Source organism: Sphingomonas sp. S-NIH.Pt3_0716 (assembly GCF_003950715.1).
In the GTDB taxonomy this organism is placed as follows: Bacteria; Pseudomonadota; Alphaproteobacteria; order Sphingomonadales; family Sphingomonadaceae; genus Sphingobium; species Sphingobium yanoikuyae_A.
In genome coordinates this window covers 1-57,671 of sequence record NZ_QLJK01000001.1, presented here as the reverse complement: position 1 = coordinate 57,671, position 57,671 = coordinate 1, and the positions used below count along the sequence as shown (strand labels likewise).

The 57,671-nt window shown below is 65.6% G+C and carries 47 protein-coding genes and 1 pseudogene (1 of these 48 running past the window's edge); 26 read left to right on the top strand and 22 right to left on the bottom strand.

Features of this window, described 5'->3' with window-relative positions; genetic code table 11:
* The 3 genes from BRX37_RS00240 to BRX37_RS00230 form a co-directional block, all read right to left on the bottom strand.
* Nucleotides 1–199 carry the beginning of a C40 family peptidase gene (locus BRX37_RS00240; RefSeq protein WP_125985112.1) on the bottom strand. Its footprint begins 710 nt before the window's first position, so the window shows 199 of its 909 coding nt (coding positions 1–199); the start codon lies at nt 197–199; the stop codon falls past the left edge of the window.
* Nucleotides 159–566, bottom strand: coding sequence for a MarR family transcriptional regulator (locus BRX37_RS00235; RefSeq protein WP_004211384.1), 408 nt, complete (start codon nt 564–566; stop codon nt 159–161). The genes BRX37_RS00240 and BRX37_RS00235 overlap by 41 nt, the downstream gene beginning before the upstream one ends.
* Before the next feature lie 62 nt (nt 567–628).
* On the bottom strand, nt 629–2,026 hold the full coding sequence (locus BRX37_RS00230) for a leucyl aminopeptidase family protein (RefSeq protein WP_125985262.1): 1,398 nt from the start codon (nt 2,024–2,026) through the stop codon (nt 629–631).
* Between the two features lie 155 nt (nt 2,027–2,181).
* Between BRX37_RS00230 and BRX37_RS00225 the strand changes: the two genes are divergently transcribed.
* Both BRX37_RS00225 and BRX37_RS00220 read left to right on the top strand, forming a co-directional pair.
* The gene (locus BRX37_RS00225) at nt 2,182–2,382 is read left to right on the top strand and encodes a hypothetical protein (protein WP_004211387.1); all 201 of its coding nucleotides are present in this window, start codon (nt 2,182–2,184) and stop codon (nt 2,380–2,382) included.
* Nucleotides 2,382–3,275 carry a DUF4163 domain-containing protein gene (locus BRX37_RS00220; protein ID WP_125985111.1) on the top strand — a complete coding sequence of 298 codons (894 nt, stop codon included), beginning with the start codon at nt 2,382–2,384 and terminating at the stop codon, nt 3,273–3,275. Before BRX37_RS00225 ends, BRX37_RS00220 begins: the two co-directional genes overlap by 1 nt.
* An 18-nt stretch (nt 3,276–3,293) precedes the next feature.
* On the opposite strand, the gene rimO is transcribed toward BRX37_RS00220, so the two are convergent.
* The 6 genes from rimO to serS form a co-directional block, all read right to left on the bottom strand.
* Nucleotides 3,294–4,676, bottom strand: a complete 1,383-nt coding sequence (gene rimO, locus BRX37_RS00215; RefSeq protein ID WP_206434088.1) for a 30S ribosomal protein S12 methylthiotransferase RimO — start codon at nt 4,674–4,676, stop codon at nt 3,294–3,296.
* Between the two features lie 94 nt (nt 4,677–4,770).
* The gene (locus tag BRX37_RS00210) at nt 4,771–7,596 is read right to left on the bottom strand and encodes a TonB-dependent receptor domain-containing protein (protein WP_125985109.1); all 2,826 of its coding nucleotides are present in this window, start codon (nt 7,594–7,596) and stop codon (nt 4,771–4,773) included.
* A 155-nt stretch (nt 7,597–7,751) separates the two neighbouring features.
* Nucleotides 7,752–8,810: a potassium channel family protein gene (locus tag BRX37_RS00205; RefSeq protein WP_048939091.1), complete on the bottom strand. Its 1,059-nt coding sequence runs from the start codon at nt 8,808–8,810 to the stop codon at nt 7,752–7,754.
* Nucleotides 8,807–9,781: a LysM peptidoglycan-binding domain-containing M23 family metallopeptidase gene (locus BRX37_RS00200; protein ID WP_486055821.1), complete on the bottom strand. Its 975-nt coding sequence runs from the start codon at nt 9,779–9,781 to the stop codon at nt 8,807–8,809. The genes BRX37_RS00205 and BRX37_RS00200 overlap by 4 nt, the downstream gene beginning before the upstream one ends.
* Before the next feature lie 123 nt (nt 9,782–9,904).
* The gene (gene surE / locus BRX37_RS00195) at nt 9,905–10,669 is read right to left on the bottom strand and encodes a 5'/3'-nucleotidase SurE (protein WP_125985108.1); all 765 of its coding nucleotides are present in this window, start codon (nt 10,667–10,669) and stop codon (nt 9,905–9,907) included.
* A gap of 14 nt (nt 10,670–10,683) precedes the next feature.
* Nucleotides 10,684–11,961: a serine--tRNA ligase gene (serS, locus tag BRX37_RS00190; RefSeq protein ID WP_125985107.1), complete on the bottom strand. Its 1,278-nt coding sequence runs from the start codon at nt 11,959–11,961 to the stop codon at nt 10,684–10,686.
* A 105-nt stretch (nt 11,962–12,066) separates the two neighbouring features.
* Here serS and BRX37_RS00185 point away from each other — a divergent pair, with 105 nt between their 5' ends.
* Nucleotides 12,067–12,507, top strand: a complete 441-nt coding sequence (locus BRX37_RS00185; protein ID WP_125985261.1) for a host attachment family protein — start codon at nt 12,067–12,069, stop codon at nt 12,505–12,507.
* A gap of 56 nt (nt 12,508–12,563) precedes the next feature.
* Here the strand turns inward: BRX37_RS00185 and BRX37_RS27185 are convergent, their stop codons facing one another.
* The gene (locus tag BRX37_RS27185; RefSeq protein WP_017501572.1) at nt 12,564–12,698 is read right to left on the bottom strand and encodes a hypothetical protein; all 135 of its coding nucleotides are present in this window, start codon (nt 12,696–12,698) and stop codon (nt 12,564–12,566) included.
* Nucleotides 12,699–12,747: 49 nt separating this feature from the next.
* Here BRX37_RS27185 and BRX37_RS00180 point away from each other — a divergent pair, with 49 nt between their 5' ends.
* The 3 genes from BRX37_RS00180 to BRX37_RS00170 all read left to right on the top strand — a co-directional run bounded on the left by BRX37_RS00180 (nt 12,748) and on the right by BRX37_RS00170 (nt 14,792).
* Nucleotides 12,748–13,362, top strand: a complete 615-nt coding sequence (locus BRX37_RS00180) for a hypothetical protein (protein ID WP_318276542.1) — start codon at nt 12,748–12,750, stop codon at nt 13,360–13,362.
* Nucleotides 13,363–13,882: 520 nt separating this feature from the next.
* The gene (dksA, locus tag BRX37_RS00175; protein ID WP_004211401.1) at nt 13,883–14,347 is read left to right on the top strand and encodes an RNA polymerase-binding protein DksA; all 465 of its coding nucleotides are present in this window, start codon (nt 13,883–13,885) and stop codon (nt 14,345–14,347) included.
* Between the two features lie 76 nt (nt 14,348–14,423).
* A complete protein-coding gene (locus tag BRX37_RS00170; RefSeq protein ID WP_125985105.1) occupies nt 14,424–14,792 on the top strand; it encodes a PilZ domain-containing protein in 369 nt (122 codons plus the stop codon).
* A 306-nt stretch (nt 14,793–15,098) separates the two neighbouring features.
* On the opposite strand, the gene BRX37_RS00165 is transcribed toward BRX37_RS00170, so the two are convergent.
* On the bottom strand, nt 15,099–15,257 hold the full coding sequence (locus tag BRX37_RS00165; protein ID WP_010337949.1) for a YdcH family protein: 159 nt from the start codon (nt 15,255–15,257) through the stop codon (nt 15,099–15,101).
* A gap of 186 nt (nt 15,258–15,443) precedes the next feature.
* Between BRX37_RS00165 and BRX37_RS00160 the strand changes: the two genes are divergently transcribed.
* The 8 genes from BRX37_RS00160 to BRX37_RS00125 all read left to right on the top strand — a co-directional run bounded on the left by BRX37_RS00160 (nt 15,444) and on the right by BRX37_RS00125 (nt 26,623).
* A complete protein-coding gene (locus tag BRX37_RS00160) occupies nt 15,444–15,623 on the top strand; it encodes a YdcH family protein (protein WP_037492086.1) in 180 nt (59 codons plus the stop codon).
* Between the two features lie 120 nt (nt 15,624–15,743).
* On the top strand, nt 15,744–16,214 hold the full coding sequence (locus BRX37_RS00155) for a DUF1465 family protein (protein WP_010337951.1): 471 nt from the start codon (nt 15,744–15,746) through the stop codon (nt 16,212–16,214).
* A gap of 128 nt (nt 16,215–16,342) precedes the next feature.
* On the top strand, nt 16,343–18,361 hold the full coding sequence (locus tag BRX37_RS00150; RefSeq protein WP_125985104.1) for an autotransporter assembly complex protein TamA: 2,019 nt from the start codon (nt 16,343–16,345) through the stop codon (nt 18,359–18,361).
* Complete coding sequence (locus BRX37_RS00145; RefSeq protein ID WP_125985103.1) at nt 18,361–22,566, top strand: translocation/assembly module TamB domain-containing protein; 4,206 nt, start codon at nt 18,361–18,363, stop codon at nt 22,564–22,566. The genes BRX37_RS00150 and BRX37_RS00145 overlap by 1 nt, the downstream gene beginning before the upstream one ends.
* 1 nt (nt 22,567) lies before the next feature.
* Complete coding sequence (locus BRX37_RS00140; protein WP_125985102.1) at nt 22,568–23,962, top strand: L-serine ammonia-lyase; 1,395 nt, start codon at nt 22,568–22,570, stop codon at nt 23,960–23,962.
* A 177-nt stretch (nt 23,963–24,139) separates the two neighbouring features.
* On the top strand, nt 24,140–24,793 hold the full coding sequence (locus BRX37_RS00135) for an outer membrane protein (RefSeq protein WP_004211411.1): 654 nt from the start codon (nt 24,140–24,142) through the stop codon (nt 24,791–24,793).
* Nucleotides 24,794–24,887: 94 nt separating this feature from the next.
* The gene (locus tag BRX37_RS00130; RefSeq protein WP_048937371.1) at nt 24,888–25,316 is read left to right on the top strand and encodes an acyl-CoA thioesterase; all 429 of its coding nucleotides are present in this window, start codon (nt 24,888–24,890) and stop codon (nt 25,314–25,316) included.
* A 206-nt stretch (nt 25,317–25,522) separates the two neighbouring features.
* Nucleotides 25,523–26,623, top strand: a complete 1,101-nt coding sequence (locus BRX37_RS00125) for a glycoside hydrolase family 43 protein (RefSeq protein WP_318276539.1) — start codon at nt 25,523–25,525, stop codon at nt 26,621–26,623.
* A gap of 57 nt (nt 26,624–26,680) precedes the next feature.
* Here BRX37_RS00125 and pyrF read toward each other — a convergent pair whose 3' ends face one another.
* From pyrF to BRX37_RS00090, 7 genes are all read right to left on the bottom strand, one after another.
* Nucleotides 26,681–27,355 carry an orotidine-5'-phosphate decarboxylase gene (gene pyrF / locus BRX37_RS00120; RefSeq protein ID WP_010337957.1) on the bottom strand — a complete coding sequence of 225 codons (675 nt, stop codon included), beginning with the start codon at nt 27,353–27,355 and terminating at the stop codon, nt 26,681–26,683.
* Entirely contained in the window at nt 27,352–27,690 is a 339-nt protein-coding gene (locus tag BRX37_RS00115) for a lipopolysaccharide assembly protein LapA domain-containing protein (protein WP_010337958.1), read from the bottom strand. The genes pyrF and BRX37_RS00115 overlap by 4 nt, the downstream gene beginning before the upstream one ends.
* A 68-nt stretch (nt 27,691–27,758) precedes the next feature.
* Complete coding sequence (locus BRX37_RS00110; RefSeq protein ID WP_486055926.1) at nt 27,759–28,547, bottom strand: aldose 1-epimerase; 789 nt, start codon at nt 28,545–28,547, stop codon at nt 27,759–27,761.
* Between the two features lie 65 nt (nt 28,548–28,612).
* Complete coding sequence (locus BRX37_RS00105; protein ID WP_125985099.1) at nt 28,613–30,025, bottom strand: sugar porter family MFS transporter; 1,413 nt, start codon at nt 30,023–30,025, stop codon at nt 28,613–28,615.
* A 29-nt stretch (nt 30,026–30,054) separates the two neighbouring features.
* The gene (locus BRX37_RS00100) at nt 30,055–30,930 is read right to left on the bottom strand and encodes an SMP-30/gluconolactonase/LRE family protein (protein WP_125985098.1); all 876 of its coding nucleotides are present in this window, start codon (nt 30,928–30,930) and stop codon (nt 30,055–30,057) included.
* A gap of 1 nt (nt 30,931) precedes the next feature.
* Nucleotides 30,932–31,690 carry a D-xylose 1-dehydrogenase gene (gene xylB, locus BRX37_RS00095; protein ID WP_125985097.1) on the bottom strand — a complete coding sequence of 253 codons (759 nt, stop codon included), beginning with the start codon at nt 31,688–31,690 and terminating at the stop codon, nt 30,932–30,934.
* Nucleotides 31,687–32,835, bottom strand: coding sequence for a fumarylacetoacetate hydrolase family protein (locus BRX37_RS00090; RefSeq protein ID WP_125985260.1), 1,149 nt, complete (start codon nt 32,833–32,835; stop codon nt 31,687–31,689). Before BRX37_RS00090 ends, xylB begins: the two co-directional genes overlap by 4 nt.
* Before the next feature lie 223 nt (nt 32,836–33,058).
* Between BRX37_RS00090 and BRX37_RS00085 the strand changes: the two genes are divergently transcribed.
* Nucleotides 33,059–33,244 carry a hypothetical protein gene (locus BRX37_RS00085; RefSeq protein WP_004211421.1) on the top strand — a complete coding sequence of 62 codons (186 nt, stop codon included), beginning with the start codon at nt 33,059–33,061 and terminating at the stop codon, nt 33,242–33,244.
* A 140-nt stretch (nt 33,245–33,384) separates the two neighbouring features.
* Here the strand turns inward: BRX37_RS00085 and BRX37_RS00080 are convergent, their stop codons facing one another.
* Nucleotides 33,385–33,798: an EF-hand domain-containing protein gene (locus BRX37_RS00080; protein ID WP_202600451.1), complete on the bottom strand. Its 414-nt coding sequence runs from the start codon at nt 33,796–33,798 to the stop codon at nt 33,385–33,387.
* A 287-nt stretch (nt 33,799–34,085) separates the two neighbouring features.
* On the opposite strand from BRX37_RS00080, the gene purB reads away from it, so the two are divergent.
* Nucleotides 34,086–35,402 carry an adenylosuccinate lyase gene (purB, locus tag BRX37_RS00075; protein ID WP_125985095.1) on the top strand — a complete coding sequence of 439 codons (1,317 nt, stop codon included), beginning with the start codon at nt 34,086–34,088 and terminating at the stop codon, nt 35,400–35,402.
* Nucleotides 35,403–36,562: 1,160 nt separating this feature from the next.
* Here the strand turns inward: purB and BRX37_RS00065 are convergent.
* Nucleotides 36,563–37,636, bottom strand: coding sequence for a LacI family DNA-binding transcriptional regulator (locus BRX37_RS00065; protein ID WP_125985093.1), 1,074 nt, complete (start codon nt 37,634–37,636; stop codon nt 36,563–36,565).
* Between the two features lie 74 nt (nt 37,637–37,710).
* Nucleotides 37,711–39,855, bottom strand: a complete 2,145-nt coding sequence (locus tag BRX37_RS00060) for an alpha-glucuronidase family glycosyl hydrolase (RefSeq protein ID WP_125985092.1) — start codon at nt 39,853–39,855, stop codon at nt 37,711–37,713.
* A gap of 201 nt (nt 39,856–40,056) precedes the next feature.
* Here BRX37_RS00060 and BRX37_RS00055 point away from each other — a divergent pair, with 201 nt between their 5' ends.
* The 9 genes from BRX37_RS00055 to BRX37_RS00015 all read left to right on the top strand — a co-directional run bounded on the left by BRX37_RS00055 (nt 40,057) and on the right by BRX37_RS00015 (nt 56,527).
* The gene (locus tag BRX37_RS00055; protein WP_318276555.1) at nt 40,057–42,381 is read left to right on the top strand and encodes a glycoside hydrolase family 3 N-terminal domain-containing protein; all 2,325 of its coding nucleotides are present in this window, start codon (nt 40,057–40,059) and stop codon (nt 42,379–42,381) included.
* A 3-nt stretch (nt 42,382–42,384) separates the two neighbouring features.
* Nucleotides 42,385–44,763: a glycoside hydrolase family 3 N-terminal domain-containing protein gene (locus BRX37_RS00050; protein ID WP_125985090.1), complete on the top strand. Its 2,379-nt coding sequence runs from the start codon at nt 42,385–42,387 to the stop codon at nt 44,761–44,763.
* An 86-nt stretch (nt 44,764–44,849) separates the two neighbouring features.
* Nucleotides 44,850–46,061 carry a D-mannonate dehydratase ManD gene (gene manD / locus BRX37_RS00045; RefSeq protein WP_125985089.1) on the top strand — a complete coding sequence of 404 codons (1,212 nt, stop codon included), beginning with the start codon at nt 44,850–44,852 and terminating at the stop codon, nt 46,059–46,061.
* Between the two features lie 138 nt (nt 46,062–46,199).
* The gene (locus tag BRX37_RS00040; RefSeq protein ID WP_017502191.1) at nt 46,200–47,474 is read left to right on the top strand and encodes an MFS transporter; all 1,275 of its coding nucleotides are present in this window, start codon (nt 46,200–46,202) and stop codon (nt 47,472–47,474) included.
* A gap of 4 nt (nt 47,475–47,478) precedes the next feature.
* Nucleotides 47,479–48,939: a mannitol dehydrogenase family protein gene (locus BRX37_RS00035; protein ID WP_125985088.1), complete on the top strand. Its 1,461-nt coding sequence runs from the start codon at nt 47,479–47,481 to the stop codon at nt 48,937–48,939.
* 11 nt (nt 48,940–48,950) lie between these two features.
* Nucleotides 48,951–51,632, top strand: coding sequence for a beta-galactosidase GalB (galB, locus tag BRX37_RS00030; protein ID WP_125985087.1), 2,682 nt, complete (start codon nt 48,951–48,953; stop codon nt 51,630–51,632).
* Nucleotides 51,633–51,765: 133 nt separating this feature from the next.
* Entirely contained in the window at nt 51,766–54,630 is a 2,865-nt protein-coding gene (locus BRX37_RS00025; protein ID WP_125985086.1) for a TonB-dependent receptor, read from the top strand.
* A gap of 387 nt (nt 54,631–55,017) precedes the next feature.
* Nucleotides 55,018–56,247 carry an SGNH/GDSL hydrolase family protein gene (locus tag BRX37_RS00020; RefSeq protein WP_206434087.1) on the top strand — a complete coding sequence of 410 codons (1,230 nt, stop codon included), beginning with the start codon at nt 55,018–55,020 and terminating at the stop codon, nt 56,245–56,247.
* A gap of 76 nt (nt 56,248–56,323) precedes the next feature.
* Nucleotides 56,324–56,527, top strand: coding sequence for a hypothetical protein (locus BRX37_RS00015; protein WP_017502196.1), 204 nt, complete (start codon nt 56,324–56,326; stop codon nt 56,525–56,527).
* On the opposite strand, the gene BRX37_RS00010 is transcribed toward BRX37_RS00015, so the two are convergent.
* Nucleotides 56,524–57,009, bottom strand: a complete 486-nt coding sequence (locus BRX37_RS00010; protein ID WP_004211443.1) for an Lrp/AsnC family transcriptional regulator — start codon at nt 57,007–57,009, stop codon at nt 56,524–56,526. The two genes, BRX37_RS00015 and BRX37_RS00010, sit on opposite strands and share 4 nt — an antisense overlap.
* A gap of 98 nt (nt 57,010–57,107) precedes the next feature.
* Here BRX37_RS00010 and BRX37_RS00005 point away from each other — a divergent pair.
* Nucleotides 57,108–57,671: pseudogene (locus tag BRX37_RS00005) on the top strand (trifunctional transcriptional regulator/proline dehydrogenase/L-glutamate gamma-semialdehyde dehydrogenase); the annotation flags it as partial.

The following is a 57,671-nucleotide window of genomic DNA, read 5'->3' as shown; positions in this document are numbered from 1 at the left end:
TCGGCGCACCGGGCGCCACGCAGGTCAGTTCGACCGCGCGCGCATAATGGGCGGAAAAGAGCACGCCGGCGAGCGAGATGTCCGCAAGGTCGCCACGCGCCGCATGGACGCGGTGGTCGAGCGCTACGGATCTGCCGTCCAGCTTGAACCGGGTTCTTTCAGGCGGTGCGTTCCGCGTGGTGTTGATCTGGCCTGTCATCGCGCGCGGTTCCTGCGATGAAATGGTGAAAGGCGTCAAGGAATTCCGCGCCCTTCGACGTGCGGGTGATGAAAATATTGCGCCGATCGGCCGCATCCCGCTCTCGTCGGAGATAGCCGAGCGCCGAAAGCTTGTTCAGCGCGCGGGTGATGACCGGCTTGGATACGTGCAACTGTTCGGCCAGACCGCGCACGGTATGCGGGCCATCGCCGATATAGACGGTCAGCATCAGGGCCATCTGGCGGTTGGTGAGGTCGGGTTTTCCCGACCGTACATAATCCACCAGGGTCCGCATCCACTGGCTGAGCGGCTGTATGCCGGGACGGTCGATCTGGGCGGCCTGTTGCGGGGAAGCGAGCGCGTTCATGCCCCCCTAACGCATGATAGCCAATCCGGTTGCGTAACGGATCGCAGGATATTGCAGTTTGGCTATCGCGCGCCGTCATAGCGCTGCTGGAGCAGGCGGAAGACCGCGCGCAGGCCCAGCGCCTCGCCGCCCTTGGGCCGGCCCGGACGCGCCGCCGGTCGCCAGGCGAAGGTGTCGAGGTGAATCCAGGCCGTGCCCTCCGGCACGAAACGCTGCAGGAACAGGGCGGCGGTCACCGCGCCGGCAAAGCCGCCTTCGCCGGCATTGTTCATGTCGGCAATGTCGGACTTCAGCATGTCATAATAGCCGTCCCACAGCGGCAGGCGCCAGGTCGGGTCGTCGACCGCCGTGCCGGCCGCCGCGATGTCGGTCGCCAGCGCCTCGTCATTGGTGAACAGCGCCGGCAGGTCCGGGCCGACGGCGACGCGCGCCGCGCCGGTCAGGGTGGCGAAGTCCACGATCAGCTCGGGCTTTTCCTCGCCCGCGCGGGTCAGCGCGTCGCCCAGCACCAGCCGCCCCTCGGCGTCGGTATTGCCGATCTCCACGGTCAGTCCCTGCCGGCTGCGCAATATGTCGCCGGGGCGGAAGGCATTGCCGCTGATGGCATTTTCGGCGGTCGGCACCAGCAGGTGCAGCCGCACCGGCAGGCGCGCGCCGATGATCAGCCGGGCCAGCGCGATCGCATGGGCCGCGCCGCCCATATCCTTCTTCATCAGGCGCATGCCCGATGATGGCTTGATGTCGAGGCCGCCGCTGTCGAAGCAGATGCCCTTGCCGACCACGGCGATGCGCGGCGCGGCGGGATCGCCCCAACTCATTTCGATGAGGCGCGGGGCAAAGCTCTTGTCCGCCGCCTTGCCGACGGCATGGATCATCGGGAAACCCTGCTCCAGCGCGTCGCCGCGCGTCACCTGCACCTCGCCGCCATGGGCCTGCGCCAACTGGCGCACGACATCTTCCAGATCCTGCGGCCCCATGTCGGCGGCCGGCGTGTTCACCAGGTCGCGGACCAGCGCCACCGCTTCAGCCTGCTGCACGATCGCCTCGATCCGGGCGACGTCGCCGGTCAGCAGCACGCGCGGCCCGGCCGCGCCTTCATCCTTGCGATAGCGTTCGAACCGATATTGCGCCGTCAGCCAGCCCAGCGCCGCCGCGCCGGTGCTGCCCTCGGCCAGGCGATAGCTGCCTTCGGGCAGGCTCTCGGCCAATCTGGCCAGGCACCAGCTACCCAGCGCGTCGCGCTTGACCACTCCGGCCACGACCGACCAGTCGCTCTGCCCCTCGCCGGGGATGATCGCATATTCGTTCGGCTTGGCGTGGAATTTCTGGGCACTGATCAGGGCGCGGACCCGCTCGGGCTGGGCAGTGAACCAGGCGTCCAGTTCGGCCGCGTCGATCAGCTGGATGGAACGGGCGGGCTGGCCATTATCGGCTTTGAGCAGGTCGGCAAATTCGGTCATGCACAGGATGTAGGAGAAAGCGCTCCTCATGGGAACGGGCCATTTTTTGCATCTTCTTTCGTCCCGGTGGAAACCCGGCCGGCCGTCAGGGCATTTGCCTATTGTGGCCCGAGTGCCTAGGTTCCAGATCATAATAAACGGCAAGGAGAGTAGCCATGATCCGTTCCGACAATAGCGGCCTGCAGGCGCTGCGCGCCCGCGCTTATGCGCTGGCCGAAAGCGGCCAGTTCGCCAATGCCCATGCGGTCGAGCAGGCGCTGGTGGCCGAAGGCTGGCCCAATATCCATCGCGCGCTCGCCGGCGACTATGCGCGCAAGGCGATCAGCGAGCGCTGCCTGACGGCCAAGCCGCACTGATGCGGGGAGGGTGGGGGAACGGGACGACGGGGCTGCTGCTCGCAGCCCTCTTGCTGTCCGGCTGCTCGAAATCGACTGAGGACGACACGCCCGGCGGCAACATGCCCGCCAATGCGACGATGCGCGCCTTTGTCGACCGCATGGCCGGCACCACGCGACCCGCTGCCCCACCCGCCAAACCATTCGAGCAGTCGGACAAGACCGAACTGCTGGAATTTCTCTACGCCTATCCGGTCGAGCAGTCGGACAAGACCGAACTGCTGGAATTTCTCTACGCCTATCCGGCGCAGGCGGCGGCGATCCCGACGCTGGTCGATCGCTTCGCCCGCGCCATGGCCGAGACCAAGGCCGATGCGCTCAAGATGGCGACGCAGGACCGGGATTCGGCCAGGAAAGCGGGCTTCCCCTTCCACGCCCACAGCCGCGAGACGCGCTGGAGCGTGATGGCGGACACGCCGCGCTTCCTGGCGCTCGAATCCGCCAATTACATGTATACTGGCGGTGCCCATGGCATGACCGGCTATGAAGCGCTGCTGTGGGACAGGGAACGGCGGCGCGAAACCGATTTCGGCGCACTGCTGACGTCCGAAGCGGCGTTCGCGGCGGCGATTCACGACAATTTCTGCAAGGCGCTGGATCGGGCGCGGGCGGAAAAGCGCGGCGCGCCGGTGGTGCCGGGCGATGACGACTTCACCAAATGCATCGATCCGATGAAGCAGGTGCTGGCGCCGACATCGCGCGACGGCAAGTTGATCGACGGCATCCAGGTGACGATCGGCCCCTATGGCGCCGGCCCCTATGCCGAGGGCAGCTATGACATCAAGCTGCCGGTCGACGCGGCGATCTACAAGGCGATCAAGACCGAATATCAGGACGCGTTCGTCAGGCCCTGATATCCGGTTCCCGATCGGTCAGGCCGGCACGCCGTACAGGTCGTGATCGTCGGCATCCTCGATCAGCACGTCGAACATGTCGCCCGCCTTGCGGCCTTCGCCCACGTCGCGCAGGAAGACATTGCCGTCGATTTCCGGCGCATCGGCCTGGCTGCGCGCGGTGGCGCCGATGCTGCCATCTTCCTCGTCCGGCTCGCCGACCTCGTCGATGATCACCGGCATGACCCGGCCGACCTTGGCCTGCAGCTTGGCGGCGCTGATCGCGGCGGTCTTTTCCATGATCCGCTGATAGCGTTCTTCCTTGACCTCTTCGGGCACGGCGCCGGGCAGGTCATTGGCGGCAGCGCCCTCGACCGGCTCGAAGCGGAAGGCGCCGACGCGGTCGAGCTGTGCCTCGTCCAGCCAGTCGAGCAAATATTGGAAGTCCGCCTCGGTCTCGCCGGGGAAGCCGACGACGAAGCTGGAACGGATCGCGATGTCCGGGCAGATATCGCGCCACTTGCGGATGCGGTCCAGCACCTTGGCTTCGTTGGCCGGGCGCTTCATCGCCTTGAGCACGCTCGGCGAAGCATGCTGGAAGGGAATGTCGAGATAGGGCGTCAGCAGCCCTTCGGCCATCAGCGGGATGACCTGGTCGACATGGGGATAGGGATAGACATAGTGGAGGCGCACCCAGGGGGCGACACCGTCCGCCGTGCGCAACTGGCCCAACTCGCGCGCCATGTCGGTCATATGGGCGCGGACCTCGCGGCCCTTCCACATGCGCGGCTCATGGCGCGTGTCGACGCCATAGGCCGACGTGTCCTGGCTGATGACCAGCAATTCCTTGGTGCCGGCCGCGACCAGCTTTTCCGCCTCGCGCAGCACCGCGTCGATCCGGCGCGACACCAGGTCGCCACGGATCGACGGGATGATGCAGAAGGAGCAGCGATGGTTGCAGCCCTCTGAAATCTTCAGATAGCTGTAATGGCGCGGGGTGAGCTTCAGCCCGCCTTCGGGCACCAGGTCGACAAAGGCGTTGGGGATGGGCGGCGATGCGTCATGCACCGCATTGACCACCTGCTCATATTGATGCGCGCCGGTGACGGCCAGCACCTGCGGGAATTTCGCGCGGATCACGTCCGCTTCGTCACCCATGCAGCCAGTCACGATGACGCGGCCATTTTCGGCCATGGCCTCGCCGATCGCCTCGAGCGATTCCTCCTTGGCGGAATCGAGGAAGCCACAGGTGTTGACCAGCACGACGTCGGCGCCGGCATAGTCGGCGGACATCTGATAGCCGTCGGAACGCAGCTTGGTCAGGATACGTTCGGAGTCGACCAGGTTCTTCGGACAGCCGAGCGAAACCATGCCGATCTTCGGCGCGTCTGGGATTTTGGTTGCCATGATCGGCGCGCACATAGGGATTTTTGCGCCAAATGTCACGGGGTAGCCGAAAAGACAAAGGGCGCGCCCAAATGGACGCGCCCTTCGCCATGGCTAAGCGACTAATCTATCACATCTTGTAGGACAGGCGGATGTAGCCGAACTGGCCCGGCACATCATAGGTGGTCGGGTCGAAATTGGCGCTGTCGCAGGTGAAGCAGGCCGGCGGATCCTTGTCGAACAGGTTGTTGACGCCGATCGTCAGCCGGGTGCGATGGTCGAGCCAGGCCGGCGAGAAATAGGCCTGCATGTCGCCATAGAAGGTCGATCCCATGACATGGCCGTCGCTCTCGGTCACCTTGCTGATATAGCGGCCGGTGAAGGAAACGCCCCAGGCATCGGCCGAATAGTCGAGCGTGGTGGTCGCCTTGAAGCGCGGATAGGCCTGGTCGACCGAACCGCAGCGTTCGGTGCCGGCGCATTTGATCGTGGGGGCATTCAACTCGGCCGGGGCCTTGATATCATAGCTCAGCAGATAGGCGGCATTGATCGTCAGACCGACCGTGCCGTCGCCTACCGGCTTGGAGCGATAGATCAAAGATCCGTCGATGCCGTCGGTGTTGATGGCGTTGAGATTCTGCAGCGTGGCGTCGATGCCGGCGACCAGACCGCTGGGCGTGCGGCTGATCGATGCGCAACTGACCGGATCGGCATCGAAGGCGCAGCGGCGCAGGGTCAGCGTCGCAGGCACCGAGTCGATCGCATTCTTGAGGCGGATATTATAATAATTGACCTCAAGGCTGAGTGCGCTGGCAAAGCTGTTGCGTGCCCAGGCCGGGCTGTAGACCATGCCGGCGGTCCAGGTCTTGGCGGTTTCCGGCTTCAGGTTGGTCGAGCCGCTGGAAAAGACGCCCAGCTGGCCACCGGTCGGCTCGTCATAGCTGCCATCGGCCGGCACGCCATTGGCGATGCAGTTGGCGCGCACGGTCGGATTGTCCCAGGATCCGCCTGCTGCGCTGGTGCAGGGGTCGTTGATCGTCTGATCGGTGCGCGACCGGCCGGCATGCATTTCGCCGATGCTCGGCGCGCGCAGGCTTTCGGCATAGCCGCCGCGCAGCAGCAGGTCGCTGACCGGTTTCCACAGGCCCGACACGGTGAAGGTCGTGTTGCTGCCGAAGCTGCTATAGTTGGAATGGCGCACCGCGCCGTCCAGCTCCAGCTTCTGGAAGAAGGGCTTGTCCGCAAGCAACGGGATGCGGATTTCGCCATAGACTTCATCGACATTGAAGCTGCCCGCCGCCGGACTGGTCGGTACGTCGGCGCCCAGGCCCGCGGTGATGATCGGGTCGGGGGTGTAGCTGGCGCGCTGGTTGCGATGCTCGTAGCCGACGGCGAAGCCGACCGCGCCGCCCGGCAGGTCGAACAATTCGCCCGACAGGTTGGCGGTGGCGTCCCACAATTCCTGCGTGCTGCGATCCTTCTGGTCGAAGGTCACATAGTCGAGCATGGCCTGGGTGATCGACCCGGCCCCGCCGAAGATGTTGAACGGTACGCAATCGCCGGTGCAGCCCGCGACCGGCCCCAGCGCCTGGGCCAGCTTGGCGGCGTTCAGGTTGCCGGTGAACACCTGATGCGCGTCATTGCTGCCATACATGCCGTTGACGTCCCAATACCAAGTCTTGTCGCCGACCCCGAAGGAGCCTTCGAGCGTCGATTGCATGGTGAAGGTGTCGACATCCTGGTTGAAGATACGCGGGCCGCCCTCGACGAAGCGACGGGCGATCAGCGAATAGGTCGCCGGCTCGCCATTGGCACCCGACGACAAGGTGAAGCCGAACGGATTATAGGGATTGGTCGCATCGATGCTGATCGTGTCGAGCAGATTGCCGTTGCCCGCATCCGGGCCGACGAACAGCGGCAGCGGTGCGGCCTGGGTGGTCGAACTGCGATGCTGATAGACCAGCCGCGTGCGCAGGCTGACATTGTCGGAAAATTCGAATTTGGCGTTGAGGAAGCCGCCATAGCGTTCCGAGGGCGTCAGCAGATAATTTTCCGGCGCGAAATTATAGCGGTCGGCCGAGGTGAAATTCTTGAAGTCCCCCGGATAGGTCGGGCGCCCGCTGACCGGCGCGATCAGCGTCAGATCATCGTCGCCGATCATGAAGCGGCCGTTGGGCGTGGCACCGGAACAGCCGCCGATCGGGTCGGCGCAGCTCGTCTGGCCCGGATTGGGGAAGCGGGAGATGGAGCGATCGGCGGTGCGGACGCTCTGCTGCTTCACATAATTGCCGCCAAAGACGATCGACACCCGATCGGACTGCAGGCCATAGCTGGCGTTGAGATCATAGGTTTCGCCATCGCCCTGTTCGTAGGTGCCGAACTGGGCGGACAGGTCGAGGCCCTTCTGCGACTGTTTGGTAATGATGTTGACGACGCCGGCAACCGCGTCGGAGCCATAGAGCGGGGAGGCGCCCGACTGCAGCACCTCGACCCGTTCGATCATGCTGGCAGGGATGGAGTTCAAGTCGACCGATGCGGGAATGCCGCCGGCGGCCGATCCGTTCACATAGCGCATGCCGTCGACCAGGATCAGCGTGCGCTTGGCGCCCAGGTAACGCAGGTCGATTTCGGCCGAGCCGGAGCTGACGCCGGTGCCGTCGGGCGGGCCACCGATATTGCCGGCATTGTTGACCTTGGTGTTGAGGCCGCCGCCGGCGCTCGGGATGCGCTGCAGAACGTCGGCGATCGAGGAAAGGCCGGTCCGCGCGATCGCTTCCTGATCGACCGTGACGATCGGCTTGTCCTGGTCCAGCGGATTCTGGCGGATGCGTGATCCGGTGACGATGATGGCCCCGGCATCATCGGCCTGCGGCGCGGTGGATTGGGCGAAAGACGGTGCGTTATAAAGGCAGGCGGACAGCAGGACGCCGGTTTTCAGGACATTTTTCAAGCGCATATTCTACCCCTCAAAAATCAGACCTGAGGGGGAGTGTTGCCATTCTATGACAGCAAGGCAATTGGCCTCATGCTGCGCTGCACCCTGGGTAGCACGAATTTTGCCATATGTTGCTGTGACGCAACAAACATGTTCAGTCTGTCGCTAGTTTGAACCTATTGATCGTCGGCGCGGGGTGTGGCGCCGGTTTCTTCCACGATCTCGATGATGCAGTCGCCCGTCTGGAGCCGCTTTGCGCCTTCCTCCCAGAAGCCGATAGGATGGTCGCCGCGATAGATGCGCACGCCAAGCCCGGTGCCGATCGCGGACAGGGGCTGGCCGATTTCCTGCGGCAGGACCGGTCGTTCGTGCAGCTTCACCCGGCCGCCCGAGGCGGCGAGATCGGCCATATAGTCGGCGATATGCTTGCCGCTGGTGCTGCCGGCCAGCAGCAGCCCGGCAAAGCTGACCGGGTTGATGACGGTGGTGGCGCCGGCCTGGCGCGCAGGCACTTCATTATCCTCGTTGCGCACGACGATGCTGATCGGCAGGCGCGGGGCCAGGTGACGCGCGGTCAGCGTGATCAGGATCGACGTGTCGTCGCGCCCGGCCGACACGATCATCGTGCGGGCACGGTGGATGGCCACGTCCTTCAGCGTCTTGTCGCGCGTGCTGTCGCCGCACAGCACGTTGCAGCCCAGCGCTTCGGCATGGTCCAGCGCCTTTTCGCTGCCGTCGATCACCACGATCTCGCGCGGGTCGGTGCCGCGCGCCAGCAGTTCGTTCACCGCCTCCTGGCCGCTGGTGCCGAAACCGGTGACGACGATATGATTGTGCAGATCGGCCTGAATACGTGCCATGCGCCACCTGTAGAGGATGTTGCGGAAGAAGAGATTATAGGCGGTGCCGAGGAAAATGATCCAGACGAACAGCCGGATCGGCGTGACGAAGATGGATTCGAACAGGCGCGCTTCGGGCGAGACCGGCACGATATCGCCATAGCCGACCGTGGTGACGGTGACCGTGGTGAAATAGAGCACGTCGATGAAGCTGATTTGGTCGTCATAATTGTCCTTGAGACCATCACGCCCGAACCAGTGGAGCGCCAGCACGATCGCGATCAGGCCAAAGACCAGCACCACCCGCCAGGCGAGGTCCGCCCACACCGGCAGCGCCGATCGCCGCCGCAGAAAGCCGGCCATGGGCGATGCCGAAGGCGGCGGCGCGATCTTCATGGGGTGGGCAATTGGGTCATGGGATTGATCGGCACCCGGTCCTTGCGCAGCTCGAAATGCAGCTTCGGCTTGCTGGCATAGCCTGTGTCACCGCTAAGGCCAATCACCTGGCCCTTCGTCACCTTCTGCCCGCGCACCACGTCGATCCGGTTGGCATGGCCATAGGCGCTGACCCAGCCGCTGCCATGGGTGATGAGGATGAGGCCGCCGAACACAGCAATGCTGTCGCCGGCATAGGCGACGACGCCGTCGGCCGCGGCCCGGATCGGCGTGCCGATCGGCGCGGCAATGTCGATGCCGTTATTCTTGGCGCCGCTCTCGCCGGGGCCGAAACGGGAAAGGATATTGCCCTTGAGCGGCCAGGCGAATTGGCCGGAAAAGCCGCCGGGCTGGGCGATCGGCACATTGGAGGGCAGGGGGCGGGGTTGGGCCTTGGCCATCGTGCGCGGCTTTTCCTCGGCGACGGCAGGCTGGCCGCCGGTCAGCACGTCGTCAATGTCGATGCGGAAGGCGGCGGCGCGCTGCTCCAGGCTGGATGCGGCCGGCCGCACCGGCTGCGCCGCCACCGGAGCGGTCGGCATCTCGCCGCCGGGCAGCAGCAGCCGCTGCCCACGCCGCAGCACATAGGGTTCGGAGAGGCCGTTGATGTCGACAATGTCGCTCCACCGCACGCCATAGGCCACGGCGATGGCGATGCCGGTCTCCCCCTCCGCCACCGCATGATAGCGCCCGCCGGGGATCGACAGGTTCTGCCCCGGCCGCAGCGCATAGGGCGGCGCCAGCCCATTGGCCCGTGCGATTGCGTCCGATCCCGCGCCGGTGCGGTTGCCGATGCCGCGCAGCGTATCGCCCGGCTGCACGCTATAGGTGCTGGCGGCCACCGTCCGCGCATTCGCCGTCACCTGCTGCGCCGTCCAGACCGGTTTGCGCTCGATCATCTGCGGTTCGGGCTTGACCGGTTGCGGCGGCATAGGGCGCGCTGTCCTGCACGGGGGCAGGGATGCAGCCCGCCAGCAGCAGCGGCAGCGGCGACATGGGCAGCCAGCGCCGCCCCCTTGAATGTCCAGCCATATGGTCTCCCCCCGGAGCGTAAGTCAGTCCGAAAATGCCTGCGCCGTCGCCGCCAGCGCGCCATCCTGCGTCAGATCATAATGGAGCGGCGTCACCGCGATATAGTCTTCTGCGATCGCCGCCAGATCGGTCCCCTCGGGCGCGGAATCGCTGCGGCCGAGGCCAAACCAGTAATAGCGATAGCCGCGCGGATCGGTGCCCTCGACGATCTTGGTCCGGTCGATGTCATGAAAGCCCTGCCGCACCACGCGCACGCCCTTGACCCTGTCCGGGTCGATCGCGGGGAAATTGACGTTGAACAACAGGCGCGGGCTGGCCGGCATCGCGATCAGCGGGCGCAGCACCCGCTCGCCCCAGGCTTCGGCGGCGGCAAAGGGCACCGCGTCGCCCATCGCCTCGCGGGCATAGACCTGGCTCAGCGCGATCGACTTGATGCCGGAAATCGCGCCCTCCATCGCAGCCGCGACGGTGCCCGAATAGGTCACGTCCTCGGCCAGGTTGGCGCCGCGATTGACGCCCGACAGGACCAGGTCTGGTTTCGCGTCTTTCATCAGATGGCCGACCGCCATCATCACCGCGTCGGTCGGCGTGCCGGTGACGCTATAATGTTTGTCGCCATGCTTGCGGATGCGCAACGGGCGGGTCAGCGTCAGGCTGTGGCCCGCGCCCGACTGTTCCTCGCTGGGCGCGACGATCCAGATATCGTCGGACAGGGTGCGGGCGATCGCCTCCAGCACCTTCAGCCCCGGCGCATGGACGCCATCGTCATTGGTGAGGAGGATGCGCATCGCCCGTTCCTTTTTTATCGCGGCTCCAGCTTGGTGATGCCGCCCATATAGGGCGCCAGCACTTCGGGCACGATCACGCTGCCGTCGGCCTGCTGGTAATTTTCCAGCACCGCCACCAACGTGCGGCCCACGGCCAGACCCGATCCGTTAAGGGTGTGGAGGAAGCGCGTCGCCTTCTCTCCCTCCGGCTTGTAGCGGGCGTTCATCCGCCGCGCCTGGAAATCGCCGCAGTTGGATACGGAGCTGATCTCGCGATAGGTCGCCTGGCTCGGCAGCCAGACTTCCAGGTCATAGGTCTTGCGCGCGCCAAAGCCCATGTCGCCGCTGCACAGCAGCATCTTGCGATAGGGCAGGTTCAGCGCCTGCAAAATGCCCTCGGCCGCCTGCACCATCCGCTCATGCTCGGCGTCCGATTCCTCGGGCGCGCAGATCGCGACGAGTTCGACCTTCTCGAACTGATGCTGGCGGATGAAGCCGCGCGTGTCGCGCCCGGCCGATCCGGCCTCGGACCGGAAACAGGGGGTCAGCGCGGTCAGCCGCACCGGCAGGGTGTCGGTCGGCACGATCTGTTCGGCGACCAGATTGGTCAGCGATACCTCGGCGGTCGGGATCAGCCAGCGTCCATCGGTGGTGCGGAACAGATCCTCGGCGAATTTGGGCAGCTGGCCCGTGCCGAACAGCGCCTCGTCGCGCACCAGCAACGGCGGGTTGGTTTCCTCATAGCCGTTGGTGCCGGTCTGGGTGTCGAGCATAAATTGCGCCAGTGCGCGGTGCAGCCGCGCCATCTGGCCGCGCAACGCGGTGAAGCGCGCGCCCGACAGCGCCGCGCCACCCTCGAAATCCAGCCCCAGCGCCGGGCCGAAATCGGCATGGTCCTGCGGCGCGAAATCGAATGCGCGGATATTGCCCCAGCGGCTCAGCTCGACATTGCCGGCTTCATCCGCACCCTGCGGCACATCGTCGGCGGGCAGGTTGGGGATCGCTGCGAGCATCGCATTGAGCGCTGCACCGACCTCGGCCTCTTCGGCTTCCAGCGCCGGCGTGCCTTCCTTGAGCGCCGCGACCTCGGCCTTCAGCGCCTCGGCCTTGGCCATGTCCTTGGCCGCCATCGCCTGACCGATCGCCTTGCTCGCCTCGTTGCGGCGGGCCTGCCCCTGCTGCAGTTCCGTCTTGAGCGCGCGGCTCTTTTCGTCCAGCGCCAATATGTCGGCGGACAGCGGGGCCAGGCCACGGCGCGCCAGAGCGGCGTCGAAAGCGGCGGGATTTTCGCGGATGAAGCGGATGTCGTGCATCGCTGCCCTATGCCGCCGCGCGCAGGCCCATGCAAGCCTGCCCATGCAACCCTGCGCCTCGCCGACCGTTGGTCCGCTATCACCCAAACAGCCAAGGAGACGATGATGCAGATCGATCATGACGCGATGGTGCTGGTGGCGGACGGGCGCAAGCTGCTCTTCTTCCGCAACAAGGGCGACCGCGCCTTTCCCCAGCTGGAGGCGGAAGAGGTGAAGGTGCAGGACAATCCGGCCGACCGGGACCAGGCATCGGACGCGCCCGGCCGCGCCTTCAGTTCGGTTGGCAGCCATCGCAGCAGCATGGAACAGACCGACTTCCACGAACTGGAGGAGGCGCGCTTCGCGGCGGAGGCGGCAGACCTGCTCAAGCGCCGCGCCTTTGCTCAGGATTATGAGAAGCTGATCATCGTCGCCCCGCCCACGGCATTGGGCGAGATGCGCAAACATTATCACAAGGAAGTGCAGGACCGGCTGGTCGGCGAGATCGCCAAGGATCTGGCCAATCATCCGGTCGGTGAGATCGAGAAGATCATCGCCCGCAGTTGAGCGGGAAATCCTGTCGGTAAAAGAAAAGGGCGGCCCCAGGGCCGCCCTTTTTTCTATCAGATATTGCCGGTGCGGATGATCGGGATCGGCTTGGCCGGGCCGTGGCCCTCGATCGACAATTCCGTATTGCGATCGGCCAGGCGCTTGCGCATCAGCAGCGCGGCGGCACCGGCGCCGAACAGCAGCACCATCGGCGGCGCCGGCACATCGGTCGGCGGCGGCGGCGCGGGAGGCGGCGGCGTGCCCGAAGAGGTGCCCGACGATGTCGAGGTCGACGACGAACTGCTGGTCGAGCTGCTCGACGACGTGCTGCCGAAGCTTGACGATCCGGTCGAGGTCGAACTGGACGTGGAAGTCGATGTCGCGCCCGACGAGGAGGAGGTCGACGTCGATGTGGACGTAGAGGTCGATGTCGACGTGGAGGTCGACGTCGAGGTCGTCGTGGTCGTTCCACCCGGCGGAGTCGGCGAATCCGAACCGCTCGACGTGGTCGTCGTGCTGGTGGTGGAGGTTGGCGGCGTGGGCGAGTTGGACCCGCTCGAACCGGTCGATCCCGTCGAACCGGTGGTAGAGATCACCACCGTGCCGCCACCGCTGCTGCCGCCACCAAAGAAGCCGCCGATGAAACCGCTGCTGCCGCCAAAGCCGCTGCTGCCGCCGATCGGCGCTGCGGTCGGAGTCGGTCCACCCGCCATCAGGGGCAGGGCGGCCTGCACCGGCGGCGGGGGCAGCGGGATGGGCGGCGACGGCGTGGTCACGGTCACGCGGATCGGGGCGGGCTTCTTGGCCGGCGGGCGCTTGGCCGTGGCCAGGACGCGCTGGCGCGGCTTGGCCTTCACACTCTTGGTGCTGTAGACCGTTGCCGGACGCGCATTCTCCGCCACATGGACGGCGCCCCCGCCAATGATGGCGCCGCCACAAGTGCAGGCGCACAATTTTGCCAAAGCCATCCGAACCGACATAGGATCTTCTCTAGTCCTGTTTACCCATTCGCGCCATCGGACCCTTCCGTAGCGTGAACCCTGCCATTCCCTACTGCATACCAACGCAAAATAAAGCGTTAACTGCAAGGGCATTAACCATCTTTGCGCCGTAAAAGGTCCGAAAAACCGGGCGTTTGAGTCAATCGCAATGGTTAACGTGTCATTGTGGAACGTTAAGGATGGGCTGCATGAACATCCGGATGGCGAGATCGGGGAAAACCCTGATGGAGTCGCGCTGTCCGTTCCGGGTGCGTCAACTGGCCTAGGGGATGCGCCGGAGTGCGCATTGTCCGCTTGTATCGCCTCGTCGCGGTGGCTATGAGGCCCGCTCAAACAAAAGTCATGGGCGCCCGGAACTTACAGCGCCGGGGCCTCTCGAGTCGGAGAGCCAGATGGCATCGGTACTGAATTCCGATAAAGACGGTGTGAAGCCGCCAAAATCGACCGTAACACTCCCGGACGATTATCGTCCGTCGGCTGACGAAGAATTCATGAACCCCCTGCAGCAGGAATATTTCCGGCAGCGTCTCTGGGACTGGAAGAAACAGATATTGTCGGAAGCGGAAGGCACGCTCGCTGTGCTGCAGAATGAACCGCTGCGCGAACCCGACCTCAACGACCGCGCATCGAGCGAGACCGACTGGTCGATCGAACTGCGCACCCGCGACCGCCAGCGCAAGCTGATCTCCAAGATCGACGCGGCGCTCCGCCGTATCGACGAAGGCGAATATGGCTATTGCGAAGTCACCGGCGAGCCGATCTCGCTGGGCCGGCTCGAGGCCCGTCCGATCGCGACCATGACGGTCGAGGCGCAAGAGCGGCACGAGCGTCAGGAAAAAGTCTCCCGCGACGATTAACCCCCTGCGGCGGTTAACCCTTTCTCCACGTCGCATGACTATCCTGTTGGCCAAGTGTCATTTTGCGGGAATAGTCATGGACAAGGAAACGGGAAATTCTGATCGGGGACCGGCTCGTTCCGCGCCGCGCGACAGCCTGTTCCTGCTCACCAGCCTCAGCACGCTGGATGGCGTCGATCTGGGCAAGGCGCGCGTGCGCAATCTGTCGGCCACCGGCCTGATGGCGGATTGCGAACGCGCCATCCCCGCCGGCACGCGGCTTCGCCTCGAACTGCGCGGAGTCGGCCTGGTCGAGGGGACGGTCGCCTGGTCGCGCGATGACAAGATCGGCTTTGCCTTCGACGCGCCGATCGACCCGCAACTGGCGCGCAAGCCGGTCGCCAACGGTGTGTCGCGGCAGGCGTTGCCGGATTATCTGCGTTCCGCGACGATCACGCGCCGCTGATATCGATGATATAATGGGTTGGCAAAAGGCCCCGCCGGTTCGCCGCGCGGGGCTTTTTCATATGCGGCCTGTTCAATGCCGCCGCGACGCCTCCCTTTTTGGCCGGCATTCCGGGCTCGGCGCCAGCGGAAGACCGTCATGCCCAACGCCTGTCATCGCCAGGTCATCTTCCCCGGCTAAGAGTCATCCGTCGCACTATGTCGAAAATCTGGCCGGGGTTCCGGCCGGGTCGATGCTCTGCGTCCTGCTGGCAGGAAAATGGCCGGTCCGGTGATCCGGCCCCGGCCTTTTCCGTGCGGAACGGGCTTAATGTCGGCCCTGCATCTCTTCCTTGACCCGCAATTTCTGCTTTTTCAGCGAGGCGACGAGAATGTCGTCGGGCATCGGCCGACTCGACTCGGCCTTGATCCGGGCTTCGAGCCCGGCATGCTTTGCGGAAAGAGCTGAAACGTGGGAATTTTCCATGACATTCTCCTTACGAGGGTGATGGATGACGAAGTAGATCATGATTCGGCGGACCTGTCTCGCGATGATTCGTGCTTTGCGATGGGCTGTCGGTAAAATTGCGATGGCCCGCGCGCCCGCGCCGGGCTATCAGGAGAGGCTATGTTGGGTTCGGAAGGCGGGGGCTTGGTGAGCCGCGAAGACATTATGCGCCGGTTGGAGCTGCTGCGGGTCGAGCATCGCGATCTCGACGCCGCGATCGCGGCGCTGGTCGATGGCGGGGTGGGCGACCAGATGCAGGTCGCGCGCCTCAAGAAGCGCAAGCTGCGGCTGCGGGACGAGATCGTCGCGCTTGAAGACGCGCTGGTCCCGGACATCATCGCCTGATGCGTCCGCCGCGTCGCAAAATTGCGGGACTGCGGCGTAAAGCGATCCCAAATGGGACAGGCGGGCTTCCGGCGCCATCCACGGCCCTGACAATCGCATCGCGATATGTCAGCTAGGCCTATGCGCAACGCAGCCGCCCTTGATCCCGGCCTTCATCGCCGCCTTGTCGATGGCCTCTATATGGAGGCGATGGTGATGGCGGACGAGGCGCGCTCCTATTTCGACGCGGACGAGGCCGGGCAGTTTGCCGCCGACGATCCGCTGCGCCGCGTGTCCTTCGCCTGTGAATCGCTCAAGGTCACGACCCGGCTGATGCACATCATCGCCTGGCTGCTCAGCCAGCGCGCCTGGCAGCGCGGCGAGATTGGCGATGCGGATGTGGCCGATGAGAAATATCGGCTCGGCCGCGCCACCGCCACCGATCCGGGCATTGCCGGCGACTTCCCCTTCGCCGCCCGTTCGCTGATCGAGGCGAGCCAGGAACTCTATGGCCGGGTCGCGCGGCTGGAGGAGCGGATGCTGTCGCCGGACGCGCCGCTGGCCGACAGTCCGGCCCGCGCACTCATGGATCGGCTCAACACCGCCTTCTGACCATTGGGCCATCGCCATCTCTTGGCTGGCATAATCGCCCCGACTTGGTCTAGACCGGTCGCATGACCCATGGCTTGCGGACAGGGCGCCGCTTTCCCGTTGATCCGCGCGCCGCAGGGCTATGTCTCTTGTCCCTGGCGCTTTGCACCGCCGGCACTGCGTTCGCGCAGGCGGCCCAGCCTGCGCCTGATCCCGCTGCCGATCCCGCCAGCCCGCCGGTCGACCCCTCCGCATCGCTCGATGCCATGCCCGACATCGGCATCGACTGGCCCGACATGGGCCAGCCCGATACGGTCGCCCCGTTGCCGGAGGATCCGGTTGCAGCCAGCGAACCCGATACCCCCGATCAGCCGGCACAGCAGGCCGCCGACGCCGCCGATACCGGCCCGGCCGAGGAGGTCGTCACCTTCACCGACGCCGGGGAGGAGCGCAAATATGGCGTCACCCTGCGCGGTATCGACGCGATCGGCGACAATCAGGTCGCGACCCGTTTCGACAGTCTCTCGGTGCTACACCAGTCGGAGGGGAAGGCCGCCAATCTCGCCCAGATCAACCGCCGGGTGAAGGAAGACAGCGACCTGCTCGACCGGTTGCTGCGCGCCGACGGCTATTATGCCGCGCGGGTGCGCGGCAGCGTCGCGCCGCCGCCCGCCGGCAGCGACAAGCTGTCCGTCATCTTCGACGTCACGCCGGGGCCGCTTTATGTCCTCGACACGGTGGAGATTGCCGGCCTCGCCGAAACCGGCCCACGGGAGGAGACGCTGCGCGGCGCCTTCACGATGAAGTCGGGCGATCCGATCAACGCCGACCGCATCCTGGCGGGCCAGACCGCGCTGGCGACGGCGCTGGGCGAAAATGGCTATCCCTTTGCCAGGGTTGACGAGCCCGAAGTGCGGATCGACCATGAAGCGCGCAACGGTGATCTCGACATCATCGTCACGCCGGGCGGCTATCGCAGCTTCGGCCAGATATTGCTCGACAATGATGATGTGTTCAGCGCACGCCATCTCCAGCGCATGGCCCGCTTCGAACCCGGAGAAACCTACCGCGCCACCGATGTGGAGGATCTGCGCCGCGCCATCGTCACCACCGGCCTCGTCTCCTCCGTCACCCTGACGCCGAAGGATGCGGGCGATGGCGAACATGTCGACCTGGATGTCGATCTGCGCCCGGCGCCGATGCGCACCATTGCGGGCGAACTGGGCTATGGCACGGGCGAAGGCTATCGCGCGGAGGTCAGCTGGCAGCATCGCAACCTCTTCCCGCCCGAAGGGTCGCTCACCCTGCGCGGCGTTCTCGGCACCCAGGAACAGACGGCGCAGGCCACCTATCGCCGCAACAATTTCCGCGAGCGCGACCATGTGCTGACCGGCCTTGTTTCCTACAGCAATATCCGCCGCGACGCCTATGACGCGCGCACCATCACCCTGTCAGGCGGGCTGGAGCGGCAGACCAACATCCTGTTCCAGAAGCATTGGGTCTGGCGCGTCGGCGCCGAACTCATCGCCTCGGACGAAGCCGACGCCTTTTCCGGCGGCAGCCGCCGTACCTTCTTCATCGGCGCGGTGCCGCTCAGCCTGACCTATGATGGCAGCGACGACCTGCTCAACCCCAGCAAGGGCTTCCGCCTCGGCGGCCGCCTCAGCCCCGAACTCTCCTTTCAGGGGTCGACCTTCGGCTATGCCAAGGCGCAGGTCGACGCCAGCGCCTATCAGCCGATCAATGACCGTGTCGTGCTCGCCGGGCGCACCCGGCTTGGCACCATCCTCGGCTCCACGGTCGATCGCATCGCGCCCTCGCGGCGCTTCTATGCCGGTGGCGGCGCGTCGGTGCGCGGCTATGGCTATCAGGCGATCGGCCCGCGCTACGGCCCGGACGATGATCCGGTCGGCGGCAAGAGCCTGATCGAATTTTCCGCCGAGGCGCGCATCCGCTTCGGCAATTTCGGCGTCGTCCCCTTCCTCGATGCGGGCAATATCTCCACCACCTTCCTGCCGCGCTTCCGCGACCTGCGCGTCGGCACGGGGCTTGGCGTGCGCTATTATAGCAGCTTCGGCCCGATCCGCGTCGATGTCGGCACGCCGATCAATCCGCAGCCGGGCGATGCCAAGGTCGCCGTCTATGTCTCGCTGGGGCAGGCCTTCTGATGGCCACGCCGCCGCCCGACAGCCAGCCGCCCGTGCCGCCGCCGCCCGCCGCGCCGCTGCGCCGCCGCGCCTGGGACGGGCGTTGGCAGCGCTGGCTGGCGGGCGCACTGGCGCTCGCGCTGCTGGTCGTGGTGGCGACGCTGGCCTGGCTCGACAGCGCGCCCGGCCACCGCTTCCTCGTCTCGCGCATCGCCGCCGTCAGCCCGCCCTCGGGCCTGCGCATCCATGTCGACCGGATCGAAGGCAGCATCTATCGAAAGGCGGTGCTGCGCGGCCTCGTCCTGTCCGATCCCAAGGGCCGCTTCTTCGACGCGCCGCGGGTGGAGCTGGACTGGTGGCCCTTCGCCTGGCTCTCCAACCGGCTCGACATCGACCGGCTGGTGATCCCGCAGGCAACCCTGCACAAGCTGCCAAAGCTCAATCCCAGCGAGCGGCAGGGGCCGATCCTGCCCGGCTTCGACATCCGCCTGATGCAGTTCTCGGTCGATCGGCTGACCGTCGCGCCCGCCGTCACTGGCAAGGTCGAACTGGCGACCCTGTCGGGCGATGCCGACATTCGTGGCGGCCGCGCGATCATCGACCTGTCGGCCCGCGTCATCGGCGCGGAGGATGCGCTGAACCTCACGCTCGACAGCCGGCCCGACGATGACCGGTTCAACCTGGCGGTCACCGTCAATGCGCCCAGGGGCGGCGTGCTGGCGGCGATGGCCGGCCTCAATCAGGACGGCAATCTGCGCATCAGCGGCAAGGGGCGCTGGACCAGATGGGATGGGCGCCTCGCCGCCACCCTGGCCGGCAATCCCGTCGCCGACCTGAAACTCGGCGCGCGCAGCGGCGCCTACACCATCCAGGGCACGATCGAGGGCAGTGCCATTCCCGGCAAGGGCCTGTTGCCGCGCCTCGCTTCGCCGCGCCTCACCATCGGCGCGCAGGGTACGCTCGCCGACCGGGTGGTCGATGGCAGGCTCACGCTGCGCTCGGCTGCGATCGACATGGTCGCCGACGGCGCTGTCGACCTGCGCAACAACGCCTTCGACAATCTGCGCGTCGACATGAACCTCGCCCGGCCCGAAGCGCTGCTCAAGGATATGCGCGGCCGCGACGTGGTGGCGAAGGTCCGGCTCGACGGTCCGTTCGCCGGCTTCGGCTATGAATATCTGCTCACCGCGCGCCAGCTCGCCTTCGGCAAGACCCAGATCAACGATGTCCGCATCGACGGCAAGGGGCGTCAGGCGAAAAGCGGGCCGGTGCTGCTGCCGGTCCGGCTGCGCGCCCGCAGCCTCGACGGGCAGGGCGATCTGGTTGCCGGCATCGTCCGCAATTTCGCGCTCGACGGCGTGCTGCAACTCAAGGGGCAGCAGATCGTCAGCAACCCCATGCCCTTCCGGTCGGATCGCCTGAACGGCAAGCTGCTGGTCATGGCCGACCTCAAGAGCGGCCGCTATGATGTCGGCATCGACGGCCGGATCAGCGGTCTCTTCATCCGTGGCCTCGGCATCGTCGATCTGGAGTCGAAACTGCGTGCGGCCCCCGGCGCCAATGGCGCCTTCGGCCTGTCGGGCAATGCCGTGGCCAAGGTCCGCCGGCTCGACAACGCCTTCCTCAAGGGGCTGGGCGGCGGCCTGCCCACGGTCCGCAGCGCGCTCGCCCTGTTGCCCGGCGGCGAGATCGGCTTCTCCAACATGAAGCTCGACGCGCCGCTCATCAGCCTCAATGCCAAGGGCGTGCGCCACCGCGATGGCACCGTCCATCTCGAAGGCAATGGCAGCCACAAGCAATATGGCCCGGTCAATGTCGTGCTCGATGGCAAGATCGACCGGCCGATCGTCCATGTCCAGCTTGCGCGGCCGATGGATGCGCTCGGCCTGCGCGACGTGCGCGGCGAATTTCTGCCCGGCGCCGATGGCAATTACAGCTTCACCGCCAATGGCGGATCGACGCTCGGCCCGTTCACCGGAGAAGGCCGCATCTTGCTGCCGCCGGGCGGCCAGGCGGTGGTCCGCGTCGCGCGCATCGCCGTCTCGGGCGTCACCGCCAGCGGCGACATCCGCCCCGTCACCGGCGGCCTCGACGGCCAGTTGCTGGTCGCCGGCCCGGTCAGCGGCACGATAGGCTTCCAGCCGGTCGGCGGTATCCAGCAGTTGAAGCTCGATCTCGACGCCAATGACGCCAGCTTCGACGGCCCTTCGACCATCGCCGTGCGGCGCGGCTCGCTCGATGCCACCATCCTGCTCGATCCCGACGGCACCTCGATCAACGCCACCGCCCAGGCACGCGGGCTGCGCGTCGGCGGCATGCTGCTCGGCCGGCTCGACGCCACCGCCGCGCTGGTCGACGGGCGCGGCAAGGTCTCGGGCAATCTCTCGGGCCAGCGCGGCCGCCTGTTCGACCTCAAGGGCGAGGCGCAGGTCGATCTCGACCGGGTCCGCCTGTCGGCCAGCGGCACGATCGACAAGCGGCCGATCCGCCTGACTCGCGCGGCGCTCTTCACCCGTGCGGAGGATGGCTGGCGCCTGTCGCCCGCGACCATCAGCTATGCCGGCGGCACGCTGCAACTGGCGGGCGAACTGGGCGGCGAAACCACCCGGATCGAGGCGCGCGCGCAGAAGATGCCGCTCGCCCTGCTCGACATCGCCTATGACAATCTGGGGCTGGGCGGCATGGCCACCGGCACCTTGAGCTACAGCCGTCCGCGCGGTGGTCTGCCGACCGGCAAGGCGGAATTGCGCATCCGTGGCCTGTCCCGCTCGGGCCTGTCCTTGAGTTCCCGCCCGGTCGATGTCGGCGTCAACGCCGTCCTTACCCTCGACCGGCTCGCCACCCGCATGGTCTTCGTCGCCGACGGCCAGACCATCGGCCGCGGCCAGGCGCTGCTCACTCCGCTCATCTCGACCGGCAGCCTGGTCGAACGGCTCAACGGCGCGCCGCTGATCGCGCAGCTGCGCTTCAACGGCACCGCCGACACGCTCTGGCGCCTGACCGGCGTGGAGATTGTCGACATTGCCGGCCCGGTCAGCGTCACCGCCGACGCGCATGGCACGCTTGCCGACCCGGTCATCACCGGCTCGCTCGCGACCGACAATGCCGCGCTCAACAGCCCGGTCACCGGCATGCGCCTGCGCAACGTCAAGGCGCGCGCCCGTTTCGCCGGGGCGCAACTGGTCTTCTCCAGCTTCACCGCCAATGCCCAGAATGGCGGCAGCGTGACCGGCACCGGCAATTTCACCTTCAACGGCATTGGCGGCGTCGGCATGGACCTCGCCTTCCTGGCAGACAATGCCGCGCTGCTGGAGCGTGACGATATCGCCGCCACCGTCACCGGCCCGCTCACCATCCGCTCCGATGGCAAGGGCGGCGAGATTGGCGGCGACGTCACCCTCAACAGGAGCCGCTTCACCATGGGCCGCGCCGCCGCCGTCGCCCAGATCCCCGAACTCAAGGTGATCGAGATCAACCGGCGCGGCGAGGAGATCGAACGGCCACGCGCGGCCGAGCCCTGGACCATGGCGGTCAAGGCGCGGGCGCGCAATCGCCTGACCGTGACCGGCCTTGGCCTCGACAGCGAATGGCGCGCCGATCTCAACATTGGCGGCACCGTCACCAATCCGGCGATCGCCGGCCGGGCCGAACTGGTGCGTGGCAATTATGAATTTGCCGGCCGCCGCTTCGAACTGCGCGAAGGGCGCATCCAGTTCGACGGCAAGACCCCGGTCAACCCGACGCTCGACATCGATGCGGAGGCGGACGTCAGCGATCTCACCGCCACCATCCATGTCGGCGGCACCGGCCTCAAGCCCGACATCAGCTTCAACTCCGTGCCCTCGCTGCCGCAGGACGAACTGCTCTCGCGCATCCTGTTCGGCACCTCGATCACTAACTTGTCCGCGCCCGAAGCGCTCCAGCTCGCCTCGGCGGTCGGCTCGCTCCAGGGCGAGGGCGGGCTTGATCCGATCAATGCGGTGCGCAAGGCGGCCGGGCTGGATCGTCTGCGCATCATCGCGGCCGATCCGACCCAGGGGCAGGGCACTTCGCTTGCCGCCGGCAAATATCTGACTCGCAAGACCTATGTCGAACTGATCAGCGATGGGCAGGGCTATAGCGCCACCCGGATGGAATATCAGGTGACACGCTGGCTGTCCCTGCTAGGCGCCATTTCCACCCTCGGGCGCCAGAGCGCCAACCTGCGTATTTCCAAGGATTATTGACGTGACCAAATCGCGCATCGACAGCGCCGCCGCGATCAGCGTGATGGACCTGTTCACCATCGGCATCGGCCCGTCCAGTTCGCACACGGTCGGGCCGATGCGCGCCGCGCTGATGTTCATGGATACGCTGCCGACCTGTCCGGTGCGGGTGCAGTGCGAACTTTATGGCTCGCTGGCGCTGACCGGCCGGGGCCATGCCACCGACAGCGCGATCCTCCTCGGCCTGTCGGGCCACAGCCCTGAAAATGTCGATCCCGATGCCATCCCCGCCATTCTTCAGGCGATCCGCGACGATGGCCGCATTCGCGCCGGCAGCGCCCATCTCGACTGGGTGCCGTTCGAGGAAGCGCGCGACCTCGTCTTCCGCATGGGCGAATTTCTGGAGGCGCACAGCAACGGCATGCGCTTTTCCGCCTGGTTGCCGGGCCGGGACGATCCGCTGGTGCGTGATTATTATTCGATCGGCGGCGGCGCGGTGCTGCCTGGCGCCATTCCCGCCGACCCGGATATTCCGCTCGGCCATAATGTGGTCCAGCCCTTTCCCTTCTCGTCCGGCGCCGAACTGCTGGCGCAGGGGGAGGCGACCGGCCTTAGCATCGCCACGCTGGTGCTGCGCAACGAGGGCGCCTGGCGCGCTCAGGGAGAGACCGAGGCCTTTCTCGACTGCGTGATCGACGCCATGTCCGCCTCGATCGATCGCGGCCTGAAAGAAGAGAGCCTGCTGCCCGGCGGGCTCAAGGTGCGCCGCCGGGCCAAGGCGATCCATAACAAGCTGCGGTTGCAGGGCGCCAGCGTCGGCCCCGCCCAGATCTTCGAATGGGTCAGCCTGTTCGCGCTTGCCGTGAATGAGGAAAATGCCGCCGGCGGCCGGGTCGTCACCGCACCCACCAACGGCGCGGCCGGTGTGATCCCGGCGGTGCTTCATTATTATCGCCGCTTCGTCCCCGGCGCCGATCGGGAAGGGGAGCGCCGCTTCCTTCTCACCACCGCCGCCATGGGCTTCCTCTACAAGAAGCGCGCCTCCATCTCGGCCGCCGAAATGGGCTGCCAGGGCGAAGTCGGCGTTGCCTGCTCGATGGCGGCGGCGGGTCTCGCCGCCGTGCTGGGCGGTACCAACAGCCAGGTCGAAAATGCCGCCGAGATCGGCATGGAACATAATCTGGGCCTCACCTGCGATCCGATCGGCGGCCTCGTCCAGATCCCCTGCATCGAACGCAACACCATGGGCGCGGTGAAGGCGATCAACGCCGCCTATCTCGCCCTCCAGGGTGATGGCCGTCACATCGTCAGCCTCGACGCGGTGATCGAGACGATGCGCCAGACCGGCGAGGATATGGCCAGCCGCTACAAGGAGACATCGCTTGGCGGCCTCGCCGTCAATGTCGTGGAATGCTGAAGGAACGGCGCCTCATTTCGTCGCTCCCGGCCCACGGGAACGCGCCGAACTGAGTGGCTTTCGTGGCATTAATGCCACATTATCAGCTGTTTATCTGAGGTTCATGAAACAAATATGACCGCTCCGGCTTGAGCGTCTCACCCCCAAGGGGAAGAGAAAGACAACGGAGTGATGTTTATGCGTAAGTTGATGGTCGCCACTTTGCTGGCCGGTGGTGCAGTCGCCGCGCCGGCGCTCGCACAGGATGCCACCCCGACCTTCACCGGCCCGCGCGTCGAGGCGATCCTGGGCTATGACCATACCGGGGCCGGCAGTTCGATCGACAATGACAATGGCAGCGACGATCAGAAGATCGACGGCCTGCTCTACGGTGTCGGCGCGGGTTATGACGTGAATGTCGGCGGCGCCGTCGTCGGCGTCGAGGGCGAGTTCACCGACTCCACCGCCAAGAGCAGCCGCAACGACTTCACCGACCAGTTCGGCTATGGCCGCGTCAAGCAGGGCCGCGATCTCTATATCGGTGCCCGTGCCGGTATCCTCGCCGATCCCTCGACCCTCATCTATGTGAAGGGTGGCTACACGAACACCAAGCTGGGCGTGCTGGCCGGCGACACCAACCAGGTCACCGACACCTCGTTCAAGCTGGACGGCTGGCGCGTCGGCGGCGGCGTGGAGCGCGCGCTCAACGCCAACACCTTCGCCAAGATCGAATATCGCTACTCCAAATATGACAGCGCCCATATCGACTTCATGGACGGCTCGACCAGCAGCGAATTCGACGTCGACACCGACCGCCATCAGGTCGTCGCCTCGGTCGGCTGGCGCTTCTAAGACGATACGGAAAGGGGGCCGGTCACCGATCGGCCCCTTTTTTGCAGCATCCGCCCATAGCCTCTATCAGCCGCCCTGCGGGGATGTTACTTACATGGTTGTGAGTAACGCGATTCCCCACCTGTACCCGGTTGGCATCCAGCCCGACGACATCGACTTCATGGGGCATGTCAACAATGCCAGCTATCTGAAGTGGGTGCAGGATGCCGTGCTCGACCATTGGCGCGCGCTCGCCCCGGCCGAGGCGGTGGCTCAGCATCTCTGGGTCGCGCTCAAGCATGAGATCACCTATCGCAAGCCCACCTTCCTGGACGATGAGGTGATCGCCACCGTCCTCCTCGAAAAGGTGCAGGGCGCCCGTGCCTTCTACGAAACCGTCATCCGCCGTGGCGAGGAAGTGCTGGCCGAGGTCAAGTCGAGCTGGTGCTGCGTCGATGCCTCCACCCTGCGCCCGGCCCGCATTGCCCGCGAAGTGATGCAGCATTTCTTCGCACCCGACGACAGCGGCACCAGCGCCGACTGATCCCACCTCATGAACGGCAGGATTGCAGCGCGGGAACGCGCTTGACCCATGCCCGGATGTTTGCATTAGTCCGACAAATAAAGGGCCGGTGACGGGGCGGCGAAGCGCGCCGTCCGCTGCGGCCCTGTCGGCGAAGCGCGTCTGTCGATCATCATGCGCTCGCCCTATGGATGAGGGAGAGGGCGTTGATGCGGTGGCAGTCGGGAATGACATATCTGGGGTTTGGCCTGCTGCTGGGCAGCGCCACCATGGCGATCGCGGCCCCCGCCACGCCGCCGCGCCAACTCGACATCGTCAAGCGCATCGCCAAGGCCAAGCCGGAAGCGAAGGATGAGGCCAGCGCCCGGACGTCCTATCTCCTCGTCTATTTCAAGGACGAGACCCACTCGCTGCATTTCGCGACCTCGGCAGATGGCTACAGCTTCACCGACGTCAATGACGGTGCGCCGGTCCTCAATGGCCGCGACGTCGCCGAGCAGAAGGGTATCCGCGATCCCTATATCATGCGCGGTCCCGACAATGCCTTCTACCTCGCCATGACCGACCTGCATATTTTCGCCAGGCGCGAAGGGCTGCGGGATACCGATTGGCAGCGGCCGACCGACAGCTATGGCTGGGGCAATAACCGCTCGATGCTCTTCATGAAATCCTATGATCTCACCCATTGGACGCTGGCGTCCGTGACCATCGATCAGCTGTTCAAGTCGACCGCCAATGCCGGCACCGCCTGGGCGCCGGAAATGATCTACGATCCCGACAAGCGCAAGATCATGGTCTATTTCAGCACCCGCAACGGCAAGGAGACCGACCATATGGTCTATGCCTATGCGGACGATGCCTTCACCACGCTGACCAGCGAACCGCGCGACCTGTTCACCTATCCCAAGCCCGGCATCGGCACGATCGACGGCGACATTACCAAGGTTGGCGACCGCTACCGCCTCTTCTATGTCGCGCATGACAAGCCCGGCCATCTGCGTCAGGCGACCTCATCGCGCATGGATGGCGGCTATGTCTTCGATCCTGCCAAGATCGACCCGGAAACGGTCGGCACCGAAGCGCCCAACCTGTGGCGGCGCCACGGCACCGACACCTATGTGCTGATGTATGATGTGTTCGGCGCCAAGCCGGTCAATAATATGGGTTTTTCCGAGACGGAGGATTTCGTCCATTTCCGCGACATCGGCCATTTCAACGCGCCGGGATCGCCGATGAAGGCGACAAACTTCACCCAGCCCAAGCACGGCGCCGTCATCCCGATCACCCCGGCGGAAGCGGAGCGGCTGAAGACGTTCTTCCGGAAATAAGGGGCAGGGGAGGATCGCACCGGATCGGCTCAGCGCCACCGATGCGATCCACCATCCCTACAGCGTCGCTTCGATCGCGCGCGCCGCCTGGTCGGGGTCTTCGGCCTGGCTGATCGGGCGGCCGATCACCAGCATCGACGCGCCCCGGTCCAGCGCCTCGCGCGGGGTCACGGCGCGCTTCTGGTCGCCCATCGCGCCGCCCGCCGGGCGCACGCCGGGCACGACGAAATAGCCGTCGGGCCAGATCTTCTTGACCAGCGCGACCTCCTCGCCGGAACAGACGATGCCGTCCAGGCCGGCGTCCCGCGCCAGTTCGGCGAGCCGCGTCACCTGCTCCTCGGCCGCACCATTGACGCCGATGTCGTTAAGGTCGCCATTATCGAGGCTGGTAAGCACCGTCACCGCCACCACCTTGGTCTTGGTGCCGGCCGCTGCCTTGGCGTCCTCCAGCATTGCCCGGCCGCCGGCCGCATGGACCGTCAGCACCGCCGGCTCCAGCCCGTGCAGCGCCTGCACCGCCTTGGCCACCGTATTGGGAATGTCGTGCAGCTTGAGGTCGAGGAAGATCGGCAGGCCGAACTTCATCATCTCATGCACGCCATGATGGCCATTGGCGCAGAAGAACTCCAGCCCCAGCTTCAGCCCGCCGACATGGTTGCGGACCTGCCCGGCCAGATGCTGGGCCTTGGCAAGGTCGGGCGTGTCGATGGCGACATAGATCGGGCTGCTCATGCTTGTCCTGTAGGGGTAAGGGGCGACGGCGTGGCGTCGGGCAAGATCGGGGTTGTCACCGTCGCAGGCGTGGCCGGCGCGGCGGAAGCGGTCGCGGCGACCAGCGCGCGCTCGGTGCTCTCCAGGCGGCGCTTCATGCGCCAGCGCGTCGCGCGGGCCATGATCCAGAAGGGCATGGCGCCCAGCAGGAATGCGCCGATCAGAAGCACCGGCAATTTGGTTTCCATCACCATGTCGCCCCACAGGCGCACGGTCACGGGGACATAGTTCGCCATGCAGAAGAAGGCGAGGGCGACGGCGATGACGACCCAGAAGGCAGTCCGCAGAAATTGCATCGGCGATCCTCTCGCTGCTGATAGGGCGGTCAGCCTAGGCGATTTTGGCGAAGGGCGAAAGCGCCTGTTCAGATTTCGCGGACGGCGACCATCATCGACAGCGTCTGCGTGGCGCCGGCGGGCAGCATCGCCATGCCTTCAGGTCCGTTGATCGCGTCCGGCATATGGCTGACCGGCTCCAGGCAGAAGAAGTCGCCGGCGGGCGGGCGGAAGACATGCAGCCAGTCCGCACCCTCAGCCATCAAGGTCAGGCGGATGCCGTCGCCCCGATCGACCAGCGCCACATGATCCCAGCCGCCATGGACATTGTCGATCAGGCTGCCGCCGGTCACGCGCGCGCCCTGCGACCAGTCGCCCAGCGTATCGGCAGGCACTTCCCGTTCGGGCAGCATGTCGGGGGAGGAGAGCCAGAGCGTGTCGGCGTGGAAGCGCAGCATCGTGTCGCCGTCCAGCGCGAAATAGGGATGGAAGCCAAGGCCACAGGGCATCGGGCTGTCGCCCAGATTCTGCACCAGCAGCGTGACTTCCAGCGCATCCTCGCTCAGGCGGACATGCTGCTGTGCGCGCCAGGCCCAGGGCCAGCCCGCATCGCCGTCATGCGTCTGTTCCAGCCTGACGTCATGGCCCGACTGCTCCAGCACATGCCAGGGCCGCTGCCAGCCAAAGCCATGGATGCTGTGGGGATGGTCGCCGAAATTGAGCGGCAACTGATAGCTTTGCCCGTCCACCACATAGCGCCCATGGGCGATGCGGTTGGCATAGGGCACCAGCGGGAAGCTGGCCATGTCCAGCGGATCATGGCCGTCCTGCGGCGCGCGGCGCAGCAGGGCCACGCCGTCGCGATCGAAGGACAGGATCGACCCGCCAATGTCAGGGGCGAGCGCGCAACTGAGCGCGCCCGCCTTCAGGGTGACGATCTTGCTCAGCCGACCATGTCCTCAAGCTCGCGGCCCTTGGTCTCATGGACCATGGCGCGCACGAAGAAGAAGGAAATGGCGGCAAACAGGGCGTAGCCGGTATAGGTCACGACCAGGCCCGGCGACACGGCGAGCGAGGGGAAGCTGACCGAGATCGCGGCATTGGCGATCCACTGGGCAAAGCCGGCGACGGCCAGGCCCGAACCACGGATCTGGTTGGGGAACATCTCGCCCAGCATCACCCACATGATCGGACCCCAGCTCAGGTTGAAGAAGATCACATAGAGGTTCGCCGCGATCAGCGCCATCAGGCCATTATGGCCCGGCAGCACCACGCCGCCATCCGCGCCGGTGACGGCGGTGGAGAAGGCATAGGCGACGATCGCCAGCGTCACCGCCATGCCGGCCGAGCCGATCAGCAGCAGCGGCTTGCGGCCGATCTTGTCGACCAGCATGATCGTGCCCAGGCACGCGCCGATCGACAGCACGCCCGACAGGATGTTGATCTGCAGCGCATTATCCTCGGAAAAGCCGACGGCTTCCCACAGGGTGGCGCCATAATAGAAGACGACGTTGATGCCGACCAGCTGCTGGAACACGGCGAGGCCAATGCCGGCCCACACGATCGGGCGCACCTTGCCGCTGGCCTTGTCGATCAGGTCACTGAGCTTGGGGTGGTGATGATCGGCGGCCAGGCTGGCGCGGATCTCGGTAACCTTGCGATTGGCTTCCTCGGCACCGAACAGCTTGGTCAGGACCGCGCGGGCGCGTTCGTCCTGGCCGCGCGCGACCAGATAGCGGGGGCTTTCCGGGATCACCAGCAGCGCCAGGAAATAGATGGCGGCCGGGATCGCCTGCAACCAGAACATCCAGCGCCAGGCCGGGAAGTCGAGCCACAAGGGCGCGGTCGAACCGCCGGCATAGCGGGCCAGCACGAAATTGGCGACGAAGGCGCCAGTGAGGCCGGAAATGATCATCACCTGCTGCACGCTCGACAGCCGGCCGCGGATCGATGCGGGGGTGACTTCGGAAATATAGACCGGCGAGATGACGCTCGCCGCGCCGACGCCCAGGCCGCCGATGATGCGGGCGATGATGAAGATGGCGGAGGAACCGGCGGCACCGGCCAGCAGCGCGCTCACCAGGAACAGGATCGCCGCCAGCATCATCACGCCGCGACGGCCGATGATGTCGGCCATGCGGCCCGCGCCGAACGCGCCGATCGACGACCCGACCAGAATCGCGCCGACATTGACGCCGATGCCCAGCTTGCCCAGGTCGAAGGCGGCTTCCAGCCCCTTCTGGGTGCCGTTGATGACGCCCGAATCATAACCGAACATGAAACCGCCGATCGTGGCGACGGCCACGATCGCTGCGATGAAGGCCATATTGACCTTCCCGGCGCTCCCCTCACTCATCTGCTTGTCCTTCCAGCTCTCTATTTCTTCTATATCGTGGCGACATGGCCCGGCAGCCCCGCGACGCCGGCGTCGAAGGCGAACAGATCGCCTGCCAGGGGCTGTTCTGTCAACGCTGTCACATCCAGTCCCTTGCGCGCCGTCGTGGCATAGGCCGTCATCAGCTCCGGGCCGCCAAAGGCGATCTTGGTGATGTTGGCGACGGGGAAGCGGATTTCCCGCATCAGTCGCCCGGCCGGGTCATAGCGGCGCACCGCCCATCCGCCGAACAGCCCGGTCCACAGGCAGCCTTCGGCATCGACCGTGGGGCCGTCGGGATAGCCCGCGCCATCCTCGATCCGCGTGAACAGGGTGGCGGCGCCGGCGACGCCATCGGCATCGACCGGGCATTGCCAGATGGCGCGGCCCAGCGTGTCGGTATGATAGAGGATGCGCCCGTCAGGCGAGAGGGCAGGGCCGTTGGTGATCGACACGGCGGCCAGCCCGCTCTCGACCAGGTCGCCGCGATGCAGCCGATAGAAGCGGCCGCTTTCCTCTGCCTCGGCATCGTCCATCGACCCGAACCACAGGGCACCGCCGGGCGCCACCGTGGCGTCGTTCAGCCGGTTGCCCGGCCGATGCGCCTCGGGCGCGTGGAGCAGGGTGAAGGCGCCGCTCCTGGGATCGAAGCGATGCACGCCCGATTGCAGGCCGACCGCGAACAGCCCGTCATCGGTCGGCACGATCCAGCCGACCTGGCCCGGCGTGGTCCAGCTCTTGGACACGTCCAGCGCCGGGTCGAAGCAGTGGATCGCATGGCCCTTGATGTCGACGAACCACAAGGCCGCCTCGCGCGCGACCCAGATCGGCCCTTCGCCCAGTATCGCCCCGACCGACAGGACGCTGCGCGGTGCGGCGTCGCGCATCTCAGCGCCAGCCGGCGTCGATGAAATAGTCATGGCCGGTGCAATAGCGCGCATCGTCCGACGACAGGAACATGGCCAGCGCGGCGACATCGACCGGCAGGATGCGGCCGTCCAGGCACTGGGCCGCGACGATCTCGGCCTCGCCTTCGGGCGTGTACCATTTTTCCTGGCGCAGCGTCTTCACATTGCCCGGAATGATGGTGTTGACGCGGATATTGTCGCGGCCAAGGTCGCGGGCCAGGCTGCGCGTCAGCCCCTCGATTGCCGCCTTGGCGGTCTGGTAGAGGATGAGGTCGGGCAGGGCCAGGTGCCAGCTGATCGAACCGAAGTTCAGGATCACGCCGCCGCCCGCGCGCTTCATCGCCGGGATCGCCGCCTGCGCCGCGAAGAACTGGTGGCGCAGATTGACCGCCATCCGCTCGTCCCAATAGGCCTGGGTCACGTCCTCGATCACGTGGCGATCGTCATTGGCGGCGTTGTTGATCAGGATGTCGATCCCGCCCAGTTCCGCCTCGACCCGCGCCATCATCGCCTGCAGCGCGTCGATGTCGCGCAGGTCGCAGGCGTGGAAGATCGGGGTAAAGGCACAGCCGCTCAGCCGTGCGGCCAGCGCCTCGCTTTCGGGGATGGCGATGTCGCAGAAGGCGACATGCGCGCCCTGCATCGCATAGGCTTCGACCAGCCCTTCGCCGATGCCGCTGCCGCCGCCGCTGATGAAGACCCGCTTGCCCTTCAGGCTCGGGTAGATGGCGCGGCTCATGCAGTTTCTTTCTGGTCGAAGGCCGAGAGCAGACCGCGCCCGGCAAGATTGGTCATCAGCGCGGTCAGGCCGAAGGTCCAGGGTGCGGCGTCCTTCGACGTCACCACCGGATTGATCAGCTTGCCCAGGCGCGGGGTGGAGATGGCAACGATGTCACCGACCTTGTGCGTAAAGCCGCGGCCTTCCTCGTCACGGTCCTGCACGGGCGCGAACAGCGTGCCCAGGAACAGCGCGAAGCCATCGGGATATTGATGTTCCGACAGGGTCTGGCGCACCAGTTCCAGCGGATCGCGGCTGATCTGGTCCATCCGGCTCGTGCCTTCGAGCATATAGCCTTCCGGCCCCTCGATGGTCAGGCCGACTTCGGCATTGCGGACATCGTCGATCGTGAAGTCGCCGTCGAACAGACGAACCAGCGGGCCGAGCGAGCAGGACGCATTATTGTCCTTCGCCTTGCCCAGCAGCAGGGCGGAGCGGCCCTCGAAATCGCGCAGGTTGACGTCGTTGCCCAGGGTCGCGCCCACGGCCTGGCCATCGGCATTGACCAGCAGCACGACCTCGGGTTCGGGATTGTTCCAGGTGGAATCGGACCGGATGCCGATTTCCGCCATCGGGCCGACCGTCGCCAGCACCGGCGCCTTGGTGAAGACTTCCGCGTCCGGGCCGATCGCGACCTCCAGATATTGCGACCACAGGCCGTCCTCGATCAGCGCGGCCTTGAGCGCTGCGGCTTCCTCGGTGCCCGGCACCACGGCGCGGATCGATCCGCCCACCCGCTCTTCCAGGCGGCCACGGATTTCGGCGGCCGCGCCGGCATCGCCGCGCGCCCGTTCCTCGATCACGCGCTCCAGCGCCGACAGGGCAAAGGTCACGCCACAGGCCTTGACGCATTGCAGGTCGACCGGGCTCAGCAGCGCCGCTTCGATCGCGTCCAGATCGCCGATCTTCTCGCCATCGGTGGCGGCGACGAAGGGCAGCTTCTCGACCAGCTGGGCGCTGGTCGGCGCGATCGCGCTCATGTCGTACACGATGCCCTGCGACACCAGGATCGGGCTCGGGCCCGCGTTCGTCTGGATGCGGCCCAGGAAAAGCCCGGTCCGCCAGTCATGCGGCAGACAGTCAAGCAAGGCGGTATCCCCCGGCATCATCTTCTCCTATGCACCTGGTTGTTGATTGATAGCGCTACCAACATGGAAGGGCGGTGCAAGTCAAGACCCCCTGATGAAAATCGCTCGCAGCGGCGGGGCGTCGGGGCTTTGCTGGCGGCGGGTCAGGCGTCATGGCGTGCGCGTGGCACGGCGAATTTCCGGCCTTGCCGCTACGTCAGCCCTTTTCAGTCCCGCCGGGCTGCGGCATAGAAGGGGGACTATGAAGAAGAACCAAGAGAGCGTGCCGGACGCCGGCGCAGAAGCCCTCCAGCCAGAGGATAATGCCCCCGATCTCGCCGATGCGGCGCGCAAGTCCGCCGGAAAGGCCGTGTGGATGGGCACGGCCGTGGGCATCGGCTCGGCCGCGATCGTCGCTGCCCTGCTCTATACCAAGAAGCGTCGCTGAACCCGTCGGGGCCTCTTCCCGGCCCCGCGGCCATCCGCCATCAAAAAAAAAGGAGGCGGCATGTTCTGTGACATGCCGCCCCGGTGCGACCCGCTTGGGGTTCTGTATTTTCCCTGCCTTCGTGACGGGAAGGGAAATATTTATGCGCCCGCGCTGCCGCTCAGATAGCTGATCAGTTCGGGCTTGCTGACCGATATGCTCTTGTCGGCATCGGCAGTGGTAAAGGCGCCGCTGGCCCAGGCGGTGACTTCGGCCGGCGGCAGCGTCTTGCCGGTGGCCTTCATCTCCTGATCCTTGAGGGCCACCATCCAGCGCGAAAACTCGCCCTGGTCCAGTTGTCCGTCCTTGTTCGTGTCATAGGCCGGGAATTCCGACTCGACGATCGCGGCGACCGAATTGGCCGGGTTTGCCGGCTGCGCGGCCTGCGGTTCGGGCGGGCTCGCGGGCGCGGCCGGCTGTGCGGCCTGCGCTGCCGGATCGGCCGGCGCAGCCTGCTGCGCCAATGCGGGCGCTGCGACCAGCATGGCGCTCGTCAGAAGCAAGGTGCGGATCATGGCGACATCCTTTATATCATTGAAACGCGCAGGGCCTGCATTGGGCGCCTGCTTTGGCTTCATGCCTTAATTGCCATCACATAATACATGAAGACTAGGAAAAGTTCCTGAACATCGGTTCATCTACGCATTTGGACTTATGAAATGCTTCGGTTCGACTGTCTTTGCTTGGATAATTGCGGCCGGATGAGGCGCGCGCGGGGCAGGGGAGCCTCCTCAATTGCCCCAAAGTGCGCGGGCTGCTAGGCGGCGCGGCAATATCCACCCTCCAGCCGCAGGATTCGCCCATGGTCCCCCGCTATTCCCGTCCCGCAATGACCGCCCTCTGGGAGCCGGAAGCCCGCTTCAAGATCTGGTTCGAGATCGAGGCGCACGCGACCGAGAAGCTGGGCGAACTGGGCGTCGTCCCGCCGTCGGCCGCCAAGGCGCTGTGGGACTGGTGGGCCACCAACCCCGCGATCGACGTGCTCGCGATCGACGCGATCGAGGCCGTCACCAAGCATGACGTCATCGCCTTCCTGACCTGGGTTGCCGAACAGGTGGGCGACGAAGCCCGCTTCATGCACCAGGGCATGACCAGTTCCGACGTGCTCGACACCTGCCTGGCCGTGCAACTGACCCGCGCCGCCGACCTGCTGATCGAGGATCTCGACAAGCTGCTCGACGTCATCAAGCGCCGCGCCTTCGAGCACAAGCTGACCCCGACCATCGGCCGCAGCCACGGCATCCATGCCGAACCGGTCACCTTCGGCCTCAAGATGGCGGAAGCCTATGCCGAATTTTCGCGCTGCAAGACCCGCCTGATCGCGGCCCGCGAGGAAGTCGCCACCTGCGCCATCTCGGGCGCGGTCGGCACCTTCGCCAATATCGACCCGCGCGTCGAGGAACATGTGGCCGAAAAGCTCGGCCTCGCGATCGAGCCGGTCTCGACCCAGGTGATCCCGCGCGATCGCCACGCCATGTTCTTCGCGACGCTCGGCGTCATCGCCAGCTCGATCGAGCGCCTCGCCGTCGAGGTCCGCCACCTGCAGCGCACCGAAGTGCTGGAGGCCGAGGAATATTTCTCGCCCGGCCAGAAGGGCTCGTCGGCCATGCCGCACAAGCGCAACCCGGTCCTCACCGAAAACCTCACCGGCCTCGCCCGCATGGTGCGCAGCTATGCGCTGCCGGCGATGGAAAATGTGGCGCTCTGGCATGAGCGCGACATCTCGCACTCCTCGGTCGAGCGCTATATCGGCCCCGACGCGACCATCACCCTCGACTTCGCGCTCGGCCGCCTGACCGGCGTGATCGACAAGCTGCTCGTCTACCCCGAGCGGATGATGAAGAATCTCGACAAGATGGGTGGCCTCGTCCACTCGCAGCGCGTGCTGCTGGCCCTGACCCAGGCCGGCGTCAGCCGCGAAGACAGCTATCGCTACGTCCAGCGCAACGCGATGAAGGTCTGGGAATCCGATGGCCAGCTCTCGCTGCTCGAACTGCTCAAGGCCGACGAAGATGTCGCCAAGGCATTGAGCGCGCAGGAAATCGAGGACAAGTTCAACCTCGACTATCACTTCAAGCAGGTCGACACCATCTTCGCCCGCGTCTTCGGCGAAGCCTGACGCTCAGGCGGCCAGCGTCGCGCGACAGTGAAGAAAAAGGGCGCCCGACCACCCGGTCCGGCGCCCTTTTGCGTCCTTGCGAGCATGGCGAAGTCATGACGAAAAAGGACTTTGACCGCTGACGACCAGAAGCGGTTGTAAATTCCTCCCCTGCAAGGGGAGGGGGACCACGAAGTGGTGGAGGGGTGTCACGCTATCGAGAGGGGGATACCCCTCCGTCTGGCCTTCGGCCAGCCACCTCCCCTTGCAGGGGAGGAAGGTCTGGAGGCGACCAGAAATGGTCACTCCATCAGATCATCCGCATTCCTGAAACCGGCCGCTCATTCAAATCGCAAGTATTACCAAATCGAGGGAACGCCGACATGCGCGATCAATCCCGAACTGCCAACGCTTCCTCGATCTGGCGGTAGCCTTCCGGGCTTCGTGCCCGCGCGCGTTTAATCTCGTCCGCATGACGACGCGCAAACGCCGCCACCTCTTGGAGAATATCGGGGTAAGGCTCCCCAATGCTCCAGAACAAGAAGCCGTGGCGCACCAGAGCCTCGACCTTTTTCCACTGCTTCTCGTCGGATCGCTTTGGCGGTTTGAATTTGCGAGTTAGCCCAATGCTGGGGCCTCCGCATTCAGGGCATGGCAGGACAGCCTCTACTCGCGTAGCCCGCTTGAAGCTCTTACGACATCGAAAGCACGCATAAGGGTGGAGATAGGCCGACTGAAAGGTTCCGCCCTTCTGGGCCGGGGGAGTGGGAGCTACCTGCGTCATAAGTCCAGCTTACCTCGCGCTGAAAGGTCTGTAACTGGGCGATTGCGGCCGGGAGATTTTTAACGCGCAGCGTCAGCTATCGCTACTTATCTCTCCAAAAGCCGACTTTCCGCTCCCCACCCTTTTTTTGTCATTCCCGCGAAGGCGGGAACCCATCTCCCGACCTTGCGTGTCGAACTACGCTGGGGAAATGGATCCCCGCCTCCGCGGGGATGACGGTAGAAAACAGGCTGTCACTTAACCACCCAAACCTGTCCTACACCCCGCCCACCCTGCTACACTGGCCAAGGCTCTTTCCCATCGTCCGCGCACCCTCCATCCTCGTAAGAAGATTTCCAACGCGCGCATGAAAATGTCAGGATGTGCAGGGAATATGCGAAGTTAAGCGCAACCGATCCTATTTTCGGCCCTTGTGCTTGGGGCGCAATCGCGGCGCCGCGTCGGACTGGCGGCGGACCAGTTCATAGTCCAGTAGCATGTGCGGCGGGCCATCTTCGCTCTGGGCGCGGCGGCCCTTGATGTGGCGCACCAGCAGGTCGACCGCCGACCGCGACATGGCGCTGATCGGCTGGCGGATGGTGGTCAGTTCCGGCCAGATGGTGGTGGCGAGCGAGGTATCGTCGAAGCCGCAGACGGTAAGGTCGCCCGGCACGTCCAGCCCGTTGCGATGGGCGATCGCCACCGTCGCGGCGGCCATGTCGTCATTGCTGGCGAAGATGGCGGTCGGCGGATTGTCCCGCGCCAATATATGCTCGGCCGCGTCCAGGCCGGATCGGTAGGTGAAGAAGCCCTGTTCCACCAGCGCATCGTCCAGCGCGATGCCGGCCTCGTCCAGCGCGCGGATATAGCCCTGATAGCGTTCCTCGCTGGCGCTCAGGTTCGGATGCCCCTTGATGAAGCCGATGCGGTTATGGCCAAGGCCAATCAGGTGCCGGGTCATTTCATAGGCCGCGCCCCGGTCGTCGATGCTGACCGCAGCCAGGCTGGCCGGCGCATGGCCGGTCGCCACCACGACGGCGGGGATGCCCGCCTCGCGCAGCGCATCGATCATCGCCGCATGGTCGCACAGCGGCGGCGGCAGCACGACGCCGTCGATCCGGCCGCGCACCAGATGGTCGACCACCGCCTTGATCGCGGTCTGCTCGTCCCATTTCTCGACGACCAGGTCGATGCCGGCGCGGCTCGACTGGTCGAGGCTCCCGACCAGGAATTCCGACAGATAGGATGCCGACGGGTTGGAATAGAGCAGGCCGATCCGCGTCTCGTCGCCGCCCGCCAGGCTGCGCGCGGCGGCGCTGGGGGAGTAATTGAGCGCGGCGATCGCCGCCTCCACCTTCTCCTTGGTCGCCGCCCGCACCACCTGTTCACCGTTGATTACCCGCGACACCGTCATCGGCGACACGCCGGCATGTTTCGCCACATCGTTGATGGTGGGCGCGTTGCGCTGGCGGCGGGAACTTCTGGCTTCCATCAGGATTTCGGGGCCTTCGACATGGGACTAAACCTCTCTGCTAGCGGGATCATTGCGCAAGCTTAAGTAAAATCTCATTTCGGATGCCCCGGCGCATAGGGAAAGCTCAGCGCCTTGTACCAGTCGAGCGGATGGGCGGGCGCCGCGCTGCCGGCGGGCAGGGGGCGGCCGGACACCGACTGGAAATAGGCGATGCAGGCGTCGCGCCACCATTGGGCTTCGCGATGCTGGATCGCCAGGAAGGTCTCGACCTGCGCGAAGCGCTCGGCATCGACCTGGGGCTTGAGCGTCGCCCAGTCCCGCTGCATCGCTGCGACCGTTTCGACGCCCCGGTCATAATGATGGATGAGGCCGTCCCACAGCGTCTCGCCAGACGCCAGGCGATAGTCCCAGGGCAGGTGATGGAACCACAGCAGTTCGCGCTCCGGCGTGGTCTTCGGATTGTCCAGCAGCTTCGCCAGCGCCGGCGCATATTGGCCGGTGGCATTGCTGCCCGTCCTGGTCCGGTCAAAGCCGATGCCCTGCCTGTCGGCCTTGTGATAATAGACCGGGTTCCATTCGGGCCGCGCCAGTTCGGACACCCAGGGGGCGGGGCCATAATGATGGCCGGTGCCCATGATATGGGCCAGGCCCAGCGGCGTCATATAGTCGACCGCCGCCTCGCGCGATCCCATCATCATCGCGACGATCGGCGCAACCACCCTGGGATCGGGGGAGAAGGTCTGCGCCGCCCATTCGCGCGCGACAGCCTCGGCGGTCAGGTCGGTGTCCCACGCCATGCGGCCGAACGCATACCAGTCCGCCTGGTTGAAGATCGACCCGCTCCAGTCGCGGTCGACGCCGATATTGGCGACCCCGGCGATGCCGGTCAGCTTGTGGCCTTCCAGCGATCCGTCGATCACCTTGGCGACGGTCGATCCCTTGCCCCTGGCCAGCGTGTCGCTCTTCAGCGTCTCCTCGAACAGCGTGCCGAGATAGGTAAGGTGGGTCGACTGGCCCAGATATTCCTTGGTGATCTGAAATTCCATCATCAGCGGCGTCTTGGGCATCGCGCCGAACAGCGGGTGGAAGGGTTCGCGCGGCTGGAAGTCGATCGCGCCATTCTTCACCTGGACGATGACATTGTCGGCAAACTGGCCGTCGAGCGGCTTGAAGTCGCTATAGGCCTGCTTGGCGCGATCGTCGGGATTGTCATGGGCATAGACGAAGGCGCGCCACATCACGATGCCGCCATGCGGCTTGACCGCAGCCGCCAGCATGTTGGCGCCGTCGGCATGGGTGCGCTTGTAATCCTGCGGGCCGGGCTGGCCCTCGCTGTTCGCCTTCACCAGGAAACCGCCGAAATCGGGGATCGCCTTGTAGATTTCGTCGGCCTTGGCCTTCCACCAGGCGGCAACCGCCGGGTCGAGCGGATCGGCGCTTTTCAGGCCATCCAGTTCCATCGGCGCAGTCCATTTGACCGACAGATAGACCTTGATGCCATAGGGGCGGAACAGGTCGGCCAGCGCCGCCGCCTTGGCGATATAGGCCGCGGTCAGGCTGTCCGACTTGGCGTTCACATTGTTGAGCACCGTGCCATTGATGCCCAGCGAGGCATTGGCGCGGGCATAGTCGGTATAGCGCGGCCCCTTATAATCGGGCAGGTGCCACCAGTCCCAGATCGACTGGCCGGCATAGCCGCGCTCCACCGTGCCATCCAGATTGTCCCAATGGTTGAGCAGGCGCAGGCCGATGCGCGGCGCGCTGCGCATATCGATCCGGTCGAGCGCCGCGCCGGTGCGGGCAAGGCGCAGCCAGGCATAGGCGCCGTGCAGCACGCCGACATCGGTCGCGCCGGCAATCACCGTCACCGGCTTGCCCGCGATCGTCAGGCTGCGAATCGCATAGCCGTCTGCGCCCAGCCCGTCGGTCGGCACCGATGGCTTGTCCTGCTGCGCGGCCGATTGCAGCAGGATCGCACCTTGCTGCACTGTTGCTGTCAGGGGCACGGTCGCGCCGGTCAGCCCGGCAATGCCGCGCTGCAATTCCCGCCTTGCGATCATCAGGGTAGGGCTGGCCCCGCCGACAATGCTGCGCGCGTTGGCCCCAATCTGTTGGGCAGCGGCGGCATCGGCCGGCGCATTGCGCAACCACAGATCATAACCGTCTTCCGCCAGCGCGCGGGGCGCGCTGATCAAAAGGGCGCTGGCCATGATCCAGCAAAACAGGCGCGCAAACATTCGGTCCTCTCCCCCTTGGCCCGCAGGCAATTTTTTGGTGCATTGCCAACGGTGGCATTGACAAGCAGCTCTTGGGTTGTGATGGTAACGCTATCAGTTGATCGGCGGCAAGCAAAAAGGAAAGCCGCGATAAAATTGGAGAGGGGCGTCGTGATCCGGTCAGTTCAGTTTTTGTGCGCAGCATCAGCGCTGTCGCTGGTGATGGTGGCGCCGCTCACGTCCGTTACGGCCGCGCCCGCGACCGGCCAGTCGGCCCGCCCACTCTACAAGGATGCGTCCGCTCCGATCGAGGCGCGCGTCGATGATCTGCTGGCGCGCATGACGCTGGATGAAAAGATCGCCCAGATCACCACCGTCTGGACCGACAAGGTGAAGCTGCTGGACGCGCAGGGCGAACTGGACCCCGGCAAGCTTAGCCCGACCTTCCCCAACGGCATCGGTCATTTCACTCGGCCCTCCGACGGTCGCGGTAGTTTCAGCCCGCGCGTCGTGCCCGGCCGCGATCCGCGCCGCACCGTGGCGCTGGTCAATGGCCTGCAGAAATGGGCGATGACGCAAACCCGGCTCGGTATCCCGATCCTGTTCCATGAAGAAGGTCTGCACGGCTATGCCGCCGTCGGCGCCACCAGCTTCCCCCAGTCGATCGCCATGGCGTCGAGCTGGGATCCGGCCATGCTGCGCCAGGTCAATCAGGTGATCGCCCGCGAAATCCGCGCGCGCGGCGTGCCGATGGTGCTCTCGCCCGTGGTCGACATCGCCCGCGACCCGCGCTGGGGCCGGATCGAGGAAACCTATGGCGAGGATCCCTATCTGGTCGGCGAAATGGGCGTTGCGGCGGTGGAGGGGCTTCAGGGCGTTGGCCGTTCGCGCACGCTCCAGTCCAATCATGTCTTCGCCACGCTCAAGCATCTGACCGGCCATGGCCAGCCCGAAAGCGGCACCAATATCGGCCCGGCGCCGGTGTCGGAACGCGAACTGCGCGAGAATTTCTTTCCGCCCTTCGAACAGGTGGTGAAACGCACCGGCATCGAGGCGGTGATGGCCAGCTATAACGAGATTGACGGCGTGCCCAGCCATGCCAATCGCTGGCTGCTGGAAAATATCCTGCGGGAAGAATGGGGCTTTCGCGGCGCCGTCGTCTCCGATTATTCGGCCGTCGATCAGTTGATGAGCATCCACCATATCGCCGCCAATCTGGAAGAGGCGGCGATGCGCGCGCTCGATGCCGGCGTCGATGCGGACCTGCCCGAGGGCCTGTCCTATGCCACGCTCGGCAAGCTGGTGCGCGAGGGCAAGGTCAGCGAGGCGAAGGTCGATCTCGCCGTGCGCCGCATGCTGGAGTTGAAGTTCCGCGCCGGCCTGTTTGAAAATCCCTATGCCGACGCCAATGCTGCGGCCGCGATCACCAATAATGAAGATGCCCGCGCGCTCGCCCGCACCGCCGCGCAGCGGTCGATCACCCTGCTCAAGAATGACGGCATGCTGCCGCTGAAGCCCGAAGGCACGATCGCGGTGATCGGCCCCAGCGCGGCGGTCGCGCGGCTGGGCGGCTATTATGGCCAGCCGCCGCACAGCGTCTCGATCCTCGAAGGGATCAAGGCGCGGGTCGGCACCAAGGCGAACATCGTCTTCGCTCAGGGCGTGAAGATCACCGAGGATGACGACTGGTGGGCCGACAGCGTCACCAAGTCGGACCCGGCCGAAAATCGCAAGCTGATCGCGCAGGCGGTCGAGGCGGCGCGCAATGTCGACCGCATCATCCTGACCTTGGGCGACACCGAACAGTCGAGCCGCGAGGGCTGGGCCGACAATCATCTGGGCGACCGCCCCAGCCTCGACCTCGTCGGCGAGCAGCAGGAGCTGTTCGATGCATTGAAGGCATTGGGCAAGCCGATCACCGTCGTCCTCATCAACGGCCGTCCCGCTTCCACGGTGAAGGTCAGCGAACAGGCCAATGCCATCCTGGAAGGCTGGTATCTGGGCGAGCAGGGCGGCAATGCCGTGGCCGACATCCTGTTCGGCGATGTCAATCCGGGCGGCAAGCTGCCTGTCACCGTCCCGCGCTCGGCCGGCCAGTTGCCGCTCTTCTACAATATGAAGCCCTCGGCCCGGCGCGGCTATCTGTTCGACACCACCGACCCGCTCTATCCCTTCGGCTTCGGCCTCAGCTACACCAGCTTCAGCCTGTCGGCGCCGCGCCTGTCCGCCACCAAGATCGGCACCGGCGGCAAGACCAGCGTCTCGGTCGATGTCCGCAATACCGGCGCGCGCGAAGGGGACGAGGTCGTCCAGCTCTATATCCGCGACAAGGTCAGCTCCGTCACCCGTCCGGTCAAGGAACTGAAGGGCTTCCAGCGCGTGACGCTGAAACCCGGCGAGAGCCGCACCGTCACCTTCACCGTCGGTCCCGAAGCGCTGCAGATGTGGAACGACCAGATGCACCGCGTCGTCGAACCCGGCGATTTCGAGATCATGACCGGCAACAGCTCGGTCGCGCTCCAGTCCACCACCCTGACGGTGCAATAAGCCATGATGACGACCCGTTTCGCCCGCCGCCAGGCGCTCGGCCTGCTCGCCTCCACCTCCGCGCTCGCCGCCGCCCCGCTGGCGGCGAAGGGGAAGGGCGGCCCGCTCTACAAGGATGCGGCCGCCCCCATCGACCTGCGCGTGCGCGACCTGCTCGGTCGGATGACGCTGGAGGAAAAGGTCGGCCAGATCATCGCGCTCTGGGCGACCAAGGCCGACATCATGGACGATCTCACCTTCTCGCCGGCCAAGGCGAGCAAGGCCTATCCCGCCAGCTTCGGCCAGATCACCCGCCCGTCCGACCGGCGCGGCGCGCCCAATGGATCGACCCAGGCCGGCGGCGTCGGCGCGCGCTGGCGCACCCCGGCCGATACCGTCGCCTTCATCAATGCCGTCCAGAAATGGGCGGTGGAAGAGACCCGCCTCGGCATCCCGATCCTCTTCCACGAGGAATCGCTGCACGGCTACATGGCGACCGACGCCACCATGTTCCCGATGGCGATCGGCCTTGCCGGCAGTTTCGACCGCCAGCTGATGACCGATGTCCAGTCGGTTATCGCTCGGGAGGTCCGCGTGCGCGGCGTCCATCTCGCCCTCTCGCCGGTGGTCGACATCGCCCGCGACCCGCGCTGGGGCCGGATCGAGGAGACTTTTGGCGAAGACCCCTATCTCTGCGGCGAGATGGGCGTGGCCGCCGTGCTGGGCCTGCAGGGGGAGGGCAAGCAGATCGGCCCGGACAAGGTCATGGCCACGCTCAAGCATATGACCGGTCATGGCCAGCCGCAGGCGGGCGAGAATATCGCGCCCGCGCCGATCAGCGAGCGCGAACTGCGCGAGAATTTCTTCCCGCCCTTCCGTCAGGTGGTGAAGCGCACCGGCATTGCCGCCGTCATGCCCAGCTATAACGAGATTGACGGCGTCCCCAGCCACCAGAACAAGTGGCTGCTCGGCGATATCCTGCGCGGCGAATGGCATTTCGATGGCGCCGTGGTCAGCGATTATGGCGCCGTCCCCGAACTCGACACCATCCACCATGTCCAGCCCGACCTGGAGGCGACGGCCCGTGCCGCGCTCCGCGCCGGGGTCGATTGCGAGCTGCCCGATGGCCTGGCCTATCGCACGCTCGTGGAGCAGGTCCGCGCCGGAAAAGTGCCCCTTGAGGCCGTCAATCTCGCAGCCAAGCGCATGTTGACGCTCAAGTTCCGCGCGGGCCTGTTCGAAAATCCCTGGCCACGCGCCGATTATGATGCGCTCACCGGCAATGCGGAGGCGCGCGCGCTGGCGCTCAAGGCGGCGCACAAGTCGATCGTTCTGCTCAAGAATGACGGCGTCCTGCCGCTCAAGCCCGGTGCCCATCGCAAGGTCGCCGTGATCGGCCCCAATGCCGCGATCGCGCGGCTGGGCGGCTATTCCTCGATCCCGCGCCAGGCGGTCTCTTTGCTCGATGGCATCAGGGCGAAGCTCGGCAACCGGGCGGACATCGTCCATGCCCAGGGCGTCTTCATCACCCAGAGCGAGGACCGCTCGGTGGACGAAGTGCTGCTGGCCGATCCGGCGAAGAACCGCCAGCTGATCGCGGAAGCGGTCGAGGTCGCAAAGACCGCCGACATCATCCTGCTGGCCATCGGCGACACCGAACAGACCAGCCGCGAAGGCTTTGCCAAGAACCATCTGGGCGACCGCACCAGCCTTGATCTGGTCGGCGAACAGAATGACCTGTTCGCTGCGATGAAGGCGACCGGAAAGCCGGTGGTGGTCTGCGCCATCAACGGTCGCCCGCCCAGCTATCCGGCCGTGGTCGATGGCGCCAATGCGCTGATCGAATGCTGGTATCCGGGGCAGGAGGGCGGCACGGCGATGGCCGACATATTGTTCGGCGACGTCAATCCGGGGGCCAAGCTGCCCGTCACCGTCGCGCGCGACGCCGGCCAGATCCCGATCTTCTACAACCGCAAGCCATCCTCTCGGCGCGGCTATCTCTTCGCCGATGCCAGCCCGCTTTTCCCGTTCGGCTTCGGCCTCAGCTACACCAAATTCGCCTTTGGTCCGCCGCGCCTGTCGGCCAGCCGCATTGGCGTGGGCGGCGACGTGACGGTGGAGGTCGATGTCCGCAATGTCGGCACTGTCGCGGGCGAGGAAGTGGTGCAGCTCTATGTCCATGACCAGACTGCCTCGGTCACCCGCCCGCTCAAGGAACTGAAGGGCTTCGAACGGATCGCGCTGGCGCCGGGCGAAAGCCGCACCGTGCGCCTGACCATCGGCCCAGAAGCCTTTGCGCTGTGGAATCTCGACATGCGCGAAGTGGTCGAACCCGGCCTGTTCGACATCATGGTCGGGCCGGACAGCGCCACGCTTCAGACGGTTACATTGGAGATCGCCTGATGGTATTGGCCTGACCAATATCGTTGAAGGCAATTTGATTATCGCCTATGGCCATGATTGGTCATACCAGTTTTAGGGGAGCATCCATGCCCAAGATTACCGGCGCCAAGGTCATCGTTACCTGTCCTGGCCGCAATTTCGTCACCCTCAAGATCGAGACTGAAGAGGGCGTCTATGGTCTGGGCGATGCGACCCTCAACGGCCGCGAACTGTCCGTCGCCTCCTATCTGCAGGACCATGTCATTCCCTGCCTGATCGGCCGGGACGCGCACCAGATCGAGGATATCTGGCAATATCTCTACAAGGGCGCCTATTGGCGCCGCGGCCCGGTGGCGATGTCGGCCATCGCCGCCGTCGATACCGCGCTCTGGGACATCAAGGGCAAGATTGCCGGCCTGCCGGTCTACCAGCTGCTCGGCGGCGCCAGCCGTGAAAGCGTCATGGTCTATGGTCATGCCAATGGCACGACGATCGAGGACACGGTCAAGGTCGCGCTGGAATATCAGGCGCAGGGGTACAAGGCGATCCGCATCCAGTGTGGCGTCCCTGGCATGGCGTCGACCTATGGCGTGTCGAAGGACAAATATTTCTACGAACCCGCCGACGCCGACGTGCCGAACGAAAATGTCTGGAACACCAGCAAATATCTGCGCGTGGTTCCCGAACTGTTCAAGGCCGCCCGCGAAGCGCTGGGCTGGGACGTGCATCTGCTGCACGACATCCATCATCGCCTGACCCCGATCGAGGCCGGTCGCTTGGGCAAGGATCTGGAACAATATCGCCCCTTCTGGCTGGAAGATGCGACCCCGGCGGAAAATCAGGATGCGTTCAAGCTGATCCGCCAGCACACCACCACGCCGCTGGCCGTGGGCGAGATCTTCAACTCGATCCATGACTGCCGCGAACTGATCCAGAACCAGCTGATCGACTATATCCGCGCCACCGTGGTCCATGCCGGCGGCATCAGCCATCTGCGCAAGATCGCGAACCTCGCCGATCTCTATCAGGTCCGCACCGGCTGCCATGGTGCGACCGACCTGTCGCCGGTCTGCATGGCCGCCGCGCTCCACTTCGACCTGTCGGTGCCCAATTTCGGGGTGCAGGAATATATGCGCCACACGCCCGAGACCGACGCCGTCTTCCCCCATGCCTATACGTTCGAAAACGGCGCCATGCATCCGGGCGACAAGCCGGGCCTGGGCGTCGACATCGACGAAGAACTGGCCGCCAAATATGAATATAATCGCGCCTTCCTGCCGGTGAACCGGCTCGAAGACGGCACTATGTTCAACTGGTGATCGCTTGACCTGCTTTGGCCACTCCACTCCGTCATCCCCGCGAAAGCGGGGATCCATCTCCTGCCATAGCCCCAATCGCGAGGTCCGGAGGTGGATTCCCGCGTTCGCGGGAATGACGAAACATTGTCGGAGCGGCCAATGACCACGATTCCCAAACCGTCCGGAAAGGTCCGCTGGATCGTCTGCGGCCTGCTCTTTGCGGCGGTGGTGCTGAGCTATATCGACCGGCTCGTCCTGCCGACGCTCAAGCCCGATCTGCAGGCCCGCTATGGCTGGAGCGAGAGCGGCTATGCCGATCTCGCCATCTGGTTCCAGGCCGGATACGGCATTGCCTATGTCGCCTTCGGCCGGCTGATCGACCGGATCGGCGCGCGCGCCGGCTATGCGCTGGCGGTCGGCCTGTGGACGGTCGGCCATGTCATGCACATCTTCTTCACCTCGACCGCTGGCATGCTGTTCGCCCGCATTCCGCTGGCGATCGGCGAGGCGGGCACCTTCCCGGCGGCGATCGCCGCCACCAATGAATGGTTCCCCAAGAAGGAACGGGCCTTCGCCATCGGCATCTTCAATGCCGGCTCCAATGTCGGTGCGATCCTGACGCCGCTGATCGTCCCGGTCATCGCCGTGACGCTGGGCTGGCGCTGGGCCTTCATCCTCACCGGCCTGCTGACGGTCTTCTGGCTTGCCGCCTGGCTGGGCTTCTACCGTCGCCCGCGCGAGAAGAAGGGGCTGAGCGCCGAGGAACTGGCTTGGATCGAGGCGGACCCGCAGGAACCGGCCCGTCCGGTCAAGTGGCGCACCCTGTTCCGCTATCGCCAGACCTGGGCCTATATGACCTCGCGCTTCCTGATCGATCCGGTCTGGTGGACCTTCCTCTTCTGGCTGCCCGATTTCTTCAACAAGCAATATGGCGTGAAGATGCTGGACTTCGGCCCGCCGCTGATCGCCGTCTATCTGCTGGCCGATGTCGGTTCGGTCGCGGGCGGCTGGCTGTCGTCGCGCCTGATGGGCCGGGGCATGGCCATCAACCGCGCCCGCAAGACGGCGATGTTCTGTGCCGGGCTTTGCGCCCTGCCGATCGCGTTCGCTGCCCAGGCGCCCAGCATGTGGATTGCGGTCGGCCTGATCGGCCTCGCCTGCGCCGGGCATCAGGGCTTCTCGGCCAATGTCTATGCCTTGCCGGGCGATCTTTTCCCGCGCTGGATGGCGGGGTCGGTGGTCGGCCTTGGTGGTCTTGCCGGCGCGATCGGCGGCATGCTGATGGCCAAGTTCGCCGGCATCATTCTGGAAACCGTCGGCAGCTTCCAGCCGATCTTCATCGTCGCATCCTGTGCCTATCTGCTGGCGCTGCTGGTGCTGCACCTTATCGTCCCGCGCTATGCGCCCGTGACTCTCTCGCAAGAGGCTGCCTGATCCTGTGACCCGTCTATCGTCCGCCACGCTCGCCGGCCTGCCCGCCGATATCGTCCGTCCCGGCTATGATCGCGCGGCGGTTCGCCCCGGCGTCGTCCATCTCGGCATCGGCGCCTTCAACCGCGCGCATCAGGCGGTCATCTTCGATGATGCGCTGACCGCCGGCGACCTGCGCTGGGGCGTGATCGCCGCGTCGCTGCGCTCACCCGGCGTGCGCGACCAGATGATGCCGCAGGACTGTCTCTACACCATGCTGGTCCGCGATGGTTCGGCCGAGCAGGCGCGCATCATCGGCGTGGTGAGCGAGGTATTGGTCGCGCCGGAAGATCCGGCCGCGCTGGTCGCCGCGCTCGCCGCGCCCGACACCCATATCGTCACCCTGACCGTGACCGAAAAGGGCTATAAGCTCGATCCCGCGACCGGCGCCCTGATCGAGGGCGATCCACAGCTCGCCGCCGACCTCGCCTCGCTCGCCGCGCCACAGACCGCGCCCGGCTTCCTCGTCGCCGCGCTGGCCGCGCGCCGGGCGGTGGGCTTGCCGCCCTTCACCGCGATCAGCTGCGACAATCTGCCGCACAACGGCACCCGCCTGCGCAACGCCGTGCTGGCGCTCGCCGCCCGGCATGACCCGGCGCTGGCCGACTGGATCGCGGCGGAGGGGGCCTTCCCCGAAACCATGGTCGACCGCATCGTCCCCGCCACCACCGACGCCGACATCGCCGCGCTCGCCGGCCGGCTCGGCGTCGAGGATCAGGCGATGGTCAAGACCGAACCCTTCCTGCAATGGGTGATCGAGGATAAATTCTGCGGCCCGCGCCCGGATTTCGGCGCCGGGGTTCAGGTCACCGCCGCCGTCGCCCCCTGGGAGGAAGCGAAGCTGCGCCTGCTCAACGGCGCGCATAGCGGCATCGCCTATCTCGGCGGCCTTGCCGGCATCGATCATGTCCATGAAGTGCTCGCGCTGCCCGAAGCTCGGCATTTCGTCGAAAGTCTGTGGGACGAGGCGCAGACCACTTTGTCGCCGCCGCCCGAACTGGACGTCGCCGCCTATCGCCGCGAACTGATGGCGCGCTTCGACAATCCGACCCTGCAGCATCGCACCCGCCAGATCGCGATGGATGGCTCGCAGAAGCTGCCCCAGCGCCTGCTCGCCACCATCGCCGCGCGGCTTGAGCGGGGGCAGGGGATCGATGCGCTGTCACTCGCCGTCGCCGCCTGGGTCCGCTGGCAGGCCGGTGTCGATGATCGGGGCGAGGCCCATGTCGTCGACGATCCGCTCGCCGCCGCCATCGCTGCCCGCCTTGCCGACGCCCCTTCCACAGAGGCACGGGTCGACGCGATCCTCGCCTTCGACGCCGTGGTGCCCGCCGACCTTGCCGGCAACGCCGCCTTCCGCGCCGCGCTGATCCGCTGGCTCGCCATCCTCGAAGCCGACGGCGCCCGCGCCGCGCTCGCCCAGCTCTGACGGAGCCCCTGATGAAGACCCTGCGCACCATCCTGCTCGCGTCCTGCCTGCTCAGCCCGGCCACCTTGCTGGCCGCGCCGCGCGACAGCGTCTCGATCAGCCGCGACTGGCGCTTCACCAAGGGCGATCCCGCCGGCCTGACCGAGGATCTGCGCTATGATGTACGCCCTCGAATAGAGGATGCCGGCGACGGCAAGGTGGCCGACGCCCGCCCCGACGCGGCGGTGCAGGTGGACGACAGTGGCGCGCGCGTGCTCAAGCCCTGGATATTGCCCAGCGCCAACCCCTTCATCGCCGATACCGCCAAGCATCATACCCGTCCCGCCGGCAATCCGGGCGGCACCGTCTCCTATGTCCAGCCCGGCTTCGACGACAGCGGCTGGACCCATGTCGACCTGCCGCACGACTGGGCGATCGCCGGCCCCTTCATCAAGGACGGCCCCTATGGCGGCATGGGCCGCCTGCCCAGCTGGGGCATTGGCTGGTATCGCAAGGCACTGACCATCCCCGCCAGCGACAAGGGCAAGTCAATCTTCCTCGATGTCGAAGGGGCGATGTCCTACGCCACCGTCTGGCTGAATGGAAAGCTCGTCGGCGGCTGGCCCTATGGCTATAACAGCTTCCGCCTCGACCTCACCCCCTATGCGGTGCCGGGCGGGCAGAACCAGCTGGTGATCCGCCTCGACAATCCCCAGGCTTCGGCGCGCTGGTATCCGGGCGGCGGCCTCTATCGCGACATCTATCTCACCACCACGAACAAGGTCCATGTCGGCCAGTGGGGCAGCATCGTCCGCACGCCGCAGGTCAGCAAGGCGCAGGCGAGCGTGGACCTCAGCCTCACCCTCGACAATGACGGCGACACCCCGGCGCAGGTCGAGGTCGCGACTGCCCTCTATGCGATCGACGCCAGCGGCAAGCGCATCGGCCGCCCGGTCGCCAGCATCGCCCGCCAGTCCACCAGCATCGCCCCCCATGGCAAGGCGGAGCTGAAGGGCAGCACGATCCTCAGCAACCCGCGCCTCTGGGGCCCGCCGCCGACGCAAGCGCCCAACCGCTATGTCGCCGTCTCCACCGTCACCCAGGGCGGCAAGCTGATCGACAGCTATGAAACCCGCTTCGGCGTGCGCGACATCAAGTTCGATCCCGACAAGGGCGTGATCGTCAATGGCGAGCAGATCCCGCTGCGCGGCGTCAACAATCATCATGATCTTGGCGCGATCGGTGCCGCCTTCAACGCCCGCGCGGCCGAGCGCCAGCTCGAAATCCTGCGCGACATGGGCACCAATGCCGTGCGCATGAGCCATAATCCGCCCGCGCCCGAACTGCTCGAACTCACCGACCGCATGGGCTTCCTGGTGATGGACGAGGTGTTCGACAGCTGGGAGAAGAAGAAGACCCCGCATGATTTCCACCTGATCTTCCCGGATTGGCATGAGGCCGACGCCCGCGCCATGCTGCGCCGCGACCGCAACCATCCCTCGATCATCATCTGGAGCATCGGCAACGAGGTCGGCGAACAATATGATGGCGAGGCGGGGGCGAAGATCGGCCGCGAACTGGTCGCCATCGCGCATCAGGAAGACCCGACCCGGCCCGCCACCAGCGCGATGAACTATGCCAAGGCGGACATGCTGCTGCCGACCACCGTGGACGTCATCAGCCTCAATTATCAGGGCGCCGGCATTCGCGGCATCGTCGGCCAATATCCCGCCTTCCGCGCGAAATTCCCGGACAAGCTTATCCTGTCCACCGAAAGCGCGTCGGCGCTCTCCAGCCGCGGCGAATATATGTTCCCGGTCGCCGGCGCCATCAGTGGCCCGGTCCGTCCCTGGTCGGGCGGCAATCCCGACACGCATCAGGTGTCCGCCTATGAGATGCACGCCGCCGATTTCGGCTCCTCGCCCGATCGGGTCTGGGCCGCCGATGACCAGAATCCCTATGTCGCGGGCGAGTTCGTCTGGACCGGCTTCGATTATCTCGGCGAACCCACGCCTTATTACACGTCGCGCAGCAGCTATTCCGGCATCCTCGATCTCGCCGGTTTCCCCAAGGACCGCTTCTGGCTCTACCAGGCGCGCTGGCGGCCGGACCTCAAATTCGCGCATATCCTGCCGCACTGGACCTGGCCCGACCGGGTGGGTCAGATCACCCCGGTCCATGTCTTCTCCTCGGCCGACGAGGCGGAGCTGTTCGTCAACGGCAAGTCGCAGGGCAAGGTCAAAAAGCGCGATTATGAATATCGTTTCCGCTGGGACTATGTCGTCTACGAACCGGGCGAGGTGAAGGTCGTCACCTGGAAGAAGGGCCAGCCCTGGGCGACCGAGACGATCCGCACCGTGGGCGAGGCGGCGAAGCTGTCGCTGACCGCCGATCGCAACGCCATTGCCGATGACGGCCGCGACCTCAGTTTCGTGACGCTCAAGATCCTCGACAAGGATGGCAATGTCGTCCCGGCCGCCAAGCAGGACATCCGTTTCTCGATCGAGGGACCGGGCGAGATCGTCGCCACCGACAATGGCGACCCGACCGATCTGATCGCCTTTCCGTCGCAGGAGCGCAAGGCTTTCAACGGTTTGGCGCTGGTGATCGTGAAGGCCAGGCCGGGCGAGAAGGGGCGGGTGACCGTCCGCGCCAGCGCACCGGGCCTGACCGCGGCGCAGACCGTCATCAGCACAAATGCCACAGTCCGCTGAAAATTAATAACGTTACCATTTTCGCCCGTCCCATATCTTGACAATTGGGACGGGCACTTTATTGGTCTGCATCTGATAGCGCTACCAGGTACGCCCACCGGATAGTCGGGGGCAGCGCTCGGGGAGAGGTTGTATGAACGTTTCACGCCACCATAATATCCGTGCGGCCCTGTTCGCCGCATCCGCCTTCGGTGCGCTGGGCCTGGCCCAGGCCGCCGTTGCGCAGGATGCTGCTGCACCGGCCGAAACCGCCGCCGCGCCGCAGGACAGCGAAACCGCCGACATCGTCGTCACCGGTATCCGCGCCTCGCTGGAAAGCGCCACCAACGCCAAGAAGAATGCGGTTGCGTTTGGCGACTCGATCTTCGCGGAAGATATCGGCAAGCTGCCCGCCACCAACCTCGCTGAAACGCTGAACCGCATGCCCGGCGTGCGCCTCAACCGCGACATCAACGGTGAAGGCACCCAGGTCGCGATCCGCGGCCTTGGCCCCAGCTTCACTCGCGTGCTGCTCAACGGTTCGCAGCTTCAGGTCGCATCGGATGGCGGCACCAACGGCGGCAGCGCCAACCGCGAAGTCGATCTCGACTTCTTCCCGTCGGAACTCTTCACCCGCCTCGACCTCGCCAAGAGCCCGTCGCCCTCGACGCTCGAAGGCGGTATCGCCGGCACCGTCAACCTGCGCAATGCCCGTCCCTTCGACAAGGAAGGCACCCATGTCACGGTCGTGGCGCAGGGCCAATATACCGACAATAACGACAAGTTCAGCCCGCGCGGCGCGATCGTCGCCAGCCACACCACCGACACGTTCGGCATCCTCGTCGGCGTTGCCGGCGTGAAGACCAAGACCCGCGTCGATGGATTTGAATCGGTCGGCTGGACCGACGGCAATCTCGGCACCGGCGACGCCGGCGGCAATAATTTCTCCTGGGCCTCGGTCGTTCCCAACAATACCGGCCATGGCCTGGTCGCCGGCCAGCCGGTCGATGTCGTCGCCACGTCGGGTCTGACCCGCGACCAGCTCAGCACCGCACTGATCCCGCGTCTCGGCCGCAAGAGCCTGACCGAAGGCGATCGCTCGCGCATCTCGGCACTGGCCTCGCTCGAATGGCGCCCGTCGGACGAGCTGCATTTCGCCCTGGACGGCATCTGGGCCAAGTCCAAGCGCGACTACAGCAAGGTCAACATGAACTGGCAGGTCCGCAACTCGGGGCCGGGCACCAGCGCCCAGTCGACCGGTGGCATGGTGCCGATCGACCTGACCGTCGATGACAATGGCGTCGTCACGAGCGGCACCTTCGCCAACTCCTCCTATTTCCTCGAAGCCAGCCTGTTCAAGCAGACGACCAAATTCTGGAACGTCAACCCGAGCGTCAGCTGGCAGCCGACCGAGGATCTGAAGGTCGACCTCAGCGCCAACTGGTCGAAGAGCCGCTTCTTCCGCGAACAGCCGACCTGGGCGTTCCAGACCACGCCGCAGTCGGGCGTCGAAACCTATTATGACAATACCGGTGGCGACTATCCGTCGATCACCAGCAATCTCGACCTCAACGATCCGAACAACGGCAGCTGGCAATGGTATCGCCAGAATATCCAGCTGGTCCGTCGCAAGACCGAGACCAAGGGCGCGCATCTCGACGTGACCTATGGCGATGACATGTTCAACGTGAAGGTCGGCGGCGCCTATGATCAGGCGACCCGTTCGATCCGCGCCTATGACAACAGCACCGCCTATCAGCTCTCGGTCTGCGGCACTGGCTGCACTGGCGCCACCGGCACCGTGCCGACCAGCGCCATCGCCCAGTATCTGCGCAGCTCCTCGACCGCCGGCTTCATCGTGCCGGACTTCGATGCGCTCAAGCAGGCCACCAACTATGCCAGCTATCGCGACAGCGCGCCCGAAGCACGCGGTGCTGTCACTGGCGGTGCGACCGGCGACATGGATGAGAAGGTCTGGGGCGCCTATTTCGAACTGAACGGCGTCACCACCATTGCCGGCCGCGACCTGCACATCAACACCGGCATGCGCTACGCCCACACCGACCAGCTGGTCGTCGGGCCGAGCCAGGTCGGCACGGCGATCGTCGACATCACCTCGTCCTCGACCTACGAGAATTTCCTGCCGTCGATCAACCTGACCTATGATGTCGCCGACAATGTGAAGCTGCGTGCGTCGGCCTCGCGGACGATGACCCGCCCGGATGCCGGCGCGATCCTGCCGGGCATCACCTTCTCCGATCCTTCGGCGCTGACCGCCACGGCGGGCAACCCGAACCTCAAGCCCTACACCTCGGACAATTATGACCTGGGCGGCGAAATCTACACCGGCGGCATCGGTTATGTCGGCGTGTCGCTGTTCATGAAGAATATCCAGGGCTTCACCGTCACCACCTCCGAACAGGTTGCCTTCGGGTCGCTCAACATTCCGTTCGACAGCCTGATCTCGACGCAGCAGAACGCCCTCAACGACCGGTCGCTCCAGACCGGCATCCCGGTCGCTCAGCTGCCGATCACCGTGAACCGCCCGGTCAACCTGCGCGATCTCAAGATCAAGGGTATCGAAGCGACCTGGGTGCAGCCGCTCGACTTCCTGGTAAAGGGCCTCGGCTTCTCGGCCAACGGCACTTACCTGAAGCAGTCCTCCTCCTCGGGTCTGGTCGCGACCGGCGTGTCGCCCTGGAGCTACAACCTGCAGGGCTTCTATGAAAATGGCGGTCTGTCGGTCAGCGTGAACTATGTCTGGAATGACGAGGCGATCGCCGTGAACGGTCCGCAGAACGGCATCAACGGCGCCGACCTCAAGTCCGACGCCCGTGGCCAGCTCGACATGTCGGCCGGCTATCAGCTGCCCTTCTTCAACAAGGCGCTGCGCCTGACGCTCGATGTGCTGAACATCACCGACGAGCCGATCCGCACCACCTTCGAATATTCGAACGCGGCCTATTCGGTCTATTATCCCGGTCGCACCGTGCTGGCCGGTATCCGGGCCAACTTCTGATCCTCCCCCAGGGATGCACTGACAGGGCCGGCGGCAACGCCGGCCCTTTTTCTTGGGGGGCGCTAGGACCGGGGCAGGGGATAGGGAGCCTTCCAATGTTGGAGGATATTTGGTCTACCCTTGGCCATGAACCCGTCTTCGCGGACGCCTTTGCCATGACCTCGTCGTGACCCGATCGTCGCGTCCCTGTCGCCTCATGGGCGCATCACTGGCGCGTGGCCATGACCCTGGTGTCGCGTCACCGGCGCGTCGCAGGTCGCGGCCGGCCCGGAAAGGCGCGGAAATGCGTCAACGCCTGCCGCACGACACTGTGAACTTCGATACCGTGATCCTCATATGCCCATTTTGGGGACGCGCCGCCCGCCATCCCCGACCGAAAGGAAGCCGATGATCCGCCCCTTGCTCGCCAGCCTGCCGCTGGCCCTGCTGCTGGCCCAGCCCGCCATGGCAAAGACCTGCACGCCGACCTGGGTGTCGGGCTGGGCCTCCTCGCAATTCCGCCCGACCGGCGACGCGGCACTGCCCGCCGGCACGCTCAAGGACCAGTCGCTGCGCCAGATCGTCCGCCCCTCGATCGCCGGCGAACGGCTGCGGGTACGCATCTCCAACCTTGCCGGCACCGCGCCGCTCCATATCGCCGGCGTCAGCATCGCCCGCGCGCCCGCCAGCACCGCGCCGGCGATCGATCCCGGCACGCTCATTTCGCTGCGCTTCGATGGCAGCCCGGACCTGATCGTGCCCGCGGGCGCCGACTATCTCTCCGACCCGGTATCGCTGCCGGTCGCCGCGCTTGACACGATCGCCGTCACCATCCGCTATCAGGGCGAACCGGAACAGACTTCGCATCCCGGCTCGCGCGCCACCTCCTGGCATCTGCCCGGCGATCATCTGACCGACACGGTGATGGCGGGCGCCGCCTCGTTCGACCATTGGTTCAATCTCGCCGCGCTGGAGGTCGAGCGCTGCGCGCCCGCACGGCTGGTCGTGGCGCTGGGCGACTCCATCACCGATGGCAAGGGTTCGACCACCAACGGCAATGATCGCTGGACCGACCGGCTCGCACAGCGGTTGCAGGCCGATCCCAAGCGCCGCGACATCGCCGTCGTCAATCAGGGGATCGGCGGCAACCGTCTGCTGAACAACGGTCTTGGCCCCAATGCGCTCGCCCGGCTCGACCGCGATGTGCTGGCCCAGCCCGGCGTCACCCATCTGGTCCTGCTGGAAGGCGTCAATGATCTTGGCACCCTGACCCGCGAGGCGCCGGTCAGTGTCGAGGATCACAAGGCCCATGTCGCCCGCATCATCGGCGCCTATCGCCAGATCATCGCCCGCGCCCATGGGCGCGGGATCAAGGTGATCGGCGCCACCATCATGCCCTTTGTCGGCAATGCCTATTATCACGCCGATGCCCAGAATGAAGCGGACCGGCAGGCGGTCAATGCCTGGATACGCACGCCGGGCCATTTCGACGGGCTGGTCGATTTCGACCGCGCCACCCGCGATCCCGCGCGCCCCGACCGGCTGCTGCCCGCTTATGATGGCGGCGATGCGCTCCATCCCAATCCGGCCGGCTATCGCGCCATGGGTGACGCCGTGCCGCTGGCCCTGTTTGATTAACACGCCTTAACCGCGTGATGGCCATCACGCGGCTTTTACGTAAAATCCGCTACGTCTCCCGCGAAAGGGATGACGGGTGATCGAAAAAGCGCCGAGGAAATATCGTCTGCAGGACTATGCCAATGCAGAGGCCGACGTCGCGTTTCGCAGCGATCAGGATGTGCTCGACATCTGGCGTTCGACCACCGACTATCATCGCCTGACCCCGCATCAGAAGGCGGCGCGGGCCGAACTTCAGCGGCGCGGTATCCGGGTGGAGGGGCCTTCGGTCCCGCGTTAACGGCGCGGCCGCTTGCTGCCGGACTCCAGCACCGTCTCCATCGCCACGAAGGTCGATGTGCTGGCGACATGGGGCAGGGCGGAAATCTTCTCGCCCAGCACCATGCGATAGCGGCGAATGTCGGACGTGCGGACTTTGAGCAGATAGTCGAAATTGCTCGCCAGCATATGGCATTCCTCGACCTCCGGGATGCGCCTTACCGCCGCATTGAACTCGCGCAGCGCGCTCTCCCGCGTGTCGCTCAGCTTCACCTCGGTAAAGGCGACATGGTCCATCCCCAGCTTGGCCGGATCGACGATCGCGCGAAAGCCGCGAATGACGCCACTCTCCTGCAATCGCTTCAACCGCACCTGGCAGGGTGTCTTGGACAGGCCGACGCTGGCGGCCAGATCGGTCACGGTCATGCGGCCATCCTCGACCAGCGCGGCGATGATACGCCGGTCGAACTCATCCATTTCGACCATAGCGGGCTTGTTGCTCATGCAATTTGCCTATCATGCTGCCATTAATAAGTCACTTTGGCATTTATCGGGGCATTCATAAGACGGAATGAAATGCGCCGATCGGATATTCTGGTCGCATGACCGACCAGCATCCCTTTGCCGCCTTCGCCCCCGCCATCCGCGATCAGTCGCCGCTGCGCCAGGCGATCACCGCCGCCTATCGCCGCGACGAGGCGGAGTGCCTTGCCCCGCTGCTCGACGCGGCGACCCTGCCCGGCGCCACCCGCGCCGCCGTGGCGGACACGGCGCGCCATCTGGTCACCACCCTGCGCGCCAATCACAAGGGCACCGGGGTCGAGGGGCTGGTCCAGGAATATTCGCTCTCCAGTCAGGAGGGCGTGGCGCTGATGTGCCTTGCCGAAGCGCTGCTGCGCATTCCCGACAACGACACGCGCGACGCCCTCATTCGCGACAAGATCGCCGATGGCGACTGGAGCTCGCATTTGGGCGGCGGCAAGTCTTTGTTCGTCAACGCCGCGACCTGGGGCCTGGTCGTCACTGGCCAGCTAGTGCGCCGCGTCCATGACCCAGGCCTGTATGCTCACCGAGCCCGCAGTGTCAGCAGCGCTGGCAAACCGATGCGCCGGCTACGTGCACCGCCCGCCCAGCGGATGATCTGCACACAGATCGTCCCAACAGTA

Coding starts and splice junctions, on each gene's coding strand:
- BRX37_RS00125 (WP_318276539.1), top strand. CDS start 25,523: ATGACATATCTGGGGTTTGGCCTGCTGCTGGGCAGCGCCACCATGGCG.
- BRX37_RS00060 (WP_125985092.1), bottom strand. CDS start 39,855: ATGTTTGCGCGCCTGTTTTGCTGGATCATGGCCAGCGCCCTTTTGATC.
- BRX37_RS00130 (WP_048937371.1), top strand. CDS start 24,888: ATGGTTGTGAGTAACGCGATTCCCCACCTGTACCCGGTTGGCATCCAG.
- BRX37_RS00145 (WP_125985103.1), top strand. CDS start 18,361: ATGGCCACGCCGCCGCCCGACAGCCAGCCGCCCGTGCCGCCGCCGCCC.
- surE (WP_125985108.1), bottom strand. CDS start 10,669: ATGCGCATCCTCCTCACCAATGACGATGGCGTCCATGCGCCGGGGCTG.
- BRX37_RS00025 (WP_125985086.1), top strand. CDS start 51,766: ATGAACGTTTCACGCCACCATAATATCCGTGCGGCCCTGTTCGCCGCA.
- pyrF (WP_010337957.1), bottom strand. CDS start 27,355: ATGAGCAGCCCGATCTATGTCGCCATCGACACGCCCGACCTTGCCAAG.
- BRX37_RS00010 (WP_004211443.1), bottom strand. CDS start 57,009: ATGAGCAACAAGCCCGCTATGGTCGAAATGGATGAGTTCGACCGGCGT.
- BRX37_RS00210 (WP_125985109.1), bottom strand. CDS start 7,596: ATGCGCTTGAAAAATGTCCTGAAAACCGGCGTCCTGCTGTCCGCCTGC.
- BRX37_RS00090 (WP_125985260.1), bottom strand. CDS start 32,835: ATGCCGGGGGATACCGCCTTGCTTGACTGTCTGCCGCATGACTGGCGG.
- BRX37_RS00160 (WP_037492086.1), top strand. CDS start 15,444: ATGCGCCGGTTGGAGCTGCTGCGGGTCGAGCATCGCGATCTCGACGCC.
- dksA (WP_004211401.1), top strand. CDS start 13,883: ATGGCATCGGTACTGAATTCCGATAAAGACGGTGTGAAGCCGCCAAAA.
- BRX37_RS00040 (WP_017502191.1), top strand. CDS start 46,200: ATGACCACGATTCCCAAACCGTCCGGAAAGGTCCGCTGGATCGTCTGC.
- purB (WP_125985095.1), top strand. CDS start 34,086: ATGGTCCCCCGCTATTCCCGTCCCGCAATGACCGCCCTCTGGGAGCCG.
- rimO (WP_206434088.1), bottom strand. CDS start 4,676: ATGTGCGCGCCGATCATGGCAACCAAAATCCCAGACGCGCCGAAGATC.
- BRX37_RS00100 (WP_125985098.1), bottom strand. CDS start 30,930: ATGCGCGACGCCGCACCGCGCAGCGTCCTGTCGGTCGGGGCGATACTG.
- BRX37_RS00230 (WP_125985262.1), bottom strand. CDS start 2,026: ATGACCGAATTTGCCGACCTGCTCAAAGCCGATAATGGCCAGCCCGCC.
- BRX37_RS00065 (WP_125985093.1), bottom strand. CDS start 37,636: ATGGAAGCCAGAAGTTCCCGCCGCCAGCGCAACGCGCCCACCATCAAC.
- galB (WP_125985087.1), top strand. CDS start 48,951: ATGAAGACCCTGCGCACCATCCTGCTCGCGTCCTGCCTGCTCAGCCCG.
- BRX37_RS00055 (WP_318276555.1), top strand. CDS start 40,057: ATGGTGGCGCCGCTCACGTCCGTTACGGCCGCGCCCGCGACCGGCCAG.
- BRX37_RS00200 (WP_486055821.1), bottom strand. CDS start 9,781: ATGCCGCCGCAACCGGTCAAGCCCGAACCGCAGATGATCGAGCGCAAA.
- BRX37_RS00115 (WP_010337958.1), bottom strand. CDS start 27,690: ATGCAATTTCTGCGGACTGCCTTCTGGGTCGTCATCGCCGTCGCCCTC.
- BRX37_RS00235 (WP_004211384.1), bottom strand. CDS start 566: ATGAACGCGCTCGCTTCCCCGCAACAGGCCGCCCAGATCGACCGTCCC.
- BRX37_RS00205 (WP_048939091.1), bottom strand. CDS start 8,810: ATGAAGATCGCGCCGCCGCCTTCGGCATCGCCCATGGCCGGCTTTCTG.
- BRX37_RS27185 (WP_017501572.1), bottom strand. CDS start 12,698: ATGGTGCTGCTGTTCGGCGCCGGTGCCGCCGCGCTGCTGATGCGCAAG.
- BRX37_RS00185 (WP_125985261.1), top strand. CDS start 12,067: ATGCAGATCGATCATGACGCGATGGTGCTGGTGGCGGACGGGCGCAAG.
- BRX37_RS00165 (WP_010337949.1), bottom strand. CDS start 15,257: ATGGAAAATTCCCACGTTTCAGCTCTTTCCGCAAAGCATGCCGGGCTC.
- BRX37_RS00225 (WP_004211387.1), top strand. CDS start 2,182: ATGATCCGTTCCGACAATAGCGGCCTGCAGGCGCTGCGCGCCCGCGCT.
- BRX37_RS00220 (WP_125985111.1), top strand. CDS start 2,382: ATGCGGGGAGGGTGGGGGAACGGGACGACGGGGCTGCTGCTCGCAGCC.
- BRX37_RS00170 (WP_125985105.1), top strand. CDS start 14,424: ATGGACAAGGAAACGGGAAATTCTGATCGGGGACCGGCTCGTTCCGCG.
- BRX37_RS00135 (WP_004211411.1), top strand. CDS start 24,140: ATGCGTAAGTTGATGGTCGCCACTTTGCTGGCCGGTGGTGCAGTCGCC.
- BRX37_RS00155 (WP_010337951.1), top strand. CDS start 15,744: ATGCGCAACGCAGCCGCCCTTGATCCCGGCCTTCATCGCCGCCTTGTC.
- BRX37_RS00085 (WP_004211421.1), top strand. CDS start 33,059: ATGAAGAAGAACCAAGAGAGCGTGCCGGACGCCGGCGCAGAAGCCCTC.
- manD (WP_125985089.1), top strand. CDS start 44,850: ATGCCCAAGATTACCGGCGCCAAGGTCATCGTTACCTGTCCTGGCCGC.
- serS (WP_125985107.1), bottom strand. CDS start 11,961: ATGCACGACATCCGCTTCATCCGCGAAAATCCCGCCGCTTTCGACGCC.
- BRX37_RS00020 (WP_206434087.1), top strand. CDS start 55,018: ATGATCCGCCCCTTGCTCGCCAGCCTGCCGCTGGCCCTGCTGCTGGCC.
- BRX37_RS00080 (WP_202600451.1), bottom strand. CDS start 33,798: ATGATCCGCACCTTGCTTCTGACGAGCGCCATGCTGGTCGCAGCGCCC.
- xylB (WP_125985097.1), bottom strand. CDS start 31,690: ATGAGCCGCGCCATCTACCCGAGCCTGAAGGGCAAGCGGGTCTTCATC.
- BRX37_RS00105 (WP_125985099.1), bottom strand. CDS start 30,025: ATGAGTGAGGGGAGCGCCGGGAAGGTCAATATGGCCTTCATCGCAGCG.
- BRX37_RS00050 (WP_125985090.1), top strand. CDS start 42,385: ATGATGACGACCCGTTTCGCCCGCCGCCAGGCGCTCGGCCTGCTCGCC.